The organism is Duganella kummerowiae (assembly GCF_053572355.1).
Genome location: NZ_JBKFEH010000026.1, coordinates 1 through 57,478, shown reverse-complemented (window position 1 = coordinate 57,478; position 57,478 = coordinate 1). Strand labels below are relative to the sequence as shown.

The window sequence follows — 57,478 nt, the reverse complement described above, 5'->3', positions numbered from 1 at the left end:
TCCAGCCCCTGTTCGCGGCCGGTGGCCAGGCAAAAGAAGGTGGCCGCGCGCAGGTAGGCCAGGTGGCCGGGCAGCAGCCGCCGGGTGACCGCCCTGAGGATGCGCTCCGAAGGCGGCGCGTACAGTACGTCGAGGTCGTGGTGGGTAAGGGGCATGGTGTTCTCCGTTTGACTGGAACACAGCTTACTGCTATTTTTCATGGCGCCCATACGGCATTCCAGCCAAGCGATAACGCAAAGACGCCATGTACCCCTTCCTCAATGCAGCCGACGGCCCGACCGTGTTTGCCATGGCCGGCATGCAGGACGCCGAGCGCGCCGCGCTAGGCCACCGCCATGCGCGCGGCCAGCTGCTGGGGTCCTTCCAGGGCTTGCTGTCGCTGGGCGTGGAGGATGGCATGTGGGTGGTGCCGGCCACGCATGCGGTCTGGGTGCCACCGCACCACCTGCATTACGGCCGCTCGCACGGGCCGTTTTCAGGCTGGAGCGTGTATGTGGCGGAACCGGCCTGCGCCAGCCTGCCGGCCCAGGCCCGCACCATCCGTACTTCCGGCCTGCTGCGCGAAGCCGTGCTGCGCGCGGCGCAATGGACGGACAGCGCGCCGGCCGAACAGCAGGAAAGGCTGGCCGCCGTCATCCTGGACGAGATACGCAGCCTGCCGCCAGAAACCCTGCACCTGCCGCTGCCGCGCGACGTCCGCCTGCAAAAGGTGGCGCATGCGCTGATGGACGATCCGGCCGACGAGCGCAGCCTGGAAGCCTGGGCCGGGTGGGCCGCCGTCAGCGCGCGCACCCTGAGCCGCCGCTTCGTGGCCGATACCGGCTACACCTTCACGGCCTGGCGCCAGCGCGCGCGCCTGATGCGCTCACTGGAACTGCTGGCGGCCGGCACGCCGGTCACGGCCATCGCGCTCGATCTGGGCTATGCCAGCGCCAGCGCCTTCATCAGCCTGTTCCGCCGCACCTTTGGCCAGACCCCGGCCGCCTATCGCCAGCGCCTGGGGCCCGCCGTTTGAAGGGTGTGCGAGGCCGCCAGGCATCTGTGAAGCTTACTCCGACAGCTTGCGCATCTCGGCATACAAATCGGCCTTGCCCTCGAAGCCTATGCCCGGCAGGTCGGGCATGGTGATGTAGCCGTTATCGACCTTGACGCCGTCCGGGAAGCCGCCGTAGGGCTGGAACAGGTCCGGGTAGGATTCGTTGCCGCCCAGGCCCAGGCCGGCCGCGATGTTGAGCGACATCTGGTGCCCGCCGTGCGGGATACAGCGGCGCGGCGACCAGCCATGCTCGCGCAGCATGTCCAGCGTGCGCAGATACTCCACCAGCCCATACGACAGCGCGCAATCGAACTGCAGCCAGTCGCGGTCCGGGCGCATGCCGCCGTAGCGTATCAGGTTGCGCGCATCCTGCATGGAGAACAGGTTTTCGCCGGTCGCCATCGGATTCTGGTAGTAGCTGCGCAGCGTGGCCTGCAGTTCGAAGTCCAGCGGATCGCCCGCTTCCTCGTACCAGAACAAATCGTATTGCGACAGCGCCTTGGCGTAGCGGATGGCGGTGTCGAGGTCGAAGCGGCCGTTGGCGTCCACCGCCAGCTTCTGGCCATCCTGCAGCACGGAAAGGATGCTGTCGATGCGGCGCAGGTCTTCGTCCAGCGATGCGCCGCCGATTTTCTTCTTCACCACCGTGTAGCCGCGGTCGATGTAGCTGCGCATCTCGTCCTTGAGCTTGTCGTGGTCCTGGCCGGGGTAGTAGTAGCCGCCGGCCGCATACACGAAGACCTTGCGTTCCGGCTGGCCATTGCCATAGCGCTCGGCCAGCAGCTGGAACAGCGGCTTGCCTTCGATCTTGGCGACGGCGTCCCACACCGCCATGTCGATGGTACCGATGGCCACCGAGCGCTCGCCGTGGCCGCCCGGCTTTTCGTTGATGAACATGCGGTTCCAGATCTTGTGCGGATCGAGATTGCCGCCGTCGTCAGTCAGCAGTGAGGCCGGATCGGCTTCCAGCAGGCGCGGGATGAAACGCTCGCGCATCAGCGTGCCCTGGCCGTAGCGGCCGTTGGAATTGAAGCCGTAGCCCACCACGGGCTTGCCGTCGCGGATGACGTCGGTGACCACGGCCACCAGGCTCAGGGTCATCTTGCTGAAGTCGATGTAGGCGTTGCGGATGGGTGAGCTGATGGCTACGGTTTTTTCGCGGATGTCGACGATGTTCATGGCGGTCTCCCGGTTTGGAAAGACGCCAGCTTAAATCCCGGCCGCAGGACTATAATTCACCAAAATTTCATTAAGAAGTGAATTCAAGTGAAGAATGTACCGGCTACCGACATGCAGTTCTTCGTGCTGGTGGCGCGTCTGGGCAGCCTGGCCGGCGCCGCCCGCGCGCTCGACCTGACGCCCCCTGCCGCCAGCAAGCGGCTGGCCGCGCTGGAGGCGCGCCTGGGCGTGCGCCTGCTGAACCGCAGCACCCGCAGCATCAGCCTGACCAGCGAGGGCGAGACCTATTTGAAGCACGCCAGCCGCATCCTGGCCGACATCCGGGAGATGGAAGACGTGCTGTCGCACAGCCGCGCCACGCCGCGCGGCCTGCTGCGCGTGAACGCCACCCTGGGCTTCGGCCGCACCGCCATCGCGCCGCTGGTGTCGGCCTTCGCGGCGCGCTATCCGGAAGTGGAAGTGCAGATGGACGTCACCGACCGTCCGGTCGACCTGGTGGACAGCGGCTACGACCTGGCGATACGCTTTGGCGAGCTGCCGGACCAGCGCCTGAACGCGCGCCGCATCCTGTCCAACCGGCGCTTCCTGTGCGCCTCGCCGGGCTATTTGCAGCGGCACGGCGCGCCCTCCAGCCTGGCCGACCTGGCCCGGCACCGCTGCATCATCCACCGCCAGAACGACGAGGCCTACGGCGTCTGGCGCTTTACCCACCACGACCACAGCGAGGTGGTGAAGGTGCATGGCGCCCTGTCCAGCAACGACGGCGACATCGTGCTGGGCTGGGCGCTGGACGGCCACGGCATCCTGATACGCTCCGAGTGGGACCTGGCGCGTTACCTGGACAGCGGGCGGCTGCGCATCGTGCTGCCCGAATTCACGCTGCCCCCGGCCGACCTGTATGTCTACTACCCCAGCCAGCGCAACCAGACCCACCGCGCGCGCGCCTTCATCGATTTTTTGGCAGGGCATTTCCAGTCCATGCCGCGCTGAGAACCCGTTGCACATGCGCACGGCAAGGAGCCGTCACGATGCCGTGGTCACTTTGAAACGGCTTCCAAGCTATGGCATACTGGCCCGCCCCCCCTCATCCACACGCCCATGAAAATCGCCCATAGCTGCCCAGTTTGCCATTCCAGCAACTTCCTCAAGAAGGTGGGCTTCATCAGCCCCTTCATCGCGCACCGGGTATTCGACCTGCCCACCGTGCGGGTCGAATACGGCGGCGGCAGTTTCACGCCGGTGTGCTTCACCAACTCCATCCTCTGCAACGACTGTACATTCATTTTTTCGCAGCTGCGCTACGAGGACGACGAGATGGCGCGCATCTACCGCGATTACCGCAGCGAAGCCTATGCGGACGCGCGCAACGCCTATGAGCCGGGCTACAAGGAATTGAACACCAAAATAGGCGTGAATCCGCAGGAGACCGCCAACCGCATGGCGACACTGAAAGACTTCCTGGAAGGCGAAGTCGACACCTCCAGGCTGGGCAGCGTGCTCGACTACGGCGGCGACCAGGGCCAGAACATTCCCGACTATCCATCACTGGTGAAAAAATACGTGTATGAAGTGTCCGGCGCGGCAACCGTTCCCGGGGTGGAGCGTATCGCCAAACTGTCCGCCATCGGGCCGGTCGACCTGGTGATGAACGCCAACGTGCTGGAACACATTCCTTACCCGGCCGAGGTATTGAACGAGATGAAGACCGTCTGCCACCGGGACACCGTCGTGTTCATCGACGTCCCCAACGACCTGACGGAAGCCAACCCGCATCCCGAGCAGTTCCACGAACACATCAACTTCTTCAACAAGCAGTCGCTCGCCACCCTGATGCGCGCCAACGGCTTCGAAGTGCTCAAGGTGGAGGACGTCGTCTGCGACCTGGGCTGGGTCCAGGCCCGCAGCATTTACCTGCTGGCCCGGCCCATGTGGTTCGCGCGTCAGGCCGAGGGCGGCAGGTAGCGCGCCGCGAAGGCCTCGGGCGGCATCGGCGCGCCCAGCAGGAAACCCTGGGCCACGTCGCAGCCGGCCTGGCGCAGCCAGTCCAGCTGGCGCTGTTCCTCCACGCCCTCGGCCACCACGGTCAGGCCGAAGCCGCGCGCCAGCGCCAGGATGGCCTGGATCACGGTGGCGCCGCGCTGCGGCAGCAGGCGCACGAAGCTGCGGTCCACCTTGAGCTGGTTGATGGGGAAGTTCTGCAAATACGCCAGCGAGGAATAGCCGGTGCCGAAATCGTCGATGGCCAGCCGTACACCCAAGGCGCGCACCGCCTGCATGAAGGCGATGGCGCTGTCGACCTCCTCCATCAGCAGGCTTTCCGTCAATTCCAGCTCCAGCCTGCCCGGCTCGATACCGTTCTGGTCCAGCGCGCGCGTGACATCGTCGATGAAGCCCGGCTCGCGCAGCTGGCGCGCCGACATGTTGACCGCCACGCCCAGGCGCGGCCCGCCGGCACAGTCCCAGGCCGCCAGGTCGCGGCAGGCGCGGTGCAGCACCCAGCTGCCCAGCTGCACGATCAGGCCGCTGTCCTCGGCCACCGGGATGAATTCGGCCGGCGACACCGGGCCGTATTCCGGATGGTGCCAGCGCAGCAGGGCCTCGGCGCCGCACAGCGCGCCGGTGGCGCAGTCGAACTGCGGCTGGTAGTGCACGGCCAGCGTTTCCTGTTCCATGGCGCGCCGCAGCTCGCGCTCCAGCGCCGCGCGGCGCTGGGCGGCGGCGTTCATGCCCGGTTCGAATTCGGCCAGGCGGTTGCGGCCGCTGTGCTTGGCGTGGTACAGCGCGGTATCGGCGCTGCTCACCAGCTCATGCAGGGCCTGGGCATCGTCCGGATACAGGCACAGGCCGACGCTGGCAGTGGCGAAGAATTCGCCGCTGGCCAGCTGGAACGGGCCGCGCAGCGCCAGCGTCACCTGGGCCGCGATGGCCAGGGCGGCTGCGCGGTCCGGCAGCGGCGCGGCAATGATGGCGAATTCGTCGCCGCCGATGCGCCCCACCAGTCCGCACTCGCCCACTGCGCCGGACAGGGCGGTCGCCACCTGTTGCAGCAGTTCGTCGCCGGCCGCATGGCCGGCGGTGTCGTTGACCACCTTGAAGTTGTCGAGGTCGATCAGCAGCAGCGCCAGGCGCGCATCGCCGGCGGCGGCCTGCGCCAGTCCGGCCTCCAGGCGCGCATAGGTGGCGTGCCGGTTGGGCAGCCGGGTGACGTGGTCGGTGTGCGCCATGTAGTCCAGCGCCTGCTCGGCGGCCGCCACCCGGGCCCGTGTCTTGCGGCTCAGCGCCAGCACCGCCAGCATGGCGGCCAGGCAGGCCACCGTGAGCAGCGCCAGGTAGCGCAGCATGGCGGCACGGGGCCCGGCGGTACTGGTGTGCAGCACGGTGCGGCCCAGGGTGGTGTTGCGGTAGCGTACTGTGTCGGTGACGGTGAACATGCCGTCCGGCGCCGCCTCGGCCTGCTCCACACGCGCCGGCAGGCGGCTGCCGGGATAGGAGAATTCGGCAAACAGCCGGCCCTGCTGGTCATACACGCCGGCCGCCTTCAGCCCGGGCGCATAGCGGAACGAGCGCAGCGCCTCGTTGGCGGCCTCGTGGTCGCCGAACATCAGCGGCGCGGCCACGCTGTCGGCCACGATGGCGGCCTGCACCCGCGCGCTCTCGGCCAGGCTGCTGCGCATGTCCAGCAACTGGTAGGCGATCAGCACGGCGCCGGCAACCAGCAGCGCGGCCAACGCCGCGATGATCTGGCCGGTGCCGAGCGCGCCGGCAATGGTGGCCCCCTGGCGGATAGGCGGCCGCTTCATCGCACATTCCTCGCCAGCCGCAGCAGGCGCGAACTGAAGCGCAGGCCGGCGCGTCCCGCCTCCACGGTGTCGATGTCGAAGCGCAGGTGCTGGTCTTCCTCCACCAGGGCCACCGCGCCGGCATAGCCGTTGCCCGGCCCATCGACGATGGTCAGCAGGCCCGCCACCGCCTCGGCCGGGCGGGCGGCGCCGGCGCGCAGCACGGCCACGTCGCAGGCGGCGCCAGGGCCTGGCTCCAGCACCGCCAGGCGCCGTTCGCCGACCGGCTTGCCCTGCAGCTTGCGCAGGCTGTCCCACAGCGCGTGGGCCGGGTTCAGGCACACGTTCAAGGGCCGCGTGGGGGCCGCTGCGGGCCAGGTAGTGAACTGGGCGATGTTGTAGACATAGGCGGCCTTGAGCGCCACCTCGTCGGATTGGGCCTGAACCCCGCGCGCCAGCGCCAGCATGGCCAGCGCCAGCAAGGCCGGCGGCAGGCCCGTGCGGCGCGGGTCAGAAGGCATATGCCACCTTGGCCAGCACGCTGCGCCCTTCGCGCGCGATGGCTTCCTGCACGAAGGCCGGGCCGGCCGGATCGGCGCTGCGGCGGCCGCCCGCGTTGAACATGCCGAGCGACCAATCCCAGCCGGATGCGGCGCGCCGGGCCGGGACCAGCGTCAAGTTCCAGTTGCAATAGCCGCCCACGGCGGCATGCTCGGTCAGGCGGCGCGACACGCACTGTCCTTCCAGTCCCAGCCGCAGCGCCTGGCCCGGCAGCGGCCAGGTGGCGTTCAGCTTGGCCAGGTGGCGCGGCGAATTGACCAGCCAGTCGCGGCGGCCGTCGCGCGCCTGCTGGTAGGCATAGTTGAGGCGCAGCCGGGCGCCGCCCGCATACAGGCGTTCGCCGCTGGCTTCGATACCGTTGGCGGTGGCGCGTTCGGTGTTATCGAATATGAGCGTGGCGTCCGGCAGCCCGGTTTCCGTGATCAGCCCGGCGATACGGTAGTGGAACACGGACAGCGACAGCTGGGTGTAGGGGTTGGGGCGGCGCTCCCACACCAGTTCGCTGGTGGCGATGCGCTCCGCGCGCAGCTGCGGATTGGCGCGCTGGGCGCCGGCCTCGTCGCCGACCGCGTAGTACATCTCATAGGCGTTGGGCGCGCGGTAGGCAGTGCCATGGATCAGCTTGAGGGTGTCGCGCGGGCCGGCCTGCCAGTTGAGCGCGGTGCGCGGATTGAAGCGCCCGCCCGTGCCGCTGTCGTGGTCGTAGCGCAGGCCGGCGTTGAGCAGCAGCGAAGGCGACAGGCGAAGCTCGTCCTCCAGGTAGGCGCCGGCGCGGGTGTCGGCGCGGCGGTCGTCCAGCCGGGGCTGATAGGGGCCGAGATCGAAGTTGAACTGGTCGCGCCGCGCATTGCGCTGCCCGTCCAGTCCCAGCAAGAGCTTGTGGCCGGCCAGGCCGCTCCAGGTGGCGTTGACGCTGGCGCCGTACCAGGCGGCGTGGTCGCCATCGATGTTACGGCGCGGCTGCTGCCGGGCGTCCGGATACCAGCCCTGGCCGAGGTAATCGGCGCGGCCCCAATTGAGCCGGGCCGACAGCGCCACCTGGCCCACCGGGGCGCCGTTGTAGGCCAGGCTGGCGAAGGTCTGGGCGTCGCGGGTCTGGTCGGGCAGGTTGAACAGCGCGCCATAGGCGGCGGTGGGCACCCCCTTGACCCGGTTGACGTGGCCGGCGCTGAAACCCCAGGGACCCAGGGTGGCCTTGATAAAGGCGCTGCGCGCACGGTCATAGTCCAGGCCCTGGGCCACGCCGTGGTTCTGTTGCGGCGTGTCGAACTCCGGAAAGTACAGGTCGCCGCCGCGCCGGGTAAGGCCGCTGACCGACAGCAGCACATCGGTGCCATCCTGGGCATGGTAGCCATAGCTGGCGCGGCCGCGCCGCTCGCCCTGGCCGCCGGCCGACAGCACGGCGTGGCGACCGGCCATGGCGCTGCCGCTCTTGGTGATGACGTTGATGACGCCGAACAGGGCGTTGGAGCCGTACACCGCCGCCCCCGGGCCCGGCACGTATTCGATGCGCTCCACCAGGTCCATGTCGACCAGGCTTTCGGTGCCGATCGAGGCCTGGTCGTACACGCTGTCGTTGACCCGCACGCCATCGATCAGCAGTAGGAAGCGGCTGTCGTAGTCGCCGGGGCGCAGAAAGCCGCGCGCGCCCAGGTAGGCGTAGTTGCGGTCGCTGGAGACGTACAGTCCGGGCAGGGTGGCCAGCGCGTCGGCCAGGGTGCGCCAGCCGTGTTCGCGCACATCCTGGGAGGTCAGCACCGACACCGCCGACGGCGCGTCGCTGACGCGCTGTTCAAAGCGCGACGCCGAGCTGACCATGGTCACTTCCATCAGGCGTTCCAGCGGCATGGTGCTCAGCTCGTCCGTCTCGCCGCCATGGGCCAGGGAGGCGGGCATGGTCAGGCCGAGGGCCAGGAGGCGGAGCGGGATCGGATTCACGGCGTGGAAAGTTAATTTACTTACAGAAACATGTTACTCCGATCAGGGGACCGCTGTGACATTTTGTGAGATTGTGGAAACGATTTGCGGCGGGAATACCACACCGCCCGCTGTAAGAAAACGGGCCCGGCAATGACTGTATGGGATAGCAAGCCCAATCAACCATGAAAGGAAGGAAGATGAAACATGCACTGTTGCTGTGGGCCGGCCTGGCCTTGGGCGCGGCGGCGCAGGCCGCGCCGCAGCTGGACCCGGCGCTGCGCGCCGCGCTGCAAAGCCGGGTCGACAGCGGCGAGTTGGCCGGGGTGGTGGTGGGCCTGATCGATGGCGAGGACAGCGCCGTGTACGGCATTGCCAAGGCGGGAACGCCGACGCCGGACGCACGCACCGTGTACGAGATCGGTTCACTCAGCAAGACGTTTACCGGCCTGCTGCTGGCGCAGGCGGCAGCGGCGGGGCAGGTGCGGCTGGAGCAGCCGGTGGCCGAGCTGCTGCCCGGCTACACGGTGCCGGACTACCAGGGCGCGCCCATCACGCTGCTGGACCTGGCCACCCAGTCCTCCGGCCTGCCGCGCCTGCCCGCCAACCTGAAGCCGGCGCGCATGGAGGATCCGTACGCCGACTACGGCGTGGCCGAACTGAAAGCGTTCCTGGGCGGCTACCAGCTGCCCCGCGCGCCAGGCACGCAGTACGAATACTCCAACCTCGGCTATGGCCTGCTGGGACAGGCGCTGGCGCAGCAGGCCGGCCTGTCCTATGCGGAGCTGGTGCGCCAGCGTATCGCGGTCCCGCTGGGCATGGCATCGACCGGCGTGGCGCTGACGCCCGCCATGCGTGAGCGGCTGGCGCCCGGCCACGATGCGCAGGGCCGCGCCGCGCCAGGCTGGAACATGAACGCCCTGGCCGGCGCCGGTGCGCTGCACTCCGACACCGGCGACCTGCTGCGCTACCTGCGCGCCATGATGGCGGCGGCCGGCAAGGATGGCCCCATGGCCCTGGCCCAGCAGCCGCGGCGCGAGGCGGGAGCGGCCGGCCGCATCGCCCTGGCCTGGCACGTCACGCCCGTGCGGGGGGTGCCGGTGGTGTGGCACAACGGCATGACGGGCGGCTACGCCAGCTTTGCCGGCTATACGGCGGACGGCAGGCGCGGCGTGGTGGTGCTGGCCAATTCCGCCGTGTCCCTGGATGCGGTGGCGGTGGCGGCCCTGCTGCCGGCGCCTACTTCACGTTGATGAAAGGGACGGCGCCGCCGCCCGCCACCTGCGGCAGCTTGCCATCCCATTTGTCGATGGCCATGCGCTGGTTTTCCATTTCGCGCAGGCGTATCAGCTCGGGCGTGACCTGCTGGCGCTGCACCGCCAGCGATTCGGCCTCGGCGCGGGCCTGGGCGACGCGCTGCTTGGCTTCCACCTCGATGCGCTGCAGGTCGCGCTCGGCCTTGAGCTTGAGCTGCTCGGCCGTGGTCTTGGCTTCGATGGCGTCGTTGAAAGAACGGGAGAAGTTGAAGTTCACGATGGAGAACTCGTCCACCACGATGCCGTGGCGCGCCAGGCGCTCGCGCAGCTGGGTCACGATCTGGTCGCGCACGTCGGTGCGCTTGGCAATCAGTTCCTCGGCCGTGAAGCGCGCCGTGACGGCCTTCACCGCCTCCTGCACGGAGGGCAGGATGATGCGGGCACCGGGCTCGTTGCCCAGGTCGCGGAACACGGACACGGCGGCCTCTGGCTGCACGTGGTAGTTCAGCGCCACCCGGGTATGCACGGTCTGCAGGTCGCGCGAGGCGGCGTCGCCATCGCCTTCGCCTTTCTGGATGGAGACATTGACCAGGTTGATTTTCTGCGCCAGCGGAATGCGGAAGTGGATGCCTTCGCTCAGCACCTCGCCGCTGGGACTGCCGAAGGTGGTGCGCACGCCCCGGTGGCCGGCCGGCACGGTGCCGAACGGCGCCAGCGCGACCAGCAGGAGCAAGATGACGATGCCGATGACGGCCTTCAACGCTGCTTGGTTCATTTCAGACTTCCTTTCAGGTGAATGCTACGGACAGACGACAGCAAACCGCCGTGGCCACAGGCGGCGAAAAAACCAGTATGGGGGAGAAGATAGGGAGCGTGATGGAGATAGCGCATGAGGACGCGGGTTAGCCGCGTGGCGGCCCGACCAGCGCGATTCCTGCCGTACCATGGCGGTACGGTCACCCTGCATGGATTATAGCTTGATTATCAACCCTGCCGTCAAGCAGAGGCCGCCGCTGGCTGGCGGCGGCCGCGCTGCACGGCTAGCCGAGCGGGGCAGGCGCCAGGATGGCATCGGCTTTCCTGCGCTGGTCACTGGTGAGCCTGGGCGCCACCTGCCGGGCGGCCACGGCGGCGTCGGCCTTGCCGCTGGCCTGGGCCAGGCGGTACCAGACATAGGCCATGGCCAGGTCCTGCGGGCCGCCTTCGCCATTGTTGGTCATCACGCCCAGGTTGAACATGGCCTCCGGTTCGCCGCGCATGGCGGCTTCCTTGAACAGCTTGCGCGCCGTGTCCAGGTTTTTGTCCACCACTTCGCCGGTGTAGAAATAGGTCGCCAGCGCGTTCTGCGCCGCCGGATAGCCTTTCACCGCCGCCTCCTTGTAGAGGGCGATGGCGCGCTGCTGGTCGACCGGCACACCCTCGCCATGGTCGTACATGTTGGCGGCCGCGTACTGGGCGCGGGCGTCGCCCAGCCTGGCGGCGGCGGCGTAATAGGCGCCAGCGCGCTGCAGGTCCTGCGCCAGGCCGGCATCGCCGCTGTAGTACATCCGGCCCAGCTGGTACAGGGCAGGCGCATAGCCGGCCTCGCCCGCACGTTCCAGCATCTTCACGCCCTTGTCCACGTCCTTGCTCACGCCATTACCGCCGGCCAGGTAGTCCTGGGCCAGGATGGCCTCGGCAGGCACATAGCCGGCGTCGGCGGCCAGCTGGTAATACTTGCGCGCCGCAGCCGGATCGCGCGCCACGCCCTGGCCGGACTGAACCATGCGGGCCAGGGTCATGGCGGCCTCGGCGCGCACGCTCATGTGGTCCGGATGCCGGGGATCGAAACGCATGCTGTTGCGCGGGTTGAAGCGGGCGTTGACGATCTTGTCGAGCCAGGCCACGGCCTGGCCGCTGTCGGCCGGGACGCCTATGCCCTGGCGGTACATATCGGCCACCATGAGGGCGGAAATATCGTAGCCCAGCTTGTCGTAGTTGGCCTTGAAGCCGGCCAGGGCCGCGCTGTAGTCGCCGGCGCGGTAGGCCGCGATGGCCCGGGCCAGGGTCTGGTCCTTGCGCTCGATGGCGTGCCGGCCGGCCGCGAACCGCAGGTCGGCACCGCCGCAGGCGCCGCGGCCCATTACTCCCATGGCGCCGCCCATGCCCCACAGGCCTGTCGTACGGGGCTCGGTGGAGGCGTCGCCGAAGGGCGATAGATCGCTGAACACGGCAAGGCCGGGGATGCGGCCATCGGGATAGAAGTTCAGCAGGTAGTTGACGTACTCGTCATCGTCGTAGACGTTGTAGCCAGACAGGTAAGAACAGGAGGACGCCCGCGAGCTGTTCAGCACCGGGCTGTTGGCGGCGAGGAATTGCGTGGGATCGGCCACCAGGCGCTGGCCGTTCACCGTGACCAGCGGCGGCGCCGCCGCCGGGCCGCTCACCGGGCCGCTCACCGGCCCAGTTTGCAGCGCCTGGGCGCCGGCGGCCAAGGGCAACAGGATGGCCGGAATGGCGGCCAGCGCGGCGAACTTTCTGTATGCAAGCATCATGTCTCCCGTTCCAGGTTGAGCGCGCCGGGATGGCGCCTGTGAGCTATTCGCGCCGGACGGCGGAAAAGTTCCAGGTTATTTTCAGTGTAGGCCAAAAACCCCTGCCTGGACAAATGCCGCACCAGCCGGTGGGCTATACTTTTCGTCCACAATATCGAGGACAGGTATGGACGAACTCCGCGCGATCTCCACCTTCATCCGCGCCGCCGAGTTGGGCAGCTTCAACCGCGCCGCCACTGCGCAGGGCACCACCCCGCAGGCAGTCAGCAAGGCCGTGCGCCAGTTGGAACAGCACCTGGGCGTGCGCCTGTTCCACCGCACCACCCGCAAGAGCTCACTCACCGAGGATGGCCGCCTGCTGCTCGATTCCGTCCGTCCCAGCCTGGAGGGCTTCAGCAGCGCGCTGGGCCGCGTCAGGAATGCGGCGCGCGAGGACCAGGGCCTGATACGCATCAGCGCCGGCAGCGCGGTTGGGCGCAAGGTGCTGATGCCGCTGCTGGCCGAATTCAGCGGGGACCATCCCGGCGTCAGCTTCGATCTGGTGCTGGAGGATGGCGCCACCGACGCCGTCGGCGAGCGCATCGACCTCGGCTTCAAGGCCGGCAATGCGCCCACCGCGCAGGTGGTGTCGCGGCGCCTGTTTTCCATCCAGCTGGTGGTGTGCGCCACGCCGGCCTACCTGGCCGCGCACGGCGTACCGGCCACTATCGCCAGCCTGGCCGGCCACCGCTGCGTGGGTTACCGCCAGCCCGGCACCGGACGCCCGCTGCCGTGGGAATTCCAGCTCGACGGCGAGACCCGGTACCACGCCATGCCATACGCGGTGTGCTGCAGCGATCCGGAAGCGGAAATGCTGGCGGTGCTGCACGGCCTGGGCGTGGGCCAGATCGACAGCATCAACGCCGCCCCGCTGCTGCGCAGCGGCGAACTGGTGCCGCTGCTGGTGGACAGCACCAGCGAGCGCATGGGCCTGTATCTCTACTACGCCCAGCGCAGCGACATGCCGGGCCGCGTGCGCCGCTTCATCGACTTCGCCGCCGGGCGCCTGCGCGGCGGCACCGGCTTCCACGTGCCGCCGGCCGAACTGCTGGCGCTCAGCCAGGCGCGCGCTTAAATGCCTTCCCGGGTCGGCATGACGACGATCTGCTGCATGTTCACGTGGCGCGGCATGGAGACGATGAAACCGACCGTGGCCGCGATGTCCTCCGCTTTCAGGAACTCGATCGATAGAGCGGCATTTTCCAGCCAGTCGATGGCGCCCTGGAAGGTGACGTGGCCCTGCAGCTCGGTCTCGGTGATGCCCGGCTCGATCACCGAGACGCGGATGTTCTTCGGTCCCAGCTCCAGCCGCAAATGGCGCGTCAGGTGGCTGACGAAGGCCTTGGTGGCCGAGTACACCGCGAAGTAGCCGTACAGGTACTGGCCGGCGATGGACGAGGTGTTGATCAGGTCCACCACCTTGCCCTCGGCGGCGGCGGCTTCCAGCTGCGGGATGAAGGCCTGGATCACGCGCATGGCGCCGGTCACGTTGAGGTCGATCTGGCTTTCCCATTCGCGCTGGGGCTGGGCGCCGACAGCGCCGGGCAGCATCAACCCGGCGTTGTTAAACACCAGGTCGGCATTGCCGTAGCGGGCAAGCACGGCGCCGGCGGCCGCCTGCACCGAAGCCTGGTCGGTCACGTCGGTGGGCAGCGCCAGCGCCTCGCCGCCCAAGGCGCCGATCTCGGCCGCCAGCGCTTCCAGGGCCTCCTGGCGGCGCGCCAGCAGGGCCACCTTTGCACCACGGGAAGCCAGCAGCAGCGCGGTGGCGCGGCCCATGCCGCTGGATGCGCCGGTGACGACGGCGACACGGCCGTTGAGGTTGTTGTCATTGGTGTTCATGTTCATGCTCCTTCGCGGGTTGGTCGTTGATGTCGGTTGACGGGGTCCACTTTACGCAGCGGGGGAAGCAGCGGGTAGTTGGCGCGGGGCGATATCACTAGCAACCAGAAGTTGTGTATGCGCGTGGGGTGTATGATCAGCGCATCAACCTACTGGAGACGGCAATGAGCGAACAGCACCGGGTAGTGGCTATCGTACCGAGCAAGGACCTGGCAGCCAGCGCGGCGTTCTACCGGCAGCTGGGATTCGAGGTGGCGGGCGACTATGGCGAATACCTCATCCTGGAGGATGGGCGTGGCTGGCATCTGCACCTGAACCACATCGAAGGCTGGCCGGCCAGGGTGGAGGACAATCCGTTCGGGCTGTACCTGTATGTGCAGGACGTGGACGCGGTGGCCGAGCGGATGCGCGGCCAGATCATCGAAAAAGGCACGCCAGCGCTCAAGTCCTGGGGCACCTACGAATTCGCGGTAAGCGACCCGACCGGCGTACTGGTCAGGATAGGGCGGGTCGCCGACGGCGGGTAAGCCGCCCGGCTCTTTACACATCTTTACCATCCCTGCGATACCGTGGCGCCCGTCCAGCCGGCCGCGCGCGGTTATGATAGGCGGGATGGAGAACCAAGAACTGCAGGTGCATAAACTGTTCAGCACCCCGGTGCTGGTCACCCGCCTCGACGAGGCGCCAACGATCAACGACGCCTTGCTGGCGCATTTCCTGCCGCTGGCGCGGCAGCGGCACGGACGCCGCCACAGCAATCTGGGCGGCTGGCAATCGGACGATGATTTCCACACGCTGGCGCTGCCAGCCGCGCAGGCGCTGTGCCGGGCAGTGACGCGGGTGGTGAACTCGGCCACCGCGCTGCAGACACCCGGCGGACTGGCGCCAGCGGCCCTTGCGTGGCGCGTGAACGCCTGGGTCAACGTCAATCCGCCCGGCGCCAGCAATGCGCTGCACGGCCATCCGGGCGCCTACTGGTCGGCCGTGTACTACGCCGACGACGGCGGCGCCGGACCTGACGATGGCGGCGCGCTGGTGTTCCAGGACCCGCGCGGCGTGCTGCCCGCCATGCACGATCCGCTGCTGCGCTTCCGCGTCGAGGGCTGCCTGAGCGCCGGCGGTATCGAGTCGATACGGCCGCAGCCCGGCATGCTGGTGCTGTTCCCGGCCTGGCTGCTGCATGCGGTCGATCCCTTCCACGGACCACGGCCGCGGGTGTCGGTGGCGTTCAACTTCGGCACGCCGGGCGGGCCGGCCGGCTAGCGTTCCGCAGCCGTCCCGAATATCACGGTCGATCCTCAATTTTTGCTTAGAACCCGGGTTCTTACACCATCGCTCAGCGTCTTCACACAAATTTGCATGTTGTACAGGTTTTGTTTCAGCTTTATATGTACGTGTACAACTTGTATCAAGCAGTAATTGTCGCTCATCCACCGTATGGAGCTTGCTAAGCTCATCCGTAAATAGCTCCCCGCTATTTGTCGCCCCGACCCTGCGGCGTCCCTTGTCAACCAATGAAGGGATATCATGATCTTGCTTTTCTGCGGCCTCTCCGGAGCCGGTAAATCGACGCTGGCCCATAGCGTGAAAACCCGGTTGAACCGGGCAGCAGTTCCCGTCGAAATCATCGATGGCGATGAGTATCGCGCCCAGCTATGCACCGACCTGGGTTTTACCCGCCAGGACCGCGCCGAGAACCTGCGCCGGCTTGGCTTTGTCGCCGGCAAGTTCGCGGCGCACGGCATCGTCACCATCATCAGCGCCATCAGCCCCTACGAGGAGGCGCGCCAGGAACTGCTGCAGCGCCATCCGGACGCCAAACTGGTATTCATCGACTGCGCGCTCGACGAGCTGCGCCGGCGCGACACCAAGGGCCTGTACCGCCGCGCCGCACTGCCCGATGGCGCCCCGGACAAGCTGCACGGCCTGACCGGCGTTGACGATCCTTTCGAACCGCCGTCCGAACCGGATTTGTACTTCAATACGCGCGACACCGGCATTGCCGACTGCACCGCGCGCATCTGCGACTATGTGCTGAGCCAGACCGCCGTCGCCCAGCGCCGCAGAAGGGCTTGAGATGGCCAACCAGGTACTCGTGGTCACGGGAATGCACCGCTCCGGCACTTCCCTGCTCACGCACTGGCTGCACGCTTGCGGCCTGCAGGTGGGCGAACGCCTGCTGCAGGCCGGCAAGGGCAATGTGGAAGGCCATTTCGAGGACCTCGATTTCCTGCAGCTGCATGAGGACATCCTGGCCGCCCACGGCGCCGACACGGCAGGCCTGCGCGGCCCCTACGAGGTCGCCCCCAGCACCCGCCAGCAGGCCAGGATGGCAGCCGTCATCGCAGCCAGGAACGCCCGCCACACGCAGTGGGGCTGGAAGGAACCGCGCACCTGCTTGTTCCTCGACAGCTATGCGCAGCTGCTGCCGGGCGCCAACTACCTGGTGGTGCTGCGCGACCACGAGGAAGTCGTGCAATCGCTGCTGAAACGCGATTTCAGCCATATCGATGAGCGCTACCAGCAGAAAAGCTGGCTGCACCGCGCCGTCTGGTACTTCTATCGCCCGCTGCGGCTGAACAAACACCGCGACCGCAACTACAACCGCTACCTGCGGGCATGGATCCATTACAACCGCATGATATTGCGGGCCCTGCAGGCATTGCCGGACGAGCGCTACCTGGTGGTCAGCCACGAATTGATGCATACGCGCTGCGCCCAGGTGTATGCTTATTTGTCTGCACGCTGGTCGTTCCGCCTGCGCTACCAGCGCTTTGCCAACATCTACCGTGGCGATTTGCTCAGCCGTGGGGCCGCTCCAGCGCCGGCGGCGGCCGACCCCGGCCTGCTGGCCCAGGCCCGCGAGCTGGGCGCCGAACTGCGGCGCCACCTGGAGCGCAGTGCGGCGCGGCTGGTGCGGAACGAGGCCTTGATGGCGGCCTGACACGCTGTGTCTTTACCGCGATTTACGGCAGCTGACCCCGCTTTACATTTCTCTCAAAGACAATACCGGCACGGCCCAGCCGGCATTTTTTTTGTCCGATCGATAAGTAAAGCAACACGCCAGTTAAGGGGAATAATGCATGGACCACCACACCAGCCTCGCCGAAGACATCGCGCGCATCCTGTCCACCCACACCGACCGCCGCGGCTCGCTGCGCTGGCTGCTGGCCAGCGCCGGCGCCGCCGCGCTGCCGCTGGCGGCCTGCGGCGGCGGCGGAACCGACAGCGGCGCCAGCACCACGGCCGCCGCCACGTCCTCGTCCTCGTCCAGCAGTAGCAGTTCGGGCAGCACAGGCACTGGCACCAGTACCGGCAGCTGCTCGGTCATCCCGGAAGAAACCAACGGCCCCTATCCGGGCGATGGCACCAACAGCAACGGCAGCGGCATCGCCAATGCACTGACCTTGTCCGGCATCGTACGCAGCGATATCCGCAGCAGCGTCTCGCCCGGAAGCGCGACGGCGGCCGGGGTCAAGACCACGGTCAAGATCCAGCTGGTCAATGTGAACAGCAGCTGCGCCAGCGTGTCCGGCGCCGCCATCTACATCTGGCACTGCGACCGCGACGGCAATTACTCGATGTATTCCAGCGGGCTGACCAATGAAAACTACCTGCGCGGCGTGCAAGCCACCGACAGCACCGGACTGGCCACCTTCACCACCATCTTCCCCGGCTGCTACGCGGGCCGCATGCCGCACATCCACTTCGAGGTTTATCCCAGCCTGGCCAAGGCCACCAGCGCCGCCAACCGGGTGAAAACCTCGCAGATGGCCTTCCCCATCGCCACCTGCAACGAGGTGTACGCCACCAGCGGCTACAGCAGCAGCGTGCGCAACTTCGCCAGCATCAACTTTGCCTCGGACAATGTGTTCAGCGATGGCTACTCGCTGCAGATGGCGACCGTCACCGGCAATGTCACCGACGGCTACGTGGTGACGCTGACGGTGGGCGTGTCGCTGTAACGGCCGGCCTGGCAGCACGCGGCCAGGCGCGACGCGGTGGGGCGCTCCAGACGGCCGCCAGCCTGGCAGGCAAGGGCGGCAGCCGCGTTCCTCAGGGCTGCTGGTCCCTGCCGCCGGTGGCCAGCGCCACCACGACGGCGCCGGCCGCCACCACCAGCGCATCTTCGATCAGGCCGCTGGGGGTCTGGCCGATGCGCGCCATGGCTTTCTTGCGGCCGGCCAGGGTCAGGTAGGCCAGCGGCACGGCGGTGGCCACCGCGACTGCCGCGCCGGACGCTTCCTTGCCCTTGGGCGCCAGCGCCGCGCCGGCGATGCCGGCGCTCATGACGCGCGCCAGCAGGCCCAGGAACACGGTGCGGTCGGGCGCGGTCTTCATCTTGTCGCCCATCAGTTCGCCCGCGCCCATGGCCAGCGCGCCGTATTTGAACAGCGGGCGGTCCAGCAGGAACAATTCACCCGGGGTCTTGCGGTCGGCCAGGCGCGCCGTGGCCAGGGTGGCCATGGGCGTCATGGAGCGGGCGCTGGCGACGGCGCCTATCAGTGCGGAGGAGAGCAGGCTGCGGCTGGTCATCTTGGAACTCCTGTGTCGGTGTGGGTATGGATGAGCCAAGCATACGCCGCGACCGGCAACGCACACCGTTAGCGGGCGTACCAACACGGTCAAGTCCCTGCGCGCGCTCCCAGCACCTGCATCAGCAGGCCCAGGTCCACCGGCTTGACCAGGTGGTGCTGGAACCCGGCGGCGCGCGACTGGGCGCGGTCATGTTCCTGTCCGTAGCCGGTCAGCGCGATGTACAGGGCCTGCTCCAGCGGCGCCATCTCCCGCAGGCGGGCGGCCAGCTGGTAGCCATTCATGTCCGGCAGGCCTACGTCCAGGATCAATATGTCCGGCTGGAAGGCCGGCGCCAGCGCCAGCGCGCTGCGGCCGTCGAAGCAGACGCGCACCTCATGGCCCAGCACTTCCAGCAGCTGGCCCAGGGTTTCGGCGGCGTCCGTGTTGTCGTCCACAATCAGGATGCGCTGTCTGGCGCTGGCCGGCGGCGCGGCGGGAGCGGCATCGGGCGCCGTTCCCGCGTCGCGGCAGGCCGGCAGCAGCACCTCGAAACGGCTGCCCTGGCCCGGGCCGGCGCTGTGCGCCAGCACGCTGCCGCCGTGCGCGCTGACCAGGCTCTTGACCAGGGTCAGGCCTATGCCCAGGCCGCCCTCGGAGCGGTCCGGCGTGCGCTTGCCCTGCGTGAAGATATCGAAGACCTGGGGCAGCAGCTCGGCCTCGATGCCGCTGCCGTTGTCCTGCACCACGATGCGCACCTGTTCATCCAGGGCCGCCACACCGACCTCGATGCGCCCGCCTTTGGGCGTGTATTTGGCCGCGTTCGACAGCAGGTTGACCACCACCTGGACCAGCCTGGTGGCATCGCCCAGCACCACGGCGCGCTCCGCTTCCACCTGGACATGCAGGGTATGTCCGCGTCCCTCGATCAGCGGTCTGGCCTGCTCCAGCGCCGCCGCCACCACGGCGTTTAGGTCGGCAGGCTGCAGGTCCAGGGACACCAGCCCGCGCGTCACGCGCGACACGTCCAGCAGGTCGTCCACCAGCGCCGTCATGTGGCCCACCTGGCGGTCGATCACCGCCACCGCCCTGGCCTGGCGGTCCTGGCCGGGAGCGTCCAGCTTGAGCAGCTCGACCGCGGCCCGCACCGGCGCCAGCGGATTGCGCAGTTCGTGCGCCAGCATGGCCAGGAATTCGTCCTTGCGCTCGGCGGCCTGGCGCAGTTCCTCGGTCAGGCTGCGCTGCTCATGGATATCGGTGCAGCTGCCCAGCCAGCGTATCACGGCGCCGTCCGCATCGCACACCGGCAAGGCCCGGCCCAGGCACCAGCGGTAGGCCCCGGATGGCTGGTGGAACAAACGGTATTCCACCTCGTAGGGCTGGCCGGACGCCATGGCGTCGGCCCACAGGGCAGCCGCCTGCGCGCGGTCGCCGGGGTGCACGATGGCCTGCCAGTCGTGCTTGCCCAACATGTCTTCCAGGCCGGTGTAATCGCGCCATTTGTCGTTGAAGAAGTCGAACGTGCCATCCGGCAGGGCCGACCACACCAGGTGCGGAATGGCGTTGGCGATGACACGGAAGCGCGCTTCGCTGTCGCGCAGGGCGGTCTCGGTCTGCACGTGGTGGGTCACGTCCGTGCCCTGCACGAAGACGCCATTGACGGCGCCTTCGCGGTCGAACACCGGCTGGTAGACGAAGTCCACCCAGCGCTGTTCCAGGGCGGTGCCGGCGCCGCGCTGCAGCGTGACCGGCACGCGGCGGCCCAGGAAGCTCTCGCCGCTGCGGTAAACGTCGTCCAGCAGCTCGGTAAAGCCCTGGCCGGCGATCTCCGGCAGCGCCTCCAGCAGGGATTTGCCGACCGGATCGCGCCCGCCTATGAGCTCGCGGTAGCTGGCGTTGGCCAGCTCGAACACGTGCCGGGGGCCGCGCAGCAGCGCCATGAAGCCGGGCGTGTCCTCGAACAGCTGGCGCAGCATGTCGGCCTGTTGCTTGAGGGCGCGTTCGGCCAGCACCTGGCCGGTGGTCTCGGACAGGATGCACAGCACGCCGCCGATGCCGCCGTCTCCGGTGTGGATGGGCGTGTAGGAGAAATCGAACCAGGCCTGCTCCAGCCTGCCGTTGCGGTGGATGGTGAAGGGGTGGTTCTCGAAGCGCAGCGAGGCGCCGCCGAAGCTTTGCTGCAACAGGCCCGAGACTTCATCCCACACTTCGCCCCAGCTTTCCACCATGGGCCGGCCCAGCGCGCGCGGATGCTTGCTGCCCAGGACTGGCAGGTAAGCCTCGTTGTACAGGAAGATGCGCTGCTCGCCCCAGACCAGGAACATGGCCGACCTGGAATGCGCCATCAGGCCGGCGGCAAAGGCCAGCGGCGCCGGCCACTGGTCCATGGGCCCTAGTGGCGAGCTGGCCCAATCCACCGCGCCCAGCAAGCCTGCAGCGTGCACCATGTTAGTCCTGGCAGAAGATCAATATTTTTATGATATCAGAGGCAAGCCGGCGCACGAATGGAAAAGATGCCGATTATTCACAAGTCTTGTTCCCTGGCCTGCCGCGCATCCGCGCCTTCATCGATTTTGCCGTGGAGAGGCTGGCGCCCATTCTGGCGCTGAAGGGGGATGCGCGGTCAGGCGATGGCAAGCAGGTATTCTTCGATGGCTCGGATTGTCAGCACGCTTCGGCGCGGGGCTGACGGTCCAATAGCGAAAGGGAGGTGCGGTCGTCCGGCGCAAGGAGAGGTGCGATCTCGCTATCGCAAAACACCATGGCACCATTACCTGCGATGATAACCAAGTGCACATCGGATGCCGCGCCGGCCCAGTTTTCCCACATGGACTTTGCTTGTACCGGGTCCGACGCGTATTGAACTTCAATCGCAGCCACATCGTCTCCATTCTGGACATGGAAAGCGGGATGGTTTTCAGAGGATAGCCGTGCTTGGGCAAAGTTCACTTTTCTCCTCTGCAGCATCTGTCCGACGAGATACTCGGCGAATCGGACCGGAACAGCAGGATTATGGGAGTTCATAGCGGTCTCCTTAGATAAATTCAGCAAGCGCAGGCGTCTGCTGGACCGCCCACAAGCGGGTCACTTCCTTGTGAATGCCGAGTTTTACGGCGTCCGACGCCAGATCAAACCTTGGCGCAACACGTGCTATGCCCTTGGTACGCGTCGAGTCTACACCTTTGATGAAGAATTTCTCGAATCGTGGCACCGAAAGATCAATCACGCAAAGAAAAAAAGGAATTTTTGTAGCCTGAGCCCTTTTGACATCGCGCGCACTGAAGTCGATGAGGTATGGTGCTCCGCGATTGGGCCGAAAAGTCGTCTTAACTTGCAGGAAAAAGAACGGTCCGCTTCGGTCACAATACATATCGAGCAAATACACGATGTAATCGAATGTAGGGGCCGTGCCTCCCATCAAATAGGCGTCGAAAAGAAATAACCCGCCTGCTACAGGGCGCATCAGCTCGGCTCCGCACAAGTATTCGCCTGTGGTGCCAATCAGGTTTTTCAGATTGTTCATCCTCTTTCTCCATAACGACGGCTGGAAGCTGAGGATACTTCTGACACCTTATCAAGTTCTGCTCAACGTCAAGGTAGCCGTTCACCGTTGGAGACAAACCATCCACTGGGATACTGGCTGCAGATAAAGTCCACGAAGGCCCTGACCTTCGGGCTTTGCAGGCGGCGCGAGGTGTGCAGCACCCACAGCTCGGTGTCGCGCCCGGACACGCCCCAGGACCGCAGTTCGCCCCGCTCCAGCAGGCCGGCGATGAGCGACTGCGGCAGCATGGCCGCGCCCGCGCCGGCCAGCACCGCGTCGCGTATGGTCAGCAGGGATGACAGGCGCAGCACCGGCTGCGGCGCATAGCGGATCTTTCCGTCGCCGACCTGCCAGGTATCGCCGTCGCGGTGATGCGGCGTGACCACGGCGGGGATGTCCGCAGCCTGGCCGGAGCGCGGCTTCGGTATGCGGACGCCGGGCGCGGACGCCAGGACCAGCCTGTCCCTCGCAAAACACCTGCCGACCAGGGCGCTGTCCGGGTCCGGGTTGATGCGGATGGCCACGTCGAAATGCTCATCGACCAGGTTGCTCAGGCGGTCTTCGGACACCGCCTCGATGTGCACCTCGGGGTAGCGGGCGTGGAAGTCGGCCGCCAGCCGGCCCAGGGCCACCTGCGAGAACAGCAGCGGCGCCGCGATGCGCAGCCGTCCCCTGGGCGCGGACAGGCCGTCGCGCGCGGCAGCGATGGCCTCGCCTATCTCGCGCAGCGGCCCGGCGGTGCGCGCCAGCAGTAGGCTGCCGGCCTCGGTCAGCTCCAGTTGGCGGGCGCCGCGTTCGATCAGGCGCAACTGCAATGCTTGTTCCAGCTCGGCCACCCGGCGCGACAGTGTGGCCTTGGCCTTGCCGGTGGCGCGGCTGGCCTTGCCGAATCCGCCATGGTTGGCGACGAGTTGGAAATCCTCCAGGGCGTTCAAGTCCATGATGTCTCGATTTTGGAACACAAGGTCTACATTTTACGGTCTATGCCGCGTAAATGAAACGCCTTACAGTGGCCACACCAACCAACCACACAGGAGTACATCATGACCATCCTCGTTACCGGAGCCACTGGCCGCGTCGGCCGCCATCTTGTCCAGCAGCTGGTCCAGCGCGGCGCCAGCGTGCGCGTGCTGACCCGCGATCCCGCCAAGGCCCATTTCGGCCCCGGGGTCGAGGTCGCTCAGGGCGATCTGCTCGATCTCGACGCCTTGCGCGCTGCCTTCGCCGGCATGCGCACGCTGTTCCTGCTCAACGCCGTCACCGGCGATGAATTCACCCAGGCCCTCATCACCCTGAACATCGCCCGCGAGGCCGGCATGGAGCGGGTGGTCTACCTGTCCGTGTTCGACGCCGACCGGGCTGTCAACGTGCCGCACTTCGCCGTCAAGTACGGCGCCGAGCGCATGCTGCACGAGATGGGATTCAGCGCCACCATCCTGCGCCCCACCTACTTCATCGACAACGAAGCCATGGTCAAGGACGTGGTCATCAACCACAGCGTCTATCCCATGCCGATAGGCCCCAAGGGCGTGGCCATGGTGGATGCGCGCGACATCGCCGAAGTGGCGGCCATCGAGCTGATACGCCGCGACCAGGCGCCCGGCAAGCTGCCGATTGCCACCATCAACGTGGTCGGCCCCGATACGCTGACCGGCGAGGGCGCGGCCGCCATCTGGAGCGAGGTGCTGGGCCGCCCGGTGGCCTACGGCGGCGACGACCCGGGCGCCTTCGAAGCCAGCATGGCCACCTTCATGCCGAAGTGGACGGCCTACGAAATGCGCTTGATGGCGCAGCGTTATGTCAGCGACGGCATGATCCCGCAGGCAGGCGACCGCGAACGGCTGACCGCCATGCTGGGACGCCCGCTGCAAAGTTACCGCGACTTTGTCTCCGCGCTTGTGGGCTGATACCGCCGCCTGCGATGATGGCGGCTCGGCCGATGGAAGCCGGCCCAGGGCCTATGCCTGCGCCGCCTGAGCCGATTCCACCGTCCGGCAGTCCGGCCAGTTCCTGGACGAGCATGCCGAGGTCACGGTCGTCCAGATCAGAACCGCGTACTGAGGCCGAGCCGGGCGATAGACTGAAGCATGTTACTTGACCCGCTGTCTGTACCCATGACTCCGTTGATCCGTGCAGTGCTGCCGTGGCTGGCGCGCTGGTGCACGCCCGCCACGTAAAGCATGGTACGTGGCGACAACGAGTAGTGTACGGTCGCCGAGACTTGATGGGCGTGCGCGTTATCCAGTATTTCGTTGCCTTTCATGTAGAGGTAAGCGGCGCCCGCGCTCCACGCGCCCGGCAGATGCCACAGCGCGCCGGACTCGACCGACCAGATTCCCGCTCCATTCTGTGCATTGTGCACGCTGGTGAACAGCGCTTTCGCAGTCGTTGTCCCGACCGTGTAGTGCAAGCCCGCTCCGTAATTACGTACGCTCGTTGCCTGGATACTGCTTGCTGAAGCGTACTTCTGATTGGTGTAGGCCACGCCGCCGCCAAAGGCGCCGCCGTCGTAGCTCCCGCCGACGCTGATGGTGTTGTTTGCGCCGGCTGACGCGGTAGCGCTGTTGAAACCGTACAGTACCCCTGCCGTAAAACCCGCCATCGATGCGGAGGTGTATTTCATCGAATTCGGCACACGGTTACTGCCTGCGACGCGATCCCAATCGAACGCCCCAGTCACATTGTCCGGGAGATTGAGCTTGTCGAACGGGCCATTGCGATGGGCATACAAGCCGACGAGGTCTGGCGCGATCTCGTTCCCGCTGCCGGCCAGCGCATCCACCATGAATTCATACTGGTTGCCAAGCGTCAGTTTGCCGTAGCGCTGGTTTTCCAGACCCACATATGCGGTGCGCGCGAACAGCCCTCCGCCGATGATGGACCCGCTACCAAGCGAATACTGGTTGACGAGCTGGAAAATCGCGCGGGTACCGGCGCCGAGGTCCTCCTTGCCTTCGAACCCGACCAGGTTGGGAACATAGATGTTGTCTTCGTATTTGGTTTGGCCGTGGCCGCCTTCGTTGCTGACGTAACTGATGCCGCTGTCCAGCAGTCCCCATAGGCTCACGGTGGATTGTGCCAGCGCCGTCGACGGAAGAATGCAGGCGGCGAGCAGCGCGATAGTCTTGTTTTTCATGTGTAATGTCTCCTCCAAATGCGCCTCTAGTTGGGCACGTAAAGATTGGGTCGGTGTATCGGTGAGATGAGGATCTTGATCTGTGCCCGGTCCGCAATGAGCGCGCCGAAGCCATCGGTGATTGCATCCTCGAGCGACACGATGCGTGTGACGATCGCCGTCAGATCGAGAGCGCCGGAGGCAACCATCCGCAACAGATCCTCGTAGGCGTGCCGGTAGCCTACGCTCGCCAGCAAGGTCAGCTCGTCGTTGACCGCACGCAAGGCATCAAAGCTGACGCGCGGCATCAAGCCGACCATGACAAAGCGGCCGCCCTTGCGCAACGCCCGCATCGCCGACTCGAAGGTCGACTGCAGTCCGGCCGCCTCAAAACTGACGTCCACGCCGGCACCGCCGGTTGCCGCCAGAATTGCCTGTTGCAATGCCGTCCCGTCCAGCACGGTCGCGTCGAATACATGGGTTGCTCCCAGGCGCCTGGCTGCACCCAGCCGCTCGGGCGACACATCGACGGCGATGATCGTGGTGGCGCCCTGTAATTTTGCGAGCATGGTGGATAACAGTCCGATAGGCCCGAGCCCGAATACCGCGCAGGTTTCTCCCAGCTGCAGCGCCCCGCGCCGCAACGCGTGCAGCGCGACGGCCGCCGGTTCCATGACAGCGGCCTGCTCCAGGCTCACGCCGTCGGGCAGCCTGTACAGCATGTAGGCCGGTATGACGGCGAAATCGGCCATGCCACCATCGCCCATCAAGCCGGCGAATCCCATGGACACGCATAAATTGTAGGAACCGGAACGACAGTATCTGCACTGGCTGCACCGATATTCCGGTTCGACAGCGACCCGGTCGCCCACGCGTAATGCCGTGACCCCGCCGCCGACTTCGACGATGGTTCCGCAGAACTCATGTCCCAGTGTAAGCGGCGCCGTGCGGCCCGATAAGGGATGCGGGCTGTCGACTGGAATCGCGTGCGGGCCGTCAGCATATTCGTGCAGGTCGCTGCCGCAGATCCCGCAATAGGCAATTTCGATTTTTACGGTGCCCGGACCGACAGGCGGCGTATCGATTTCCACCAGGCGAACGTCTCGGGGGCCATGCCATTGAAGTGCGCGCACGTTATCGGCCTCCCACGCTGTGCTGGTCGAACTGGCGCAGGCCATGCGCCGGTGTGCGTCGGCGCAGCACGGCCGGTGCTGTTTCGACCAGACCTAACGACAGGACCGCCGCCAGGATGGCGCCTGCCGCCGACATCCACATCGCCAGCGATAGGCCATAGCGATCCGCCGCGAAACCGGCGATGGTGGGCGCGACGAAGCCGCCGATCAGTTCACCGGCTCCCATGATCAAGCCCAGCGCGCTCGCAATGGCGCGGGACGGAACGCTTTCGGCCGGAATGGTCGCCATGAACAGGGTAAAGCAGCCAAGGCCGGTGTATGTCGCAAACACCAGCGCACCCAGCACCCAGACGGATGCGCCGTAGATCAGCGCGACGGGACAGGCGGCGGCAATGAATGCGAACACGATCATCGTTGCCTTGCGCCCGATACGGTCGGAAATCGCCGGCACCGCGAAGCCCCAGAACACCCATGCGGCGCCCAGGCATGCCATGACGATGCTCATGTCGGCCGTGGACAGGCCGCGGCTGACAAGGAAGGTGGGCGCAAACGAGATGATGACAACGAACCAGGTAAGGAAGAAGCAACTGATCAGCATGCAAAGCACGACGTTGCGTTCTTTTAGCAAGGCCCAGCGGCTGATGGCGGGACCGTGTGCCGTGTGCGTGCCGGCGCCGGCGTTCGCATTGTTTACCCCCTCAGGAGGTGTTTCCCGTACCCAGCGCCAGATGCATAGTGCGATCAGGAAGCCAGGGATGCACGATACGTAAAACGCATTACGCCAGCCGTAGGACGTGGCGATCGCCGTCACCACCGGTGGTCCGATAACGGCGCCAAGCAGGCCGGCGGCGGAGCCCTGCAGCAAGCCCATATTGAGCCCACGGCGGCCTGGCGTCGAGCTCTCCACCATGAGCGACTGTGACAGCGGCAGGACAGGTCCCTCCGCAATGCCCATCAATGCGCGGAACGCAAGCAGGCTCGCGAATCCGCCGACCAGACCCGACAGTGCCGAGCATACGGAAAAGCCGAGGACCGCTGCGATCAGCAGAGGCTTGCGCTTGCCGCGCGCGTCCGACCAGGCCCCGCTGGCCGTACCCGACAACGCCCACATCAGCGCAAGTGCGGACGACACCATGCCGAGTTGTGCATTCGATAAATGCAGTTCGGCGGACATCATTGGAAAAAGAAATGATAGTGCGAGACGGTCGAAAAACACGAACCCAAAGGTCATGAACAGGATCAGCAGCAGCTTGTTCTCGTAGGTCCAGGCGAACGTCGATGACGAACGAAGTGTCATGGCATGCCTCGTCTGGTCTAGCGGAACAGTTTGTCGATCATGTCGGCGCCGAGCCCGACCTTTTCGTAATGCGCCTTGCACATTGCGATATACGAATGCACGTCAAAGTAGCCGTCGGGATTGCCCTCCTCGTCGAGCCAGATCAGGGGACCGGTCACGATGAAAAATGCGCGCATCGGCTCCGGATGATCGAACGCGACGAGGGTATGGCCTTCGCCTGGTGTTTCGTAGACGAAGTCGCCTCGCGTTGCCGTCCAGTCGTGCTCGAGATAGCCCCATTTACCAGACAGCGTATACGCGAACACTTCGTGGGGGTGATAGTGCCGGTTGACGAGTCCAGCCTTCTTGGCCATCAGGATGTCGCACCATTTGTTTTGCGATGGCGAGATCCACAGAGGCCGGGACGAGACGGTTTCGGTGAACGGCACATAGTAGCGTTCGTCTTCCGTCGCGGCGTTGGCGATGTAAGCCTCGGGCAGTGCATCGGGCTTGAACGGATTGACAATCGGCGAGATATCTTGCCAAAATTCAGAAAGGGCTTTGTCGACCACGGTATGTCTCCTTTTGAGTTAGTGTCGTGGGCTGAACTCTAGCTTGACCGTTTCAGCGGCTTTTGACTGTGCTGGCCGAATTACTTGATCAGGCCGGCCATGACGACATGTCCGTACACAGACAAACGATTCGTCAGCCGTGCCATGCGCACGCAAGGCGACAGCAGGAGACAAAGTGAGCACTTCGACGGTTCTTTCGCGCACCCGGGGCTCTACGGCCGACGTTCCACCCCAAGACCGCATAGCGTATTGGGAAGATCTCATCGGGACGACGCTCGTCGGCCTGCGCTGTTCGTCGCTTTCGCCCGGTGGGCTGGAGGTGGAAGCGACCTCGATCGCAGTGCCCGGTCTCGTGGTTGCCGACATTCGCGGCTGCGATCATCTGGTCGAGCGCGGCCCCATGCAGGTACAGCGGCTGCCCAAGGAATCGCTGTTTGCCAGCCAGGTGGTGAGCGGGCGGGCGTATTTCATCCAGCGCGACCAGTGCGTGCTGGCGCAAGCGGGCGATTGGATTGTTTACGACACACGCATCCCTTATGTGTTCGGATTCCTGACCTCGACCAGGCAGCTGCTTGTCGATATTCCGTTCACGACCCTCGATCGTCAGCTCGATGCGGAACTGACGGCACTGCCTCTCAAGATCTCGCCACGGCCGGGTGCTGGCGGCATGCTCGGGGAGACGCTATGCAAAAGCGTCGAGCGGTTCATGCGGGATCCGGCTGACCACGATACGATGGGCTTCTCGGAATACGCTCGGATGCTGGTCGCCGAGTTGGTCATGGGAGAAGTACATGGCGCCAATGCATCGCGTGCCACCTTGTCTTACCTGCTCACCGCCAAGCGGTACATTGCCACCCGTCTTGGCGACCCCGAACTGGCGCCACAGTCGGTTGCCGACGCCGTCGGGCTGTCTCAACGTCACCTGAGCCGTCTGTTTGCCATGGAAGGCGTATCGATCACGCAATACATTTGGTCGGAACGGCTGACGCATGCGTACCGTGAGTTGACCGATCCCCGGCTGTTCAAGACCAGCGTTGGCGAAATCGCGTTCCGATGGGGTTTTTCGAGCCAGGCCCACTTTAGCCGTGCGATCCGCGAACGTTACGGCATGTCGCCTCTCATGTTGCGTGACGCGCGGCGTAGCTGACGTCGATAGGTCAAGATCGGCTTCACCAGCCATTGGCCACATCAGTGCAGCACGGCTGCGAATCAGTCAATGCTTCCTTGGTGTGGGCGGTAAAGAGTAGCGTTCCCTTTGCGAGGGCTAAAGTGTCTAACCGCCTGAAAACTAGGGAAATTTTCTGGTCAAGGAACGCTTTTATCATTTCCAAGTCCCCCAGCAAACGCACAAAACGGCCGACGGGAAATACAAGCGTTCCCGAAACCTGCCGTGGAGACCAGAATGGCATCTTCTGCGTTAGTGCATTGGAGGTGGACAGACGTCCCGCGTAGTGCCTTCTGCCTTCTGCCTCCTGCGCTAAGGCACCAAGTTCCACGATTTCAGCTAAGAAGTTCAATGTTGAGTTTAGTGACTGAACATTCCGCCATGCGTCTATGCACGTCAGACTTCGGGGTTATAGCGCATTACCCTCGCTCTGTCTGAGCAGTGACGCCTTCAGCCCGTGACGCGAACGGAGCGGAAGACTTCGCTAAGTTGTACAGCGGCTGCCCGCCTGTCGCCCATGTCTACGAGCCTGTCGAGTGCTCCCAGCAGCTTCTGCGCCATCGCCAAGGGCATGGGTTGCTGGCGCTCGCTGAAGCGCTGAATCAACCCCGATAGTCGCCCCGGCAACTGCGTGTTGCGCCATCCCAGAGGGATTCCCTCTCCGACCAGGAGGTGCTCAAGATTGTCGACGAAGTGCTGAACTGGGTAGTGCTCGAAGCTGCTTTCGCAAAGGTTCATCCAGGCGCGTGCAACGAAGGTGACAGAACCGTGGGCGCGCAATATCGGCTCGAAGATTGGGACCACAGCTCCAACTTCGGCCCAGTTTCGGTTCGCAAAGCGAACAGCCCCACCTGCGTACCCGAGCTCAGCGAAGAAGAGATGCTTTACTAGTTCGACGAAGTCCTGCTCTGAGTGCCCGCCGTGACCGGCGTGGCGCCAGTCGCGATAGGCCAGAACACGCTGCGTGACGACGGATAGCAACTCCAATGCAGTTTGTGGAATCTCTGAGCTGTCCGCCACGTGGGCAATCAGATGACTAGTGAACCACTCACCGAAGCTCGCGAAGGCCTCGTCATTGGTGGTCATGGCAGGTTGCAGGAACCGCCGTGTACCTTCCTCTACGGGAAGTTTCAGCGCGACCCGGGCCAGGAATCGGTAGAGATGCCTACGCCACTCGAAGTAGTTTGGGCCGTGGGTGTCATCAAGGTCTCGCCTGCTTCTCGCCCAGGCAGGCGCGATTCGCTCGATGGTCCACTTGGCTAGGCCCTCGCACCAGTCAAGGAACAGCGTCGCGTGCTCTTGGTCCGCTAATGCGGCTCCCAAGGGGATGACCTGCAGAACCTTCTCGAGGAGCGAGGTGTCGACGTGCACTGGGTTGACCCGCCACTCGGCATTGATAGTGCGGCCACGTCGCCGGCTAGCTTGACCAGGTTCGCCCTCAGTAATCGGCACCCACGGCTCAGGCCAAGTGAGCAGGGGAGCGACCACAGGTACTCCATCCTGGAGACGTTGGAGTTCCTCGGTGACGACCCTCTGAATTCGTGCGAAGTGTCGTGCCTCCGCGTCTCCTTCGGGACCATACTGCACCTCGAAGAGCGCTAGCGCCGTAGCCAGCCGCATCGCTGACCACGCGATGTCTGGATACTTGGACCAAGCACCCAGCAAGGCACCTAATGCCGCGACTGCGATTTCCTCGTAAGGGTGAGCGCACAGCTCCGTGAGGAAAGACTGCAGTGGCTCGACGTCCTCGTCGTCTTCAGCAACCGCGAACAATGCTCCCAGCCCCTTGGCGGCGTAGAGCACAGGATGGTACATGAACTTCGCAGTGCGAATGAAAAACGGTTGTGGCACCTCCGGCGTCTGCGCAGCACGAGCGCACACTTCGCTCGCCCATTGCAGGTGCGCTTCAGCCTTCTCCAGCAAGAGGACTGCAGCTACACCAGCAATGGCCGATTGCCGTTGGTGCGCCAGCTCAGTATGTTCATATCCGGTGGCGAAGAGGCCTTCGAAGTCAAGCTCCTTTGCTGCTGTTGTAGCAGCTTCAAGCGTTAGTGAATCCTTCAGCTTGCCGTCATCGAAGTAGGAATAGACCCAGTTCAGAAGTGTGAGATAGCGTCCCATCTCGCTGTGCCGGGCTTGCATCGCCTGGACGTCCGCGCCTGTTGCCTTCGGATTCTCGTGGGAGATGACCACCTTAGATTCGTCCGAGCTGAGTTCCGCGCGATAGTTCTCTGGCTTGCCAAACTCCGACCATATCTCCGCTGTTCTTGCGAGCTCCGAACAGACTTCAACGTTTTTCCGTTGCTCAGCGTAGTCAAAGGGCAGGTCCCCCGAGAAGCCTTGGATGGCCACAGCCGCTTGCGCACCTAGCTCTCCCCCCCTGAGTACCATGAGGGTGCCGAGCGAGCGGATGTCTGCACGGCGCACCGGTCGTTCGTTGCCCTCCTTTACGGCCAAGCCGTGAGGTCTGTCCTGCGGCTTTATAAACCCGATAAGGTTCGCTGTCTGTGCCATGTCTTGCACGTGACGCCGAATGTCCCAGTGCCAAAGACGCTGATTCGTCGCGATAGGCAGAGTTGTTGCGGACGTGTGTTGCGCCTGCAGGGCGATGGTAGCGGCAACAGCAAGGGCACCCACGGACTGGTTGCCTTCCAAGACCGCCTTGAGGACGTCGTCAACTGGAATGCCTTTCTCAAGCTCACCGAACGCCCAGGCCTCAAGAGCCATCCAGCCTGAGTTGACGGTCGACGGCCCAAAGCTTCCACGTGCACCCAAGTAGAGACGGCTATCGCCCCAGAATACTTGCGTGCCCCACGGGAACTGCATGACGAGCGGGATAGGCGTTCCTTTTCTCTCGTAGGAGAGCCGATGCAGCTGCCGCCATGACCGAATGGAGTGATTAGCGACCTCCCGAACCAAGCGCCTCCCCTGGTCCGGTGCTTGCTGCAGCAGTGAGTGGAACGGCTCCCTTGTCGGAGCCGCAGGAAAGAAGGAGAAGTGGTCGTCGATAGAGAGATGCTCCCATTCATAGTGACCGAAGCTGTGAGACACCAAGTAGTCCCGGCCTCGCATGTCCTTCGTCACAACCACGGGGAGGTTCTTGCGCACGGCGGACAGGGTGAAATCGACCAACTCCGCAGGACAAGCACGCGAGAGCAATGGGGCATGTGTAAACACGGACTGCACGGCCTGATGTGGCATCCGTTCCAGGCGGCGTAAATCGCGGAGGTACTGAGCGACCAATGAGCTTTGGGTGAGCGAAGAGTTCAGCACCAACATGCGCAGCGCGGACTCGAGCTCGTCCAAACCGTCCCGCGAATCATCAATCTCGCTCCAGACCCCGCGGTCCGTCAAGAACTCCCTTCGATAGCGTTTATGCTGGATGTGGTACAGCCAGGCGAGGCAGGTCTGAACGATGCGCTCGGACACTCGGTTTCGGTAATGGGAGAACATGTTCTGCCAGACCTCGAACGCCGAGACGACGTCTGGAATTACACTGGTTGGGATGTCTGAAGCGTGGTCCAGAAGCCAGTCGCAGAAGCGAGCCCAGGCTGCGACGTCCGAAGGATACCCCCACATGTCCGCGTACAGCATGCGCTGGGCAAGGTCGAGGTCAGGAGCGTCTGAGCGCTCGAGAATGGCTGTATTCGGCTTCGTCTTTTCAGCTTGGTACCAAACTACGACCTTGCGGACCCGCGAGTGGGCAGTGTCGAGCATCGCTCGGTCGAAGGCAGTAGAGTTCTGCGCGAACGTCTCCAAGGAAAACGGCCCGGCCATCCACGCGCGCAGCCACTGGGAGCGAAGTCTCTGATTTCCCTCCAAGGCGGCCAAGTGGTTGGCCCAGTTCTCGCCGCGGGCAAGCTCCGTCTGGGAGAGCAGTTCGACTACCCGACCAAGCGCCGGCGGCTCTCCAACTTCGCGAATGACGTCCGGCCAGGCGTCGTCCGCCCGGACCAAGTGCTGAAGGAACGCCCATTCAAAGAAGATGTCGTGGGAGAACTGCACGCTGTGTCCGCGCCTAACGGGTCGAACGATGCCGTCCGCCTCGAGTTCGGCGAGTGCCTGAGCGTCGACATCGGCAATGGGGATACGTCTGCCAAGTTGATGTGCGCCTGTCTTGGCCAGCTCCACCAGGGCATTTCGCCGGTAGCCCACCCGCATGGGGTCAGCGCCGTAGCCGCCGCGCTCCCACCACAGAGCCGCAAGGTCGACCTCAGAGGTAGCCTGCGCGCTCGACGAGTCAACCTCCTTGGCGAGCACAGCCGCGAAAAAGGGGCGACGAACGACCGCGCGAACAGAATCACTGCCGAAAAGCAGTGGTCGAAGGGCTGGCTTTGCTTGCGCGAGTGCCTCAGCTTCCTCGTCGTCGAAAGAGTCGATGTTCAGCGTCCGCACTCCTTTTGAGAACAGACGCGCAGGAAGCCAAGTGCGAAGCGGCTCCATTCCCGTATCACGCACGGTGGCTACCACGCACCATCCTGACAGCAACGGCGAGGAGTGGATGGTGTTCAGCAGGTCAAGGAGGATGCCACGGTGTTCGACCTCGACACGGTCAATACCGTCGACAAACAGCATGCTGCAGCCGGACACGGAAAGCTCCACCAGAAGCTCCTCCAAGTTGCTGAGCGTAATGCCCGCGGCGGCGGCGTACTGCGCCCACGTGCTCCCCCACAGACGGTCGGACTTTAGGAAGAGGACCGTTCCAGAGGCGGCAAGTTGTTCGACCGCCGAGCGGAGAACGACCGACTTGCCCGCACCGGGCATGCCGCCAATCTGCACAAAGCCGGGCAACTTTGCAGCTTCGACCACCGCTTGAACGCTGGTGTCGCGCGGCACGCTCAAGCCAGAGATGCAGTTCGTGATTTCGGCAGCGGCAAGTCGGCTCTCCTGCTGTATGGCTTGTAGTGCTGCTTGCGCACTCGGCGCTTCGGCAAGCCGGAGAGCCCCGCTCAGACGAGCGACGAGCGTCTTGCGGTCATACCCTGCTGCGCGCCCTTGCGAAACCCGCACCAACGCCAGCAACCGGCGCCACAGGTCGTCAGCGCGAGGACGGTCCACCGGAGCCAGGGCGTTAGCAAGGCCCGCAACTGTCTGCGCCTCGGTCGGTGAGCCTTCGGTCAGCAAGTCCAGGCGTATGAGGACGAAGTGACTCAGTAGTTTGTGGGTGGCTACATCAAGCTCGCCGGGCACCACCTTGGACGAGAGGATGTCGCGAACCGTCTCGAACTGCGAGAGCTTGTCTCCCGCGGCACCATCGGTCTGCAGCTTGCGGACGAACTGTTCCGAGGCGCTTTCTGCTCGCGCCCACTCACATAGCGTCTCGAAGCTTCTCTTGGCTGCGTCCGAGATTTCGCCGACGATGGCGCCCACCCTGTCCAACGAGGCCTGAAATCCGGCGCCCGAGAGTGTTTCATAAGCGCGTTCAATCGTCTCTCGGAAGTCAGTGTTCGTGCTCGCCGCGCTGATTACCAGCTTACGCTTGACCTGGGCGCTGAACGCTATCGAGACCTCGTCGGCACCTTCTGCCCGAACGATGAGGTCATCGAGCGGGTGTCCGAACGAACCTTGCTGCACGGAGACATGTCGGACTACGCGGCCCGGCAGGCCTGGCGCTGTCGTCTCGCAGAGCAGCGCTGCTGTGTATACCGAAGAAACAGCATCCTCGAAGCTGAAGCCTTGGCCGCCCGTTAGTTCGGGTGAAGTGCCGCTTGGTGCTGATTGCGTGCCCAGCGTCTGCTGGTCGTCATTGATTTGGTCTGTCGTCATGGCTAGCTATACAGTCAAACTTTATATTATTCGTGTCGCACTTATGCGAAAGGATGTGGGCTGCTGAGCTCGCGAAGCGCTTGGCAGCTTAAGGAACGACGCAGACACCCCGCCTGGGAGGATACACTGCGAACCCGTGACAACGGTGTGTATGGTTCGAGACTGTAGACTATGCGAACCTCAAGCGCTTCGTAAATATGCTGGCTCAAGAGGCGCATTTCATTCGCATTAAGCATTTCGCGCCCTTCGGCGAGCTCGAAGACTTTTCGCGTCGAGAGAACCGGCTTGCGTGGGGCGACATCAACGACCTTTTCGACCTACTGGACTTGTTCCGTAACTACAAAGGATACCCCCGCCTTACGCGAACGCCGCATAGGTTTTATACTTCAAATTAGGTGAATGATTTGTCTGATTATTCAAGCTGGGAATTTCTGTTGGATGGTGATGCTCAAGATTTCCGAAGCCTCTCGGAGAAGCCTGGAACATCGTATTTCAATATTTATGGCGGTATCGACCATTGGAACGACTGTCGTAATGACGATTTACGCATGACTACCATATATTGCGAAGGCGAGAGCGACCCCGTTGTAATATGGCAGATTGGTTATGAATTGTTGAGTTTCTTCAACGGTGCGTCGGCGCTCTTCCGGTATGGTTACCAGAAAGCTTCTATAAATACAATTTTATATGATGGAAAACAGTTGGATTATGTTGCTCCAATGCCTGTCAGGGCTCTACTTGGCCCGGCCTCAATCTCGCGCCATCAAATAAATGAACAAATAACAAAAAGTGCAAAGAGCAGTCCCAGATTTCCATTGTTGCACCTCGCCACTGAGAATGAAGATATATCTATAATTTTAAAATACTTAGACATGGAACATGGTTGGGTCACATATTACAAACTGCTAGAAGCCGTCGAGGGATTCGCAAAAGCAAAGGGGGTGAATCTTGGAATTGATAAGTCGGCAAGAACGGCTTTCACCAACACCGCTAATAATTTTTCTCTATCCGGGTTTGATTCCAGGCATGGTTTTAAAGAAGTTGTTAAAGAAAATAAGACCAAGGCGATGTCGCTGCACGAAGCGCATAAATTTATTTTTGGTGTCATTAAGAGTTTCTTGACTAAGGCAAACTTTAAATAGTGCGTTAATGCACTGCTCTGGAACTGGCTAACGTGAACGCAGACAACCCCGATAATGGAGGAGCAGTGCAATAGCTTCTGCAAGAAGGTCATATCGATGGCCTTATCGTCTCGGCTGATTCGCACTTACTGATGGTTGAATATAGGGACTTTAATACAGCTCAGCACGCAATCATCTGCTCCATTGCGCGGACATTACCCACCTGCGCTATCGAAGTCCCGACGCAGGCACCAATATCCGCTGGCATCACAGGAATCGCAATTTACTGAATCCCAGCGCTTCTTGAGGTATCCATAGACCTTTACACCAGAGCTCGCTCAGTGCCTTTCCCAGCTCGCGGCCGAGCCATTGAGTCGCCAATGGAATGAGGTCGCCACAGGCGGGCCGGTCACGCCGGCGCCCATTAACTAAGAGCCACTCGTACCATTCAGTGGCCGGCGCTACCCTGATGTCGCCGCACGTTCCCCTGTTGAAATCAAGTGGAATGGATACGCCCTTTGGGTCCAAATCTCCCAAGTAGACAGCACCTGTTCCGCCGACCTCGCGTAAGACCTCGCCCAGCGCGGCGCCGCTGCTGCGAAACGCCTCGCCCGCCCCATAGACAACGGCGGCGTACCGGCGTGCGGACTGGTTCCACTCGCCAAAGCTCCAGTAGCTGTTGTGGTTCTCGACCACGAGCACCGGCTTACCGCTTGCTGCAGCCGGTCGATATGGAAGGGGTGGGGGAACCACAAAGGCGCCCAGCACCTCAAGCGGCAGGCGGCCGGAGAACAGCGTGTTCGACGAGCGCATTATGTCCAGCCGCTTTTCGTCCCCGAAGATTTCCAGCGAACGCTCCTTGATAGGGACCAGGAACAAGGAATTCCGGTGCCGAAGCAGGTATTCGTTGATGACGAAGGCCACTTCCAACTGGCTGGATTTGAGTTCGGTCCAAAAGCCCAGTTCCGGCACCCACGGTACCCGCGCGAAATCGCGCGCGGGAGCGGAACTGGACTCCCGCACAAGGGTGACCCATTTGGGCAGTATCGGCTGCCCGACGCGTTCCCAACTGTCCGGTCCTGGCAGCGTCAGGACGCCGTCGCCAGCCAAGGATTGAAGCGCCTGCAACAGCCTGGAGCTGCGCTCGGGATGGTTTTGCACCTCGGGGTGGAGCTCGAAGTAGAGCTGCCGTAGCTGCGCGAGTGCAACGCGCTTCCTCGGCAACTCAGTAAGCCGCCCAACAAATTCTGGCGCTATCATGCCGACTCCGCACTTTCGATATCGACGGCCGGCTCTTCATTGAGCCTGTAGCGCACGCATTCAAGATGCCAGCGGCCGCTCTTGCTGTTCTGGCCGGCACGGCGTAAGCGCACGAAGGAAGAGAACTCACCCAACGTGTTGTAGTCCTGGATGGCGGTCGCAAAGACCAGCTGAACGCCCATCGCTTGGGCGAGCAGCCGCTGCGCCTTCCACATGGTCGGCGACGTGGCCTTGGCAAACGGGTTGTCCAGGATGAGCGGCCCTCCCGCCAGTTTGTGCAGCTTCGCCTGGGTCTCGGCGCGCAGCTGGGCAATCACAACGTACAGGAACATCGCCATCACCACCGCTTCGCCGCCAGAGTTGGAAATCTTGTCCACCGGGGTGTATTGCTGGTTCTCGTCGACGACCATGCGCAGCACCTGAATCCCCAACGACTGGCCCCCACACATGCGGAGCAGCGCCTCGGCCACCAAGTCCGAGCCTTTCGCCGGCACCACCTGATTCTGGATAAGCCCATCCAAGTAGTGCGTCAACGCTTGCCGCCGGGTATCAGCGTTGATGCCAGTAAAATTGGCCCGCATTTTCAGGACCTGCTTACCTGCCACGTAGGGAGCTGCCGCCGGCACGCGCTTATCAACTGCGGAGTGCAGTAGGCTGATAGCCACGCGCGATAAGACAAGCAGCTCCTCGACACAGGCATCGAAGTCCGCCTGCATCTTGTCCACGTTGTCTTGAGTGGTCTGAATGCGGTCGGTCAAGTTTTCAAGCAGTCGCGCTGCGTCGCTGCACGCCGCATAAAAGTCATTGCTCAGCATGGCCGAGGTTAGTTCGGGCTCGACTTTCTGCAGTTCCGGCGCGGCGGCGGCCCTACCTAATCCCTCGAAAGCAGTTCGGGCGTGGTGCAGTGCTGTATCGCATGACTTTTGCTTCGCTGAGTAGATGTTCATAGTACGCTTGACGTCCTCGCCAGGTTCTTCGGCGAGCACCACCGGCGGCAGTTGGCCGGGGTTCACCGGCTCCTGCCCGGAGAACTTCGCGACTTCCAACGAGAGCAGTTCAAGCTGTGGTGGGTCTTCGAGCTTAGTCAGGTTCAACAGCATGTCGGCCCAGCGGGCGTCGTTGGTCGCCTTTTCACCCAGCTCCTTGGCGAGGTTCAACGCGCGGTCGGCTTCCTGCTCCGCTTGCGCCTGTCTTTCGCTCGCCACCTTGCTGAGCTCAAGTGCTTCGTCGCGTTTGTCTTCCAGCAGCACGTCATCAAGCGCTTCTAGGTCCGGCGTCGCCGGCTTCACCTGCTGATTCTTCTTGTGCCACGCCTCGGATGCATTCTTGGCGGTCTGCCGTGCGGACAATGCCTCAATGCACTCGCGCTGCGCAGGAGTGAGTGTGCCCTCCAGCTCACCCAGCAGCGCCGTATGGTCCACATCCAAATAGGTGGATAATTTTTCTTCCGGGATTGCTCTGAAATCCCGGGAAAATTCAGCCCGCTTCTCGCTGCACAGGTCGCGGGCGCCCTGCAGTTGCACCTGCAGCACCCCAAGCTTGTCCTGTTCCTTTGCCTGAAACGCAGACAGGGCCTCGCGGTAGGTCCTGCGCAGGAAGTCGAGGTCCCGCGGCTGGGACACAAGCATTTCCGCCGCAGCCACTGAATTGTCGTAAAATTCCACCGCTGCGTGTTCACGCACGAACGTACCGGCATTGGCGTCAGCCTCGGCAGCAACGCGACCTTCTTTCAGCGTTAGGTCAGCGAGTTCTTCAATCGCACCGCGGGCGGCTTCTCGCCGTTCTGCCAGTTCTTCCAGCTGCAGACTCAGCTCGTCGATTTCACGGAGGCGCTCGGCACGGCCGGCTTCGTGGTCGCTGAGGAAGCGCTGCAGCTCTTCAATATGACCAGCCGCCGCGATAGCGGCACGTGCACGCTCGTCCGCGTTCACCTGGCACTGCTTGGCCAACTCCGCTTCCTCCTGCCCCTTCACACTCGCCTCATCCTGGCGCGCGGTCGCCAGTTCAAGGTCGGTGGACAACTGCGCCTGCTTGGCGAAAATCGCGGCCAATTGGCCATCGCCAAAGCGCTTTTTGTACGCGCCCAGCTTTTCTATCGCCGCGAGCGCATCGGTACGTCGAGCATCGTACTCCTTGCGGCGTTGCTCTTCATCGGCAACGCTCTCGCTCAGCGTCTTTGCCAAAGCCGCTGCTGCCTGTTTGTTGTAGGCCGCATCACTATCGGCGGCGACGACAAAACGAACGGCGGGCGCGGACGCGGCCGCAAGCGCAATCGGAGAGACCACCACAGGATGCGTGAGCCTCTGCGCCTGCAAGTTTACCGCGCGCGCCTTCTCCATCTCGCTTGGCGCGACAGAAACGCCGAGGAACCGGGCGGGGTCGCTGACGACGAGCGCACGCGCAGCGCTCGCATCGTCCAGTGCGTCAGCCAGATACTCGTTGAAGGCTCGCGCCGAACGCACACCGGCGTCCCGCAGCCCTGCCACTACCCGAGTGACATCCGGGCTCCTACCGGCAACGCCGGTTTCCTCGATGGCTTCGGCGGTCGTGCGCAAGTCCCGCAGGCGAGCGTCGCAGATTGATACCTCAACCGCAGACGCGCGGGCTACCTCGTCCAATGCGCCTGGCAGCGCGGGGGAGTCGGGGTCAACAGTGTCTGATTCGATGGCCAGCTGCGCGACCGGCAGCTGCACCAGCTCCTCCCGCGCGGCCGCGCCTTCGCCGAGGAAGTTTACGGCGCTCTGGATTTCACCACTGAGCCGTCCGATGTATGCGCCAAGTTGAACCTCTTTGCGCTGCCAGTCCTGCGCGTGCGCCTCGTGCTGTACTTGTTGCCCACGGTAGGCTGCTTCCTCGCGCCGCAGATTGTCCTGCGATTCCGTCCAGCGGTCCAGACCAGCTTGCGCGGACTGGCGCTTATCGGCAAGTCGTCCGGCATTCACATGGCGGTTGAGTTCCTTGCCGCAGAGCTCTTCCTGACTGCGAAGACGCTCCAACGAGATGGCCGTTTCACTGTGACCCTTGTCGTCCTCGGTCAGGGCCCTTCGATGTGCATCGGCAGCTTGCTTCCGCTCGGCTGTCTCGCGCGCAATCCTGTCGGACGTATTCCGCTCTATCTGCTCGCTGTGCTTCAGGGCGGTGCGAAGCAGCGCGCCCTGCAATTCGACCTTAGCTCGGAACGGCAGCAGTCCCTCCCCGGCAAGTTTCGCCTGCGTCTCGAGTTCCTCCACATGCACTTCTTGCGCCTGCACCCCCGACAATGCTCGGGCGCCGCGCACGAGCTGGATGTCGTTTTTGATGGTCTCAAGCGTGGCTTCGGCTTGGGCCGCGCGCGCTGCGGCAGCGTGCGCGGTGCGCAAGTACATCAACGACGACATGCTGGCGGCTTGGGCAGAATAGCTCAGTACGTCCGCACCAGCACTGGCCGCAAGCCCGCGCTGGTCACTTTCGTAGCCAAGTTCACGCTGCTGCTTTTTACGTTGCTCGGCAGAGCGTTCCTGAAGTGCCAGCGCCATGCGGGCCCCGTCAAATGCTTGCGCGCTCTGCTCAGCCATTGCGCGGTGATAGTCCTGCGCCTTGCCGGCGAATGTGTTTAGCACGGTGGAGAATTTGCCGAGCTCCTCGAGCCTAGCCTGATACGACGGTTTGCGGCGCAGCTTATCGCAGGCAATGGCCACCGCCTCGCGCACGGCGGATGCGCGCTGTCCGTCCAGCGTCAGGTGGAAGAACTTCTGCAGGAAAGCACTTTCGCTCGTGAAGTTGAGGAAGCCGGTGTCGAACCCGCCTTCCTGAACCGAAAAATTGACCTGCATTTGCAGCATCTCGAGGTCAATCAGCCGTTCGTCGCGGAGGTGCCGCTGCCAGTCGACCTGCTTACGCGTGAAGTAGACGTCGGGGCGCTTCTTCTGCTCCTCTTGAACCCAGCGCGAGAACTCCGCCATCGTGTTGGCTGTGGCGGAAGCCAATTTCGGTGCGGGGACCGATTCTAGGGTCAAACCGTTCACGGCTTCAAAGCTAAAGAAGAGCCGGTCGCACTCGGGCGCGTCGGCGCCAGGCCGAATGGAAACAGCTTGGCCGACCACCAGTCGGTACGGCGCACCGCCGGCAGTACGCGGAGGCATCTCCCATTCCACCAGAATAAATCCGAGCAGCCCGTCCTGCGAAAAGTATTGCGAAAAGTGATTGTTCTTGTTCTGCAGATGCTTCAGGAAGCGGTCCAGGCTGGTGTCGAAGCAGGAAAAGATGAGCGCGAGGAGCGAGGTCTTGCCGCCGCCATTTTCCAAGTTGAAGATGGTGTCCGTTGGTTCCCTGCTTTCGGGGTCGACCAAGTCGAGGACCGTGCCGTCATACCACGCCATGAGATATCCACAGTTGCCTAAGTAAATCCGGGTAATGCGCTGCATATCACACCTCTAAAGTTTTAGTTGGTCGAGCGACTTCTTGGGCAATATCGAATAACCGTCGCAATGCCAACTCGCGAAGCTGCACTCGGAGCCGGTGGGTGGGTGTGAAGGCCGCGGAGATATCGTCGTCAGCTTTGCGGTCCTGGCGAACCAAGCCATGTACCTGCATGTTGCTCAGACTGATTTTGAGGACGCCCACCAGCGAACTGGCGGAAGCGCGCTGCCCGGCCGGGAACACAAGCGGCATGGCACAGATGGCTTCCCAGCCCGGCGCGAGTTCTGGCGGAATTTCTGCAGGCAAAGTGCTGCATTCTTTCAACCGTCGCGCCAGCGCGTACAGCGTGTCTCGGAATGTCGAGACCGCGGTTGGCGGAGGCGTGTAGGTGTCGGAGTCCAGCCCGTCCGTCGTCGGGAAGAAGGCCGCGGCGATGGCTATGTGGGCGAGCAACATGCACGCCTTCTGTTCAGCGTCCAGATTCACCCGGATGTCGACCATGCGAATAGCAAATCGACTGCTACGCGAAGCGGGCGCGACGATGAGACCGCGCTCACTGATATCCAGGATGACAAGTTCAAAGCTGTCCGCGACGTCTTGGACGTCTGCGGCGAAGCTCGGATATGCCCGGTAGTAAGCCAGGAGCTGTCGGTATTCCTGGTCGTTCGCAGGAGCCAAGTTCGTGTGTAAAGCCTTGTAGACAAGCCGTGCGGCTTGCCGTGCCCCCAGTTGCATGTCACTCATGTCTGTCCCTCCTTTGGACTGAAGCGCAGATTAGTGCCTCGAGCGACGTCGGAAATGAACTCGTCCAATGCGTCGGCCGTCATATTTGGAAATTCCGACTCGGAATGTGAATAGGCGCGATAGAGGATGAGTACCACGCAACGGCGCATGGCCCAGTCGAAACCCGCGTCATCGGCTTCCATCAGTAATTCGTCCAACTGCCAAGATTGTTCCGAGGCGAACTTGGTCCTCAGCCAACTGGTGACCTCCTGGATGGTGCTTTCGTCAAACTGAAACGGCGGCGGTACGAACGGCGTGATTTCCCCTTCGTCATCGTCCAGCTCACCTTCATCGCCGCGCCGCTCGAGCAACAGGGCAAACAAGGAGTTCAGGTCATACAACCGGGGCGGAACCGGCGGGTACACCGCCGCCAGAGCTGATTCCGATTGCTGAGCGAGCTCGTCGGTGGACAATTCCAGGAGCTGCGGGAGCAGCCTGGTTTCGAGGTCCGGCAACCCGGACGGGGAACGCGCGCGAAAGGCGGACCTTTGCGATTCCAAAAAGCGGTCATTTGCAGCGCTGATGTCGCCCACAAGCTGGCTGCGTAAGGTGCCCGCTCCCTGAAGCGTTTTCAGCAGCAGCGCCAGGTTTTCACGCGATTTTGGCTCTTCGGCGTGGCGCAGGGCGTCGCGAACAGCTTCCTCCATTCGCTGGTCCTCCTTCTGGCGCAGCCGAACGTGTTGCCGCGCGCCGTCAAGACGAGGCGCCATGTCGCGCGCCCAGTTGACCGTACCGGGCGCCCGGTACGCCTGGTGCAGCCGGTCGCGGATGAGCTGGCGAAATTCGATGGACAGGGTTCTAGCGCGCCGCGCAATCTCCAACGCTGCTTCGAAGCGGCCGCGCTTTACCAACATGTCGAGCATTTTCTCCATCAGCTCCTGCGCGTCTTCAGGAGCCAGGTCCAGCATGCCCAAGTAGACCAGGTAGCCCTCGGAAGTGGGGCGGTAACGATAAACATCTTCGAAATCGGGCTCGTAAGTGACAAGCCGAAAGCGGAACGTGGCCGTGGTCCGGCGAGCCGCGTCGTAGAATTCGTAGGAAAATTCCCGGTAACCGTCGGCTTTGTTGTCGAGGGTTGCGAGGACCGAATCTGCGACCTTTGCCAGTTCGGCCTTGGACAATCCTGGCTTCATCGTGGCTGCGGCCATCGCAATGTGTTCCAGCACCTCGTCGCTCGAACAGCCCGTCGAAACCGTCGTGCCTTCCATCATTTGGTCAAGCGCGCTCAGTACCAGGTAGTGCGTGTCGATTTCTTGGAACAGCTTGGTCTCTTCACCGATTCGCTGCTTATTCAACTCGAGTGCGAATAGCGGACGCAGCAGCAGCAGGTTGCGCTGTTGCCGGGAGAGGTCCAGTAGCCCCGCCGCAGGGCCGGCCATCTGGGTGTCGAGTTGTTTAACGTGCAGGTGGGAGACGATGTCGTTCATGGGCATTTAGGTGGACATGGAGGTGGACCACCTCGTTTTTATACCGGCGGCGCGCTTGAAGCTGTCTCGTCTGGACTCCTTATTTTTCCTTGCGAACACCTTTGAAGGGTGTCTTGTCGGACGTCTTCACATCGAGGAAGCGACCGGTACCAGCATCCCGCTTGACCCAGTTGCCGGAAGGCGTCTGCGTTTGGCTCCTGTTCTTCACTGCGCCGATACGTTGACCGTCGCGGGGCGGGTTGTTTTTTGCCATGTCATTCTCCGATACCGAAGGTTAAGGTGAATACAGAATATTAAATCATTTTGATGATGTCAAGTAATCTTAATGATGTGCTTACGTCCTCGTTTGTGTTAGACTAGTAAAATGCATCAACATCGAACCCAACTGCCAGACGACCTCCTGCGTGACATTGCACGCCCTCAACTTGAGCGTTTAACTTATATCGACTTCCGGCTCTTCTTTTTGGGCGAGTTGAGAAGAAGCGACTTGATGGAGCGCTTTGGCATTGGACCAGCCGGCGCAACCCGGGACATTGCGATGTACAGGCAAATAGCGCCGAATAACCTGGACTTGGATGCATCAACCAAGGTCTATCTCCTGAGACCACAGTTCGAGCCACTGTTCGAACACGAACCGCAACGCGCGCTCACCGCACTTTCAAAAGGATTTGGCGAAGGAGTGGAGGTGGGGGGTGCCCTCATCAGGTGCGAGGTGCCTTTCTCACTTAACCAGCCAGACATGGGTACTCTAGCGGCCGTAACTCGTGCAATTCATCGAGAAAGAGCCATCCGAATCACGTATCACTCCGTAAGTAGCGGCACGGGAAGGCGCGAGATTGTTCCATTCGGCCTAGTGAGCAATGGCGTACGCTGGCACGTAAGGGCATACGATAGGAAGTCTGCGGATTTTCGGGATTTCGTCTTAACGCGGATGGAGGCGCCAGAGATTCTCGAGGACTCATTCGCCGGTCGTGAAGAGACGCCGGAGCGCGATGTTCAATGGAGTCGCATAGTGCAGCTAGAGCTAGTTGTGCACCCTGAGCATCCGCGCCCTGAGGTTGTGCAGCGCGACTATCCAATGATTGAGGGCGTATTGAAAGTTCGTGCTCGAGCCACCAATTTGGGATACCTGCTCCAGCTTTGGAGGGTCGACTGTTCGCCGTCGCATAGCCTACCAGCACTCGAATTTCCTTTGTGGCTACGCGACCCTCTGGCACTGCACGGTGTCGAGAATGCAGTGCTGGCGCCTGGATACTTAGCGTCGCGCGACCATTTTTCTAAATGAGAGCAGTCGGAATCGATTTGAAGATAATTTGCCAAGTAGGACGACACGCGTTAAATGACGTGGGCGATTAGGCTGCCGTTGCCACGAGCCGATTCAAGAATGCTCTACCTGCGCTGTAGCCGAGAAGTTCTGAAATCTGCACGTCACATTCTGACCAGCAGGCGCTCGCCATTGCGGACTTTAAACAACGGTCCGTGTACCTCAAAAATCCTAATTTGCCAACGCGGGCTTGTGTTTGTTGACCCGTAATAAAGCCGTCTGGTACGGTGTAAATGACCAAGGCTGACCTAGCCTCCTTACCAGTGTGGGCGGTGCGAATTGGTGCTGCGCTCCCACGGTTGTTGTCGCGCTGACGGGGCGTAGCTACGTGTGGTCAGTCTTATTTGTTAAGCAGGTCCAACAACGGAAAGAACACCAATGTCTGACCTCCCGAAAAAAGCCATGCACGAGATACATCCGGATTTCCCGACCAGCCCAAACCCTGGCGCCATTAGCGGGTCGCAGCCGAAACTGCTCCTGTGTAGAGGCGAAAACGGGACTTACGTGAGCCCGAGACGGTCCCCTGAAGACATTCTGCATCGATTTGAAATCGCTGACGACATCGTCAACCAGCTGCTCAAGTATTTCAATCGTAAGAAAACAGAGTACCCGGAGTGGACGGCTGAAAGGAACCTAGAACGGATTCGCCTTGCACTGATAAACAAGGCTGCGGAAGGGAAGTGGAAGTTCACTGAAGCCGAGCAGCAATGGATTATGAACCGCCTTCGCGAAAGATGCCTTGACGCTCCAGTCAGCATGAGCCTTGGAAACACGTCCGAGCGTAACTGAAGTGGCGACATTGCGCTGTGAGCAGGTATCGGACAATTTTTGTAGGCTGCGCTCTGCACGCGCTAGCGATACCAGTTTGCCTTTTGGCAGTGCTCCGCTCGAGGGGCTAGAGACGCAAACCGACGCTGCGTGCGTCGAGGTTTCCGAGCAGTCCATGGTGTGCCCCCTCGTCCCTGCCAAGAGCTAACGCGGCCCGCGAGGATTCTCCGTCTTTCTAACCCACTCGACACGCCCCCGTCGTACGAAGAAGTGAGAGCGGCATCCCTCTCTTAACCAGACTGAGGGCGAGAGCGTGGGCGGGGAACTTTGCTCTGCGTACAGATTCCAGCGAGGCTTGGCTTCTCGAATAAGAGCAAGTTCAATTGCCTGACCACACCCACAGGGACATCGCATCCCAATGCTCCAATCTTCGCCTGCATCCCGGAGGAGTACCAGATTACGCCAGGGGAGCGTACTCGGGAGAGCCTCACCTACGAAAATTTCTAGCTTTCGGGGCGGCAGAAATTTCTCACAGATGCCCAGAACCCACATCGGCCACCTCATTGGCTGCCCCCTTCGTCAACCAATGTGGGTAGACCGAGCAGTGGCTCTTCGTCCCCGCGCGCGACAATTGGCGAAGCTCGAGCGGCAAATTCCTCTTCCGCCGTAAATTCCTCAATGCCTTCAGCCAACATGAATCGCGTGCGGGCATACCGACTATTGCACTCCTGCCTAAATGGGTATGCACGGGCAATGAACTCCATGACGCAGGCACTGGCCGCGCGCATGTTCAAACTGATGACAGCCGGTGCTTGTTCAGGAACGCCGTCGATATACCCTCGGCGAATCTGGTCTGCATGTGCTTCCGGGTCAGATTCGGATAGCGCCTCGGCCTGCAAAGTCGCAGCGGAATACACGCCGCGCGCGAACAAGCTGCTGCCATTGGGATGAACATAGTCAATGCGGCCGGTGACCTCATCGACGACAACTTCACCGTTTGCTGTACGGCGCGTGGAGATTCCCACTCCGACATCGAACAAGGGAAGCAGAAATGCCTGTGCCATGAGGTCTGCGACGCTGCGCGCACGTAGCTTATCGACACAGGAAAACAGCACATCAGCCTCGGCCGCAGCAAGAATCGCCTTGCGTGAAAGCAGATTGGCGTCCACTGGATATACATATGGTTCGGCCCGGTACTGGTTTGCACGGTTCGAAAAAACCCTCACCTTCGGCACATTCCTGTCGGCATCCGTCTTGACGGTATTCAAGATGCGGTTCAGGTTCTTTTCCTCAACTTTGTCGAACTCAATGAGAATAACACGCCCGAACCCAAGCCGGCATACCTGCTCAGCGACGATGGAGCCCGTTCCCGAGACGCCAACAATGCAGGCGGTAAGGTTAGCGAGTTCCGCAGTCATTCCACTCGAGAATGCCATAGGGCGTGCTTTGATGCGGGTATGGTCGTTCGCCCAGAAGAACTGCAAGTCCATGCCGACCACGCTGACAAGGTCGATTGGCGAGACGTCCATTTCTGGGGTGTAGACTCGGCCGAAGATGAAGCCGTTGGGCAGCATAACTGCCGTTCCATGAAGGCTGCCGCCTGCAGCGAAGATGCAGGGGATAATTTCCTGGTCGCTGCGGTCATCCGTGGGTGAAAATTGAGGCGTACCGTTGGGGTGTGAATGAATAAGGATGAGCGTCAGCTTCCTCCGTACAGCCAAGTCAATGCCTTGTTCAATGTACTCCGAGGGCCAACTGATGTACGCAGCATCGCGCTGGCTGCAGGCCGTGTAAGGCACAGGAATGACATGCTGGACGAGCAGCCGCTGGCGCGCACCTGAGACGCGGGTGCAAACGAGTACTGCAGCAGCCTCTTTCTTATCGCCAGGAAAGAGATGCTGGCTCAACTGCTGATGCTCCCGTTGCGTCATCGTAAGGGTGCACTTGGGAATCATTCGCCAAACTCCCGGGCCAGTGAGTGCTCGACAAGGGCGAGGTGGGTAGCTACGTTGTCCGTGAAAGGGTCCCAAGGGTGTGCGCCATTGCGATGCCGCGACCAGCCTTGGAACTGAATCCCATCAATGACCGCCGTCACCTGCGTGCTCGGAATCGCAGCGCCGTCGCAGCGAGCTACAGCTGGGTCAAAGTAGAACATATCAATTTGCGCTTGCGGGTAGTCTTTGGGTATGTCCAAGGCCAGCTTAACCGCGGTTGGGACGTATCCCGGCAGCAGTGGATAGTCGTGGATAAGGAGCCAACGACGCCCATCGGACGTAACGGCTTCCCACTTCAGCCCTGTCGCGTCTAAGTGCGTCTCGTCAACAGCGAGAAGGTTAAATTCCCGGCGCAGATTGGACGCGGACATATCGCCGTTATCGACGTTACGCTGCATCAGACGGATGCGCTCAATACCGGGGGTATTGAGGTCCACTTCGAAGTTGATATCGACCTTTTTCTTCGGCTGACCTGCAACGAGCAGGAAGATATCCCAGGCCTTGGTCGGGTCGAAACCGGCGCGTTTCATGGCGTCGCCGACTTTTACGTGCGACATGTGGTATTCCAAAGTGACTCCTTGGACCCGCAACTTCCAAGCTTTTCCCCGGGTGATGAACTTCTCCACGCCGGGGTGGCCAAGGTCGACCACGGCACCGGCCTCCACCACTTGCGGGTCATCGCTAGAACGCAGCAGAAGGATGTCCTGGGATTCGGGAACTTGAGCCAGCTTGCGCAAGGTCGCGCCGGAGATATGGCGTGCAGCCCATACCATCTCGGCGTCGTTGACGAACATAGAATACGACCGGTCACCAAAGCTGAGAATGAATTCGGCGCTAACGTTCAAATCCGGAGACTCGGACATACGGATGCTCTCCAAGTCGCCGTTGGGCAGTCGTTGCAGGAGCAGCGCGTCTGTCTCGGTCGCATTGGCAGCTTCCAGAATCTGAGCGCCGGTGGGGTTGTACGGCACTTCAAGGTTGCGGAAGTTCAGGGTTTCGTTGTCGGCCAGGAGCACGACAGTTTTGTGGTTGGATTTCATATGGATTCCTTTATCGGGGGAACAGCCCCCATACCTATCAATGCTCTGTTTGGCTCCATACTTGCCACGACTAAACAAATTTAGAGTAAATTCTCTAGGAGATGGCAAACCCCTATCTAAATAGAGCATTGAAAGGAAGCACAGTGCGAATAGATGACGGTGACGAGAAAACAGAAGACGGCGAGATTTCCCGCCGCTCGGACGATGAGCTGGCGAACAACGCTGAAGTGCAACAGGCAATCATGAGCCTGTATCGCGACGTGTCCATGATGAAGCGGCTCGTTGCAATCGCCGCACTGATTCTTCAAAGCAAGCCGCAGTTAAAGCGCCAGTACCAGCCTGAGGACCTTTTCCAGGAGGCTCTCGAACGGATTGGCATTGGCAAGCGGATGTGGCCAAAAAACCGCGTCGACTTCCCCGGTTTGGTCATTGGGGTAATGAAAAGTTGGTCTTCCAGCCTCGAGAAGACGAAGTCCACGGAAGACAATATGGTGGTTATGGAGTACGAGTTTGCATTGGGGAAGGAGAGCGACGGCGCGCTTAACCTGGAAGAGGTTGCAACTGACTCCAATACACCCTTAGAACACTTGGAGGCACAAGAGTTAGAGGCTAATGAACAGAGTCTGCTTACCATCTTGAAAGCACAGTACGAGTATCGCACGCTAGAAGCGAAGATTCTCGATGCCATCAGCAAACAGCCATTCGAGACCCATGAAGAAATCCGCCTGGCACTGGACGTAAAAGAAGCTGACTACCGTAATGCGTGGAAGGTTTTGATGCGCGCAGCGAAGAAGCTCGAATACTAGGAGTGAACCATGAACACTAAAAAACCCCAGGACCAGCGGTTCCTGGATGCACAGATTGCTCTAATAATGGGCGCACCTGATGATGAATTGGACGAGCTACTGCAGGAGGTAGGTTTTGCCCCTAACGACCTAGCCATCCGAGGAACAGTTGCGGTTGAACGGGCCTCGGCAGCCATCAAGCAAGCCTATCAAACCTCGGATGCACTGAACTCACTTCCAGCACCTCGACAAAGAGAGTTGGCTACGCGATTGGGTATTCGTCGAAGTGTTTTAACCGCACTGACTGAACACCGTGCGCTGGTCGAGACGATACCGAAGCGGTTTCTTCAGAAACTTGCAATGGAAATGGGGGCCACGTTCGAAACGATAACGCTCGCGCTCTCTGCACCAGTTCGCTTCGCAAGCGCACAGCACAAGTCCGACCGGGCGCCCGAGGTCCCCAAGAAAGTCTCTTTTGAGCAGCTCATCAGAGATGCCTCTATGACAGAATTGGAAATCGCAGAACTGATGCGAGAGGACATCTGACATGGATGCCGCAGAACTCGCTCGTCAACGGGCAGCCGAATTGCACAATGAAGCGGTCCAACGGGGGGGTGACCCTTGGGCGGCCTACGAATTCGCTGTTGCTGAGGCCCACCACCATGGATATGACGTCGAAGGCGTCACACCTGGTGCGAATATGCTGGACGGCGGGCGGGCGAAATTTCTGCCTGATGCAGTACTGATTCTTCACGAGAAGAGGGGTTCTTCATTCGTGCAAGCGTTGTTAGTTGCCCATGAGTTGGGCCATGCACTGCTTGGCGATGCAAATGCCTCCACGTCAGTGCATGAAATGGACTTCGCCCGCAGTTCAGAGCCATCGCCTGTGGGCGAAGACCGTGTAGTCGACTACAGCCGCAAGCAAAGGCGCGAAATCCAGATGGACCTGTTTGCGAGGGAATTTCTGCTTCCCCGACAATATATTCGCAAGCTCCACGTCGAATCCGGAATGACGGCCGCCGCCATTGCAACAAAACTTAGCGCTCCCTACGAGGTGGTTGCCCAGCAGCTGCTCGACGCACTGCTCCTGCCACCTACTGTTCTAGTTGAAAACGAGAGCCGAGAGCATCAACTCAATGAGCGCCAGAAGGCTGCAGCCAACCACCGTGGAGTGCCATACCTCCTCGGAGCAGGCCCAGGTACGGGAAAAACGCAGACATTGGTTTCGCGCGTCGAAGGGCTGCTAACCGAGGGAGTTGACCCCCGTCGCATTCTGCTGCTCACGTTCTCGAACAAGGCTGCCGGCGAGATGGCCGAGCGCATCGCAAAAAGACAGCCACAGGCTGCTGCGGCCCTTTGGGTTGGCACTTTCCACGCATTCGGCCTAGATATGGTTCGTCGGTTTCATCAGGCGCTTGGAATGCCCAAAGAACCCCGAATGCTTGACCGAACGGAAGCAGTAGAGCTTCTTGAGTATGAGTTTGCAAAATTGAACCTTCGGCATTATCGCGACCTATACGACCCGACTCAGGTCATCACTGAAATGCTGAATGCCATTTCGCGAGCCAAAGATGAAGTTGTAGGGCCTGAAGACTACGAGCGGCTCGCGACGCAGATGAGAAGCATTGCCACGAATGAAGACGAAGTAACGGCTGCAGAAAAAGCGCTGGAAGTGGCTCGGGTTTACGCGACCTACGAGAAGCTGAAGCGCGAACGCAATTGCGTCGACTTTGGTGACTTAGTGTACTTGCCGGTCAAGCTGCTAGAAGGGAATGCAGAAACGCGAGGGCACTTAGCCGCTGGATATGACCATTTCCTCGTCGATGAATACCAAGACGTAAACCGAAGCAGTGTGCGGCTGTTGCAAGCATTGAACCCTACAGGGCAGAACCTGTGGGTGGTAGGTGACGCGAAGCAGTCGATTTACCGCTTCCGCGGGGCTTCATCGTTCAATGTTTCTCGATTCGGTAATGAGGATTTTCCTGGGGCCCAGCGTAAGCAACTCGAATGCAACTATCGGTCTCTGGAACCGATTGTAGAGGCGTACTCCAATTTCGCCCGTGAGATGCACACTGGCGGTGCTGCTAGCAAGTTAAAAGCCTTTAGGCAGGACGCAGGCTTACCACCGCAACTCAGAATAACACCTGGGGCTGACGAGCAGACTGTCGCAATCGCAGAGTGCATCGAAGAGTTGAATAAGTTAGGGGTCAGCTACCGGGACCAAGTAGTGCTCTGCACCGGAAATGAGAAACTCGCCGAGCTCGCACGCCATCTTGAGATGCTAGGCGTGCCTGTGCTTTTCCTTGGGAGCCTGTTTGAGCGCCCGGAAATCAAGAATTTGCTCTCGTTTCTTTCCCTACTGGTGGACTCGCGGGCAATGGGCCTTGTTAGACTGGCATGCCTGCCGGCTTTTCAGATGGGCATTCAGGACGTGGCCACTGTGCTTGGATACTTACGGCGGAACGAAGCGATACCTCTCCAGTTCTTAGAAGACAAGGATATCATTCCCGACCTGAGCCACGCCGGGGTGGATTCACTTGCGAAGCTGCAGGCTGTATTCGTGGGATTGGACGCGACAGATTCGCCATGGAATGTAATGGCTACCATTCTTCTTGATAGAACCCAGCTAGCTGCGGATATTGCTCGCGCTACGTCCATCGCATCGCGAGCCGAAGGGATTGCCATTTGGCAGTTCATGAACTTCGTCAAATCGCAACCTGCCGGTTCGGGGCTGCGCATATCTCGTCTGCTTGAGCGTATTCGACGGCTACTGCGCCTTAGCGACGACAAAGACCTCCGCCAGTTGCCGGCAGCGGCACAGGGTATCGATGCAGTGCGCCTTATGACCATTCATGGTGCTAAAGGACTAGAATTTCGCGCTGTCCATATTCCCGGACTAAATGAGGACACCATTCCAGGAAGACGGCGAGCAGCACCATCATGCCCTTCACCTGGCGGCATGATTCACGGAGCCTTTGGAACAATCGCCGACTACCTTGAGCAGAGCCGTGTTGAAGAGCAGGAGTGTATGTTCTACGTGGCTCTATCAAGAGCGAAAGACCGGCTCGTGCTATACGCCTGCACAAAGGACAGGGCAAATCGGAATCGCAAGCTGTCTGATAACTTCCTGACGCGCCTTGGTGCGGGATTATCCCGGAGTACAGTCGTGCCCTCGCAAGCACTTCCACCTACTTCTTGCGACAAGCCAATCGTTCTTGACCTGAATGGCCCCCTTCAGCTAACCGTGTCCCAGATGGACCTTTTTGACCGATGCCCACGTCGGTTTCTTTATACACATGTTTTGCAGACCGGTGGCCGTCGAATCGCAACCCCGTTCATGCAAATGCACGACGCCGTTCGCACCGTCTTCAAGAAGATGGTTACAGGGGAAATTTCGTCGAGCGGTGAGGAACTAGCTGCAGACATGGGACAGGCGCTTCAAGACGAAGGGCTGGGCAATCATGGCTACTTTGTTCACTACCATGAATTTGCGACGGCAATGATTCGTTTCTTCTTCGAATCGCGTGCCGGCTACACGCCAGAGGAACCAAAAGCCCTTCGCGTGACGTTCGGCACTGAGGAGATTATCGTCACTCCCGACGACGTCCTCGTGGGAAAGGACGGCACCGTAAAGGTGCGAAGAATCATGACGGGCCATAGTCGCTCAGGAAATGAAGACAGCATCGGTGCCGCAGCCTTTCTAGCCGCTACAGCACAAGCCTTCCCGCGAGCCACTGTGGAATTGGTCTATTTGGCTGATAAGCAGTCGAAGACCATCACCCTCACCGCAACGAAAATGGACAATCGTCGTGGCACTATTCAGAGCAATTTAGGGGCTATTCGGGGTGGCCAGTTTCCCGCGAAAACATCGTCGTTCACATGCCCGAATTGCCCAGCTCTCTTCGTTTGCGGCCCGATTCCGACGGGAGAGCTTCAGTCTGAAATCAGACGAGTAAGCGACGCGACAACATAAGCAAAATCAGCCTAGCGATGCGATTTCGGTCGACAAGTTTTGGCACATGCCCGCTTCGGACTGCGATGACTAGCTTGTAGCAACGCCCAATACGAGCCCGCATTTTTCGCCGTCAGGTCAGCTCGCCCTTAGACTTCTTTCTCTTCGGTTTGAGAAGTTCTATGTCTTGTAGCTTCCGTCCCAATACGTCATCGCGAGCTATAGCGTTAACGTCATTATCAAGACCCAGCACCCGCAGTGCGCGAAGGTACGTACCCATCGCGATTGTTGGGTCTCCTTTTTCCAAGCGCCTCAGAGTTTCGCGAGACACACCCATGCGCTCAGCAAATAATCCTGCAGTAATCTCACGGCGGCGCCGTGCCAACCGTAGCCGCTCCCCGAGGTCGGAAAGTTGCCTCAGCGCTGCGGGGAACATAGGAAGGGTGGCTTTGGGCATGCCAAATATATTAGCTAATTTACAGAATTATCGCCAATTAATATGGCATTTTGCACTTAGCAATCTTAGCCGAGGCGGTGCAGCGCCGCTCTCGAGGCTCGCTTGCAGTGATACTTCTTAGTACGAGAACGAATGGCCTTCGAATGGCAGAGACCAGCTTCGCTATATGTCTAGCATCAAATCTTGTTCGTCATTAATCGAACAGCGCAGTTGGTCAAGATGCTCGACCGCATCATGCGATTCCATTTGCACAGGCTGGGTTAGCTGCAAGCCAGATACCATTGAGTCGACGTCGCTGCGTTCCAAATGGCGCCGCGCTTGCGTTCTGGCACTCGCCGCCCCTTCGCCGGGTAACGCGGCCGGAACAGCGCGACTTTCCACTAAGTCAATCTTCGCTTGTTGAGCCTTCGAGACCTGCGCCATAGGCATTTTCCTCGCTGCGCTAGCAGCTGCCTGTGCGTGTTTAAGTGCTACAAGTTTTGCTTCTGCAAAAAGGTGGTTACGCAAATTATTTTGGTACTCTATTGAAAATTCAAGACCGTCTTCAAACAGCTTCCTCGTAGATGGGGTTGCCTCCAGCAGGCCAAGGCCGTGCCCAGGAAGCTCCCACAGCAAAACAAAAGGCGCATTAGGGATTTCGTAGATAGTGATTTTGACGCTTTCATCGTTATGCAGCGCCGCATGCGCCTTGGCAAAGAGCGCCAGTTCGCGTGATGAAAACTTTCGCTGATTCATCGATACTACTCCCCGAGGTGCCTTGAGTTCGTGTGAAACGCACAATTTCCTAAACACATCCTCCGAAGCCCAATCCCAAGCCGCGTCGCCGCGTCTACGTGCCTTGTTGTAGCGATAGATTTCGGCAGGACAGGGGAGAACACGATTTTTCATCATGTCTGTAGTCAAAAGGTGCCGAGCATCGCTCTCGAGATTACGCCGACTTATTGCCGTTAGCAGGGCCTGCATAAACACCTTTAAAGTAACCGCACCTTTCCGAGCATGCTTCTGCCGAACCCTATCCTCGTTGGGGTTGCCAGTGGTAAATGTCGAGCCCGATAGGTGAGTCAGCGCTTCTTGAAAATATCTCATTACCTGTTCAGCGTGTCCCTTGGACTGTGGGCTACCAGGCTCCGCCATCTTGGCCGCGGTCCTAAACCTCCCGACCAGCGACGATTGAGTTTTCATAGATATTCCGGGCCCGCGGTCGATAAAAACTGCGCTAGTGCAGCCAAAAACGAAACCTTTGAGATGAGGAACCTCCCATCTGTGGAGCTCCCGCACTTTAGAAGTGCAAGCCGAAAACACGCAGTTTAGATACGAATCACCGTTCTCGGCACCTAAGCTTACATGCCATCCGACGATGGCCAAACTGCCTCGGTCGACTGCCAGTAGAACGGTTGGCTTTCCCTGCCCGTCAATTTCTATCTGCTCGTCGCCAAAAAGGACGAAGTTCGATGCAACGGTTCCATCAATGTCGAGAATCGGTAACTGGTCATGGACGATATCCTGCGCGCTGCCCCCGTTCTTCCCCGGCTTGGACCGCCGCAACGCATCCCGCTCCGCGCGATACTTCCTTAACAAAGCACGCCCAACCCTTTTCATGTTGTCCTCGCCGGGAAGCGTCTTTGGGTCAACAGGGTAGGTGCGCAGATTACCATCGCTATCTCGGTTGAACGCCACGCGGCTTTCCACCCATCGGCGATAAACGATTGGGAAAGGGTCATTGCTATCTATAGCCTGCACTTTTAAAAAACATGAGTATTTAGCGAGCATTTGTGATGTCAGGCGCTTTCTGGCATGGGCACCCTTTTGTCCCGTAATTTCGCTATCGGTTCTCCGTCCCAGCGCCACCGGACGGCCGCGTTCATCTCGTAGGTCTCGCCGGGTGACACCCGGTGCACCTTTCCTCCAGTCTTGGTCTATCAAAGCGTTTACATGCCCGCCATAGAAGAGGTGCGATTCAAACCATTTGCGGGCCGAGTTGGCGGATACATTGAATCTCTCGGCAGCAGTTCGAATAAGTCGTGCGTAGGCTCCAGGGTGCCCGAGCACATCTTCGCCGCCGTGACCCTGAATATGCGCAACCACATGCCGTCGCAAATCCAATTTCACATCGACGCCAGATGGACGTTCCTGTTGAACCATTTGCACTGGAATGCCATGCTCCGCCACGCGAACGAGTGTGCCCTCCGCGAGACGTTTTTCTACCTCAGTCCTGTGCCAGACCAGACGGCTCCGGATTCCTTTTGGTGGTGGATTCGGCGCAAATGACCTAATCGGGTGTATGCCGCTCTTCGTAAGCGTGACGATACCCAACTCATGCAAGCAGACATGTGATTCGCTGTAAGCGAGTACTCGATAAATGCGTTCGCGCCCCCGTCCTTCTACAAGCGACAGATTGCTATTTTGGACAATAACAAGATTTTCGTGCACGGCCATTACTGCTCCCTTCATTTCGTTGAGACAGCACTCTATAAGGTCATTTTCTCTGCAGATGGAGAGGTCGCTCCGGGAGAATTTCATACGCGTGGTCGAGCGCCAGATAGCCAAGGAAATTTGCAATGGCGAAGACCCTGTAGCCTTTGTCGCGTGTCCATCCAGACCGCTGGGCAACCAAGTCAATTTTCTTGTCGAAACTTCGAAGAGCGTTGTCTTCTGAGAGCTGGTCCGCTAAGTGTCAAGTCCCGTCTGTTCATAAACCCGTTTTACAAATAGGTCGGGCTTTTGTTGCTGCCATTCCTTGAGGGCCTGAATCGGCGTTTTTGAACCGATGGCGCGCTGGGGAATGTGATGGTTGTACAGCTTGAGGTAATTTCTCAGCGTCGTCTCCAGCTCGGCCTGGCTGTCGAAGCGGGTTTGCTGAAGAAGCTCGTTGATACGGCCATTGAAGCGCTCGACCATGCCGTTGGTTTGTGGATGACGAGGTGGCGCCAGGCGGTGTTC

47 protein-coding genes (1 of these 47 cut by a window edge) are annotated in these 57,478 nt (G+C 61.6%); 18 read left to right on the top strand and 29 right to left on the bottom strand.

The window, feature by feature from the left end; genetic code table 11:
* A protein-coding gene (locus tag ACLB1G_RS27230) for an MSMEG_1061 family FMN-dependent PPOX-type flavoprotein (RefSeq protein ID WP_491630412.1) crosses the window boundary here: on the bottom strand, positions 1-155 show its 5' end (the start). 454 nt of this gene lie to the left of the window's left edge; only the first 155 of its 609 coding nucleotides appear in the window; the start codon lies at positions 153-155; the stop codon falls past the left edge of the window.
* An 89-nt stretch (positions 156-244) separates the two neighbouring features.
* On the opposite strand from ACLB1G_RS27230, the gene ACLB1G_RS27225 reads away from it, so the two are divergent.
* Positions 245-1,015 carry an AraC family transcriptional regulator gene (locus ACLB1G_RS27225; RefSeq protein WP_491630411.1) on the top strand — a complete coding sequence of 257 codons (771 nt, stop codon included), beginning with the start codon at positions 245-247 and terminating at the stop codon, positions 1,013-1,015.
* Between the two features lie 33 nt (positions 1,016-1,048).
* On the opposite strand, the gene ACLB1G_RS27220 is transcribed toward ACLB1G_RS27225, so the two are convergent.
* Positions 1,049-2,215 carry a mandelate racemase/muconate lactonizing enzyme family protein gene (locus ACLB1G_RS27220; RefSeq protein WP_491630410.1) on the bottom strand — a complete coding sequence of 389 codons (1,167 nt, stop codon included), beginning with the start codon at positions 2,213-2,215 and terminating at the stop codon, positions 1,049-1,051.
* Between the two features lie 111 nt (positions 2,216-2,326).
* On the opposite strand from ACLB1G_RS27220, the gene ACLB1G_RS27215 reads away from it, so the two are divergent.
* Positions 2,327-3,205, top strand: coding sequence for a LysR family transcriptional regulator (locus ACLB1G_RS27215; RefSeq protein WP_491630424.1), 879 nt, complete (start codon positions 2,327-2,329; stop codon positions 3,203-3,205).
* Positions 3,206-3,313: 108 nt separating this feature from the next.
* Positions 3,314-4,177 carry a class I SAM-dependent methyltransferase gene (locus ACLB1G_RS27210; protein WP_491630409.1) on the top strand — a complete coding sequence of 288 codons (864 nt, stop codon included), beginning with the start codon at positions 3,314-3,316 and terminating at the stop codon, positions 4,175-4,177.
* Here ACLB1G_RS27210 and ACLB1G_RS27205 read toward each other — a convergent pair.
* Genes ACLB1G_RS27205 through ACLB1G_RS27195 form a run of 3 tightly spaced genes read right to left on the bottom strand, consistent with a single transcriptional unit; the run spans position 4,156 to position 8,493 of the window.
* Complete coding sequence (locus tag ACLB1G_RS27205) at positions 4,156-6,015, bottom strand: putative bifunctional diguanylate cyclase/phosphodiesterase (protein WP_491630408.1); 1,860 nt, start codon at positions 6,013-6,015, stop codon at positions 4,156-4,158. The two genes, ACLB1G_RS27210 and ACLB1G_RS27205, sit on opposite strands and share 22 nt — an antisense overlap.
* Positions 6,012-6,515 carry a YfiR family protein gene (locus ACLB1G_RS27200; protein ID WP_491630407.1) on the bottom strand — a complete coding sequence of 168 codons (504 nt, stop codon included), beginning with the start codon at positions 6,513-6,515 and terminating at the stop codon, positions 6,012-6,014. Before ACLB1G_RS27200 ends, ACLB1G_RS27205 begins: the two co-directional genes overlap by 4 nt.
* Positions 6,505-8,493: a TonB-dependent receptor plug domain-containing protein gene (locus tag ACLB1G_RS27195; protein ID WP_491630406.1), complete on the bottom strand. Its 1,989-nt coding sequence runs from the start codon at positions 8,491-8,493 to the stop codon at positions 6,505-6,507. Before ACLB1G_RS27195 ends, ACLB1G_RS27200 begins: the two co-directional genes overlap by 11 nt.
* Positions 8,494-8,672: 179 nt before the next feature.
* On the opposite strand from ACLB1G_RS27195, the gene ACLB1G_RS27190 reads away from it, so the two are divergent.
* A complete protein-coding gene (locus ACLB1G_RS27190) occupies positions 8,673-9,725 on the top strand; it encodes a serine hydrolase domain-containing protein (RefSeq protein ID WP_491630405.1) in 1,053 nt (350 codons plus the stop codon).
* On the opposite strand, the gene ACLB1G_RS27185 is transcribed toward ACLB1G_RS27190, so the two are convergent.
* Positions 9,712-10,503: a prohibitin family protein gene (locus tag ACLB1G_RS27185; RefSeq protein WP_491630404.1), complete on the bottom strand. Its 792-nt coding sequence runs from the start codon at positions 10,501-10,503 to the stop codon at positions 9,712-9,714. The two genes, ACLB1G_RS27190 and ACLB1G_RS27185, sit on opposite strands and share 14 nt — an antisense overlap.
* A 265-nt stretch (positions 10,504-10,768) precedes the next feature.
* On the bottom strand, positions 10,769-12,259 hold the full coding sequence (locus ACLB1G_RS27180; protein WP_491630403.1) for a tetratricopeptide repeat protein: 1,491 nt from the start codon (positions 12,257-12,259) through the stop codon (positions 10,769-10,771).
* A 169-nt stretch (positions 12,260-12,428) separates the two neighbouring features.
* Here ACLB1G_RS27180 and ACLB1G_RS27175 point away from each other — a divergent pair, with 169 nt between their 5' ends.
* Positions 12,429-13,376 carry a LysR family transcriptional regulator gene (locus ACLB1G_RS27175; protein ID WP_491630402.1) on the top strand — a complete coding sequence of 316 codons (948 nt, stop codon included), beginning with the start codon at positions 12,429-12,431 and terminating at the stop codon, positions 13,374-13,376.
* Here the strand turns inward: ACLB1G_RS27175 and ACLB1G_RS27170 are convergent.
* Complete coding sequence (locus tag ACLB1G_RS27170) at positions 13,373-14,143, bottom strand: SDR family oxidoreductase (protein WP_491630401.1); 771 nt, start codon at positions 14,141-14,143, stop codon at positions 13,373-13,375. The genes ACLB1G_RS27175 and ACLB1G_RS27170 overlap by 4 nt on opposite strands.
* 164 nt (positions 14,144-14,307) lie before the next feature.
* On the opposite strand from ACLB1G_RS27170, the gene ACLB1G_RS27165 reads away from it, so the two are divergent.
* The 5 genes from ACLB1G_RS27165 (at position 14,308) to ACLB1G_RS27145 (ending at position 18,108) form a co-directional block, all read left to right on the top strand.
* The gene (locus ACLB1G_RS27165) at positions 14,308-14,670 is read left to right on the top strand and encodes a VOC family protein (RefSeq protein ID WP_491630400.1); all 363 of its coding nucleotides are present in this window, start codon (positions 14,308-14,310) and stop codon (positions 14,668-14,670) included.
* An 85-nt stretch (positions 14,671-14,755) separates the two neighbouring features.
* Entirely contained in the window at positions 14,756-15,406 is a 651-nt protein-coding gene (locus ACLB1G_RS27160) for a TIGR02466 family protein (protein WP_491630399.1), read from the top strand.
* A gap of 264 nt (positions 15,407-15,670) precedes the next feature.
* Positions 15,671-16,219, top strand: coding sequence for an adenylyl-sulfate kinase (gene cysC / locus ACLB1G_RS27155; RefSeq protein ID WP_491630398.1), 549 nt, complete (start codon positions 15,671-15,673; stop codon positions 16,217-16,219).
* A 1-nt stretch (position 16,220) separates the two neighbouring features.
* Positions 16,221-17,087, top strand: coding sequence for a hypothetical protein (locus ACLB1G_RS27150; RefSeq protein WP_491630397.1), 867 nt, complete (start codon positions 16,221-16,223; stop codon positions 17,085-17,087).
* A 139-nt stretch (positions 17,088-17,226) separates the two neighbouring features.
* Positions 17,227-18,108 carry an intradiol ring-cleavage dioxygenase gene (locus tag ACLB1G_RS27145; RefSeq protein WP_491630396.1) on the top strand — a complete coding sequence of 294 codons (882 nt, stop codon included), beginning with the start codon at positions 17,227-17,229 and terminating at the stop codon, positions 18,106-18,108.
* 91 nt (positions 18,109-18,199) lie between these two features.
* Here ACLB1G_RS27145 and ACLB1G_RS27140 read toward each other — a convergent pair whose 3' ends face one another.
* From ACLB1G_RS27140 to ACLB1G_RS27120, 5 genes are all read right to left on the bottom strand, one after another.
* Entirely contained in the window at positions 18,200-18,679 is a 480-nt protein-coding gene (locus ACLB1G_RS27140) for a hypothetical protein (RefSeq protein WP_491630395.1), read from the bottom strand.
* 89 nt (positions 18,680-18,768) lie between these two features.
* Positions 18,769-21,105, bottom strand: coding sequence for a hybrid sensor histidine kinase/response regulator (locus tag ACLB1G_RS27135; RefSeq protein WP_491630394.1), 2,337 nt, complete (start codon positions 21,103-21,105; stop codon positions 18,769-18,771).
* Positions 21,106-21,322: 217 nt separating this feature from the next.
* Positions 21,323-21,682 carry a hypothetical protein gene (locus tag ACLB1G_RS27130; RefSeq protein WP_491630393.1) on the bottom strand — a complete coding sequence of 120 codons (360 nt, stop codon included), beginning with the start codon at positions 21,680-21,682 and terminating at the stop codon, positions 21,323-21,325.
* Between the two features lie 10 nt (positions 21,683-21,692).
* Complete coding sequence (locus ACLB1G_RS27125) at positions 21,693-22,181, bottom strand: hypothetical protein (RefSeq protein ID WP_491630392.1); 489 nt, start codon at positions 22,179-22,181, stop codon at positions 21,693-21,695.
* A 68-nt stretch (positions 22,182-22,249) separates the two neighbouring features.
* Positions 22,250-23,143, bottom strand: coding sequence for a LysR family transcriptional regulator (locus tag ACLB1G_RS27120; protein WP_491630391.1), 894 nt, complete (start codon positions 23,141-23,143; stop codon positions 22,250-22,252).
* A gap of 102 nt (positions 23,144-23,245) precedes the next feature.
* On the opposite strand from ACLB1G_RS27120, the gene ACLB1G_RS27115 reads away from it, so the two are divergent.
* Positions 23,246-24,109: an SDR family oxidoreductase gene (locus ACLB1G_RS27115; RefSeq protein ID WP_491630390.1), complete on the top strand. Its 864-nt coding sequence runs from the start codon at positions 23,246-23,248 to the stop codon at positions 24,107-24,109.
* Between the two features lie 137 nt (positions 24,110-24,246).
* Here the strand turns inward: ACLB1G_RS27115 and ACLB1G_RS27110 are convergent, their stop codons facing one another.
* Genes ACLB1G_RS27110 through ACLB1G_RS27095 form a run of 4 tightly spaced genes read right to left on the bottom strand, consistent with a single transcriptional unit; the run spans position 24,247 to position 28,298 of the window.
* Positions 24,247-25,338 carry a porin gene (locus ACLB1G_RS27110; RefSeq protein WP_491630389.1) on the bottom strand — a complete coding sequence of 364 codons (1,092 nt, stop codon included), beginning with the start codon at positions 25,336-25,338 and terminating at the stop codon, positions 24,247-24,249.
* Between the two features lie 26 nt (positions 25,339-25,364).
* On the bottom strand, positions 25,365-26,450 hold the full coding sequence (locus ACLB1G_RS27105; RefSeq protein WP_491630388.1) for a 2,3-butanediol dehydrogenase: 1,086 nt from the start codon (positions 26,448-26,450) through the stop codon (positions 25,365-25,367).
* A 1-nt stretch (position 26,451) separates the two neighbouring features.
* Positions 26,452-27,747, bottom strand: coding sequence for an MFS transporter (locus ACLB1G_RS27100; protein WP_491630387.1), 1,296 nt, complete (start codon positions 27,745-27,747; stop codon positions 26,452-26,454).
* 17 nt (positions 27,748-27,764) lie between these two features.
* Positions 27,765-28,298 carry a 2,4'-dihydroxyacetophenone dioxygenase family protein gene (locus ACLB1G_RS27095; protein WP_491630386.1) on the bottom strand — a complete coding sequence of 178 codons (534 nt, stop codon included), beginning with the start codon at positions 28,296-28,298 and terminating at the stop codon, positions 27,765-27,767.
* A 175-nt stretch (positions 28,299-28,473) separates the two neighbouring features.
* Between ACLB1G_RS27095 and ACLB1G_RS27090 the strand changes: the two genes are divergently transcribed.
* Positions 28,474-29,445, top strand: a complete 972-nt coding sequence (locus ACLB1G_RS27090; RefSeq protein ID WP_491630385.1) for a helix-turn-helix domain-containing protein — start codon at positions 28,474-28,476, stop codon at positions 29,443-29,445.
* A gap of 468 nt (positions 29,446-29,913) precedes the next feature.
* Here ACLB1G_RS27090 and ACLB1G_RS27085 read toward each other — a convergent pair whose 3' ends face one another.
* Positions 29,914-35,229, bottom strand: a complete 5,316-nt coding sequence (locus tag ACLB1G_RS27085; protein ID WP_491630384.1) for an NACHT domain-containing protein — start codon at positions 35,227-35,229, stop codon at positions 29,914-29,916.
* Positions 35,230-35,624: 395 nt separating this feature from the next.
* Between ACLB1G_RS27085 and ACLB1G_RS27080 the strand changes: the two genes are divergently transcribed.
* Positions 35,625-36,371 (top strand): hypothetical protein, encoded by a 747-nt coding sequence (locus ACLB1G_RS27080; protein ID WP_491630383.1) that lies wholly within the window; start codon positions 35,625-35,627, stop codon positions 36,369-36,371.
* A gap of 246 nt (positions 36,372-36,617) precedes the next feature.
* Here ACLB1G_RS27080 and ACLB1G_RS27075 read toward each other — a convergent pair whose 3' ends face one another.
* From ACLB1G_RS27075 to ACLB1G_RS27055, 5 genes are all read right to left on the bottom strand, one after another.
* Positions 36,618-37,610 carry a Wadjet anti-phage system protein JetD domain-containing protein gene (locus ACLB1G_RS27075; protein ID WP_491630382.1) on the bottom strand — a complete coding sequence of 331 codons (993 nt, stop codon included), beginning with the start codon at positions 37,608-37,610 and terminating at the stop codon, positions 36,618-36,620.
* Positions 37,607-42,013, bottom strand: a complete 4,407-nt coding sequence (locus ACLB1G_RS27070) for a hypothetical protein (protein WP_491630381.1) — start codon at positions 42,011-42,013, stop codon at positions 37,607-37,609. The genes ACLB1G_RS27075 and ACLB1G_RS27070 overlap by 4 nt, the downstream gene beginning before the upstream one ends.
* A 1-nt stretch (position 42,014) precedes the next feature.
* Positions 42,015-42,752: a hypothetical protein gene (locus ACLB1G_RS27065; RefSeq protein ID WP_491630380.1), complete on the bottom strand. Its 738-nt coding sequence runs from the start codon at positions 42,750-42,752 to the stop codon at positions 42,015-42,017.
* A complete protein-coding gene (locus ACLB1G_RS27060; RefSeq protein ID WP_491630379.1) occupies positions 42,749-44,218 on the bottom strand; it encodes a hypothetical protein in 1,470 nt (489 codons plus the stop codon). Before ACLB1G_RS27060 ends, ACLB1G_RS27065 begins: the two co-directional genes overlap by 4 nt.
* A 79-nt stretch (positions 44,219-44,297) precedes the next feature.
* Positions 44,298-44,471, bottom strand: a complete 174-nt coding sequence (locus ACLB1G_RS27055; protein ID WP_491630378.1) for a hypothetical protein — start codon at positions 44,469-44,471, stop codon at positions 44,298-44,300.
* Positions 44,472-44,582: 111 nt separating this feature from the next.
* Here ACLB1G_RS27055 and ACLB1G_RS27050 point away from each other — a divergent pair, with 111 nt between their 5' ends.
* Positions 44,583-45,503, top strand: coding sequence for a WYL domain-containing protein (locus ACLB1G_RS27050; protein WP_491630377.1), 921 nt, complete (start codon positions 44,583-44,585; stop codon positions 45,501-45,503).
* Positions 45,504-45,920: 417 nt separating this feature from the next.
* Positions 45,921-46,331 carry a hypothetical protein gene (locus tag ACLB1G_RS27045; RefSeq protein ID WP_491630376.1) on the top strand — a complete coding sequence of 137 codons (411 nt, stop codon included), beginning with the start codon at positions 45,921-45,923 and terminating at the stop codon, positions 46,329-46,331.
* Positions 46,332-46,514: 183 nt separating this feature from the next.
* Here the strand turns inward: ACLB1G_RS27045 and ACLB1G_RS27040 are convergent, their stop codons facing one another.
* From ACLB1G_RS27040 to ACLB1G_RS27030, 3 genes are read right to left on the bottom strand one after another with little or no spacing between them, the layout of a single operon-like run.
* On the bottom strand, positions 46,515-46,862 hold the full coding sequence (locus tag ACLB1G_RS27040; RefSeq protein ID WP_491630375.1) for a ubiquitination-like system serine protease family protein: 348 nt from the start codon (positions 46,860-46,862) through the stop codon (positions 46,515-46,517).
* A gap of 8 nt (positions 46,863-46,870) precedes the next feature.
* A complete protein-coding gene (locus tag ACLB1G_RS27035) occupies positions 46,871-48,265 on the bottom strand; it encodes a ThiF family adenylyltransferase (RefSeq protein ID WP_491630374.1) in 1,395 nt (464 codons plus the stop codon).
* A complete protein-coding gene (locus ACLB1G_RS27030; protein WP_491630373.1) occupies positions 48,262-49,344 on the bottom strand; it encodes a multiubiquitin domain-containing protein in 1,083 nt (360 codons plus the stop codon). The genes ACLB1G_RS27035 and ACLB1G_RS27030 overlap by 4 nt, the downstream gene beginning before the upstream one ends.
* Positions 49,345-49,445: 101 nt before the next feature.
* Here ACLB1G_RS27030 and ACLB1G_RS27025 point away from each other — a divergent pair, with 101 nt between their 5' ends.
* Genes ACLB1G_RS27025 through ACLB1G_RS27015 form a run of 3 tightly spaced genes read left to right on the top strand, consistent with a single transcriptional unit; the run spans position 49,446 to position 54,102 of the window.
* Positions 49,446-50,150, top strand: coding sequence for a hypothetical protein (locus ACLB1G_RS27025; RefSeq protein WP_491630372.1), 705 nt, complete (start codon positions 49,446-49,448; stop codon positions 50,148-50,150).
* Between the two features lie 9 nt (positions 50,151-50,159).
* A complete protein-coding gene (locus tag ACLB1G_RS27020) occupies positions 50,160-50,675 on the top strand; it encodes a hypothetical protein (RefSeq protein ID WP_491630371.1) in 516 nt (171 codons plus the stop codon).
* Position 50,676: 1 nt separating this feature from the next.
* Positions 50,677-54,102, top strand: a complete 3,426-nt coding sequence (locus ACLB1G_RS27015) for a UvrD-helicase domain-containing protein (protein ID WP_491630370.1) — start codon at positions 50,677-50,679, stop codon at positions 54,100-54,102.
* Between the two features lie 112 nt (positions 54,103-54,214).
* Here the strand turns inward: ACLB1G_RS27015 and ACLB1G_RS27010 are convergent, their stop codons facing one another.
* The 3 genes from ACLB1G_RS27010 to ACLB1G_RS27000 all read right to left on the bottom strand — a co-directional run.
* Positions 54,215-54,538, bottom strand: coding sequence for a helix-turn-helix domain-containing protein (locus tag ACLB1G_RS27010; protein ID WP_491630369.1), 324 nt, complete (start codon positions 54,536-54,538; stop codon positions 54,215-54,217).
* Positions 54,539-54,700: 162 nt separating this feature from the next.
* Positions 54,701-56,974: a TnsB C-terminal domain-containing protein gene (locus ACLB1G_RS27005; protein WP_491630368.1), complete on the bottom strand. Its 2,274-nt coding sequence runs from the start codon at positions 56,972-56,974 to the stop codon at positions 54,701-54,703.
* Positions 56,975-57,205: 231 nt separating this feature from the next.
* On the bottom strand, positions 57,206-57,478 hold a 273-nt coding region (locus ACLB1G_RS27000), incomplete at its 5' end, for an integrase core domain-containing protein (RefSeq protein ID WP_491630367.1).

What these genes read in the sequence shown, in the direction of transcription:
- ACLB1G_RS27225 (WP_491630411.1), top strand. Translation starts at nt 245, where the DNA reads ATGTACCCCTTCCTCAATGCAGCCGACGGCCCGACCGTGTTTGCCATG.
- ACLB1G_RS27220 (WP_491630410.1), bottom strand. Translation starts at nt 2,215, where the DNA reads ATGAACATCGTCGACATCCGCGAAAAAACCGTAGCCATCAGCTCACCC.
- ACLB1G_RS27215 (WP_491630424.1), top strand. Translation starts at nt 2,327, where the DNA reads ATGCAGTTCTTCGTGCTGGTGGCGCGTCTGGGCAGCCTGGCCGGCGCC.
- ACLB1G_RS27210 (WP_491630409.1), top strand. Translation starts at nt 3,314, where the DNA reads ATGAAAATCGCCCATAGCTGCCCAGTTTGCCATTCCAGCAACTTCCTC.
- ACLB1G_RS27205 (WP_491630408.1), bottom strand. Translation starts at nt 6,015, where the DNA reads ATGAAGCGGCCGCCTATCCGCCAGGGGGCCACCATTGCCGGCGCGCTC.
- ACLB1G_RS27200 (WP_491630407.1), bottom strand. Translation starts at nt 6,515, where the DNA reads ATGCCTTCTGACCCGCGCCGCACGGGCCTGCCGCCGGCCTTGCTGGCG.
- ACLB1G_RS27190 (WP_491630405.1), top strand. Translation starts at nt 8,673, where the DNA reads ATGAAACATGCACTGTTGCTGTGGGCCGGCCTGGCCTTGGGCGCGGCG.
- ACLB1G_RS27185 (WP_491630404.1), bottom strand. Translation starts at nt 10,503, where the DNA reads ATGAACCAAGCAGCGTTGAAGGCCGTCATCGGCATCGTCATCTTGCTC.
- ACLB1G_RS27180 (WP_491630403.1), bottom strand. Translation starts at nt 12,259, where the DNA reads ATGCTTGCATACAGAAAGTTCGCCGCGCTGGCCGCCATTCCGGCCATC.
- ACLB1G_RS27175 (WP_491630402.1), top strand. Translation starts at nt 12,429, where the DNA reads ATGGACGAACTCCGCGCGATCTCCACCTTCATCCGCGCCGCCGAGTTG.
- ACLB1G_RS27170 (WP_491630401.1), bottom strand. Translation starts at nt 14,143, where the DNA reads ATGAACACCAATGACAACAACCTCAACGGCCGTGTCGCCGTCGTCACC.
- ACLB1G_RS27165 (WP_491630400.1), top strand. Translation starts at nt 14,308, where the DNA reads ATGAGCGAACAGCACCGGGTAGTGGCTATCGTACCGAGCAAGGACCTG.
- ACLB1G_RS27160 (WP_491630399.1), top strand. Translation starts at nt 14,756, where the DNA reads ATGGAGAACCAAGAACTGCAGGTGCATAAACTGTTCAGCACCCCGGTG.
- cysC (WP_491630398.1), top strand. Translation starts at nt 15,671, where the DNA reads ATGATCTTGCTTTTCTGCGGCCTCTCCGGAGCCGGTAAATCGACGCTG.
- ACLB1G_RS27150 (WP_491630397.1), top strand. Translation starts at nt 16,221, where the DNA reads ATGGCCAACCAGGTACTCGTGGTCACGGGAATGCACCGCTCCGGCACT.
- ACLB1G_RS27145 (WP_491630396.1), top strand. Translation starts at nt 17,227, where the DNA reads ATGGACCACCACACCAGCCTCGCCGAAGACATCGCGCGCATCCTGTCC.
- ACLB1G_RS27140 (WP_491630395.1), bottom strand. Translation starts at nt 18,679, where the DNA reads ATGACCAGCCGCAGCCTGCTCTCCTCCGCACTGATAGGCGCCGTCGCC.
- ACLB1G_RS27135 (WP_491630394.1), bottom strand. Translation starts at nt 21,105, where the DNA reads ATGGTGCACGCTGCAGGCTTGCTGGGCGCGGTGGATTGGGCCAGCTCG.
- ACLB1G_RS27130 (WP_491630393.1), bottom strand. Translation starts at nt 21,682, where the DNA reads ATGAACTCCCATAATCCTGCTGTTCCGGTCCGATTCGCCGAGTATCTC.
- ACLB1G_RS27125 (WP_491630392.1), bottom strand. Translation starts at nt 22,181, where the DNA reads ATGAACAATCTGAAAAACCTGATTGGCACCACAGGCGAATACTTGTGC.
- ACLB1G_RS27120 (WP_491630391.1), bottom strand. Translation starts at nt 23,143, where the DNA reads ATGGACTTGAACGCCCTGGAGGATTTCCAACTCGTCGCCAACCATGGC.
- ACLB1G_RS27115 (WP_491630390.1), top strand. Translation starts at nt 23,246, where the DNA reads ATGACCATCCTCGTTACCGGAGCCACTGGCCGCGTCGGCCGCCATCTT.
- ACLB1G_RS27110 (WP_491630389.1), bottom strand. Translation starts at nt 25,338, where the DNA reads ATGAAAAACAAGACTATCGCGCTGCTCGCCGCCTGCATTCTTCCGTCG.
- ACLB1G_RS27100 (WP_491630387.1), bottom strand. Translation starts at nt 27,747, where the DNA reads ATGACACTTCGTTCGTCATCGACGTTCGCCTGGACCTACGAGAACAAG.
- ACLB1G_RS27085 (WP_491630384.1), bottom strand. Translation starts at nt 35,229, where the DNA reads ATGACGACAGACCAAATCAATGACGACCAGCAGACGCTGGGCACGCAA.
- ACLB1G_RS27075 (WP_491630382.1), bottom strand. Translation starts at nt 37,610, where the DNA reads ATGATAGCGCCAGAATTTGTTGGGCGGCTTACTGAGTTGCCGAGGAAG.
- ACLB1G_RS27070 (WP_491630381.1), bottom strand. Translation starts at nt 42,013, where the DNA reads ATGCAGCGCATTACCCGGATTTACTTAGGCAACTGTGGATATCTCATG.
- ACLB1G_RS27065 (WP_491630380.1), bottom strand. Translation starts at nt 42,752, where the DNA reads ATGAGTGACATGCAACTGGGGGCACGGCAAGCCGCACGGCTTGTCTAC.
- ACLB1G_RS27060 (WP_491630379.1), bottom strand. Translation starts at nt 44,218, where the DNA reads ATGAACGACATCGTCTCCCACCTGCACGTTAAACAACTCGACACCCAG.
- ACLB1G_RS27055 (WP_491630378.1), bottom strand. Translation starts at nt 44,471, where the DNA reads ATGGCAAAAAACAACCCGCCCCGCGACGGTCAACGTATCGGCGCAGTG.
- ACLB1G_RS27050 (WP_491630377.1), top strand. Translation starts at nt 44,583, where the DNA reads ATGCATCAACATCGAACCCAACTGCCAGACGACCTCCTGCGTGACATT.
- ACLB1G_RS27045 (WP_491630376.1), top strand. Translation starts at nt 45,921, where the DNA reads ATGTCTGACCTCCCGAAAAAAGCCATGCACGAGATACATCCGGATTTC.
- ACLB1G_RS27040 (WP_491630375.1), bottom strand. Translation starts at nt 46,862, where the DNA reads ATGTGGGTTCTGGGCATCTGTGAGAAATTTCTGCCGCCCCGAAAGCTA.
- ACLB1G_RS27035 (WP_491630374.1), bottom strand. Translation starts at nt 48,265, where the DNA reads ATGATTCCCAAGTGCACCCTTACGATGACGCAACGGGAGCATCAGCAG.
- ACLB1G_RS27030 (WP_491630373.1), bottom strand. Translation starts at nt 49,344, where the DNA reads ATGAAATCCAACCACAAAACTGTCGTGCTCCTGGCCGACAACGAAACC.
- ACLB1G_RS27025 (WP_491630372.1), top strand. Translation starts at nt 49,446, where the DNA reads ATGGCAAACCCCTATCTAAATAGAGCATTGAAAGGAAGCACAGTGCGA.
- ACLB1G_RS27020 (WP_491630371.1), top strand. Translation starts at nt 50,160, where the DNA reads ATGAACACTAAAAAACCCCAGGACCAGCGGTTCCTGGATGCACAGATT.
- ACLB1G_RS27015 (WP_491630370.1), top strand. Translation starts at nt 50,677, where the DNA reads ATGGATGCCGCAGAACTCGCTCGTCAACGGGCAGCCGAATTGCACAAT.
- ACLB1G_RS27010 (WP_491630369.1), bottom strand. Translation starts at nt 54,538, where the DNA reads ATGCCCAAAGCCACCCTTCCTATGTTCCCCGCAGCGCTGAGGCAACTT.
- ACLB1G_RS27005 (WP_491630368.1), bottom strand. Translation starts at nt 56,974, where the DNA reads ATGGCCGTGCACGAAAATCTTGTTATTGTCCAAAATAGCAATCTGTCG.